Annotated in this window: 53 protein-coding genes (1 of these 53 cut by a window edge); 20 read left to right on the forward strand and 33 right to left on the reverse strand. The window is 56.6% G+C overall.

From position 1 onward, the window contains the following. Positions 1-878, forward strand: the 3' portion of a protein-coding gene (gene pqqE / locus ACQE3E_RS20395) for a pyrroloquinoline quinone biosynthesis protein PqqE (protein ID WP_426992259.1). The gene continues 253 nt to the left of window position 1, outside the view; 878 of the gene's 1,131 nt are visible here — the last part of the coding sequence; its start codon lies beyond the left edge, outside the window; the stop codon is at positions 876-878. Between the two features lie 18 nt (positions 879-896). Here the strand turns inward: pqqE and ppa are convergent, their stop codons facing one another. Beyond that, positions 897-1,442, reverse strand: coding sequence for an inorganic diphosphatase (ppa, locus tag ACQE3E_RS20400; RefSeq protein ID WP_064031479.1), 546 nt, complete (start codon positions 1,440-1,442; stop codon positions 897-899). A gap of 70 nt (positions 1,443-1,512) precedes the next feature. Here ppa and ACQE3E_RS20405 point away from each other — a divergent pair, with 70 nt between their 5' ends. Then, positions 1,513-2,328, forward strand: a complete 816-nt coding sequence (locus ACQE3E_RS20405) for a DUF2797 domain-containing protein (RefSeq protein ID WP_427501004.1) — start codon at positions 1,513-1,515, stop codon at positions 2,326-2,328. A 227-nt stretch (positions 2,329-2,555) separates the two neighbouring features. Here ACQE3E_RS20405 and ACQE3E_RS20410 read toward each other — a convergent pair whose 3' ends face one another. After that, positions 2,556-3,197, reverse strand: coding sequence for a hypothetical protein (locus ACQE3E_RS20410; protein WP_427501005.1), 642 nt, complete (start codon positions 3,195-3,197; stop codon positions 2,556-2,558). 216 nt (positions 3,198-3,413) lie between these two features. On the opposite strand from ACQE3E_RS20410, the gene ACQE3E_RS20415 reads away from it, so the two are divergent. Beyond that, the gene (locus ACQE3E_RS20415; protein ID WP_426992255.1) at positions 3,414-4,451 is read left to right on the forward strand and encodes a DNA cytosine methyltransferase; all 1,038 of its coding nucleotides are present in this window, start codon (positions 3,414-3,416) and stop codon (positions 4,449-4,451) included. On the opposite strand, the gene ACQE3E_RS20420 is transcribed toward ACQE3E_RS20415, so the two are convergent. Continuing rightward, complete coding sequence (locus ACQE3E_RS20420) at positions 4,448-6,430, reverse strand: BbrUII/HgiDII family restriction enzyme (protein ID WP_426992253.1); 1,983 nt, start codon at positions 6,428-6,430, stop codon at positions 4,448-4,450. The two genes, ACQE3E_RS20415 and ACQE3E_RS20420, sit on opposite strands and share 4 nt — an antisense overlap. A gap of 36 nt (positions 6,431-6,466) precedes the next feature. Next, positions 6,467-6,871, reverse strand: coding sequence for a very short patch repair endonuclease (locus ACQE3E_RS20425; RefSeq protein ID WP_426992251.1), 405 nt, complete (start codon positions 6,869-6,871; stop codon positions 6,467-6,469). An 802-nt stretch (positions 6,872-7,673) separates the two neighbouring features. Between ACQE3E_RS20425 and ACQE3E_RS20430 the strand changes: the two genes are divergently transcribed. Next, positions 7,674-8,810 carry a SpoIIE family protein phosphatase gene (locus ACQE3E_RS20430; protein ID WP_427501006.1) on the forward strand — a complete coding sequence of 379 codons (1,137 nt, stop codon included), beginning with the start codon at positions 7,674-7,676 and terminating at the stop codon, positions 8,808-8,810. A 19-nt stretch (positions 8,811-8,829) separates the two neighbouring features. On the opposite strand, the gene ACQE3E_RS20435 is transcribed toward ACQE3E_RS20430, so the two are convergent. The 6 genes from ACQE3E_RS20435 to ACQE3E_RS20460 form a co-directional block, all read right to left on the reverse strand. Then, entirely contained in the window at positions 8,830-10,053 is a 1,224-nt protein-coding gene (locus tag ACQE3E_RS20435) for a heme biosynthesis HemY N-terminal domain-containing protein (RefSeq protein WP_281021505.1), read from the reverse strand. A gap of 12 nt (positions 10,054-10,065) precedes the next feature. Further along, on the reverse strand, positions 10,066-11,235 hold the full coding sequence (locus ACQE3E_RS20440) for a uroporphyrinogen-III C-methyltransferase (protein ID WP_426992246.1): 1,170 nt from the start codon (positions 11,233-11,235) through the stop codon (positions 10,066-10,068). Next, the gene (locus ACQE3E_RS20445) at positions 11,219-12,001 is read right to left on the reverse strand and encodes a uroporphyrinogen-III synthase (protein ID WP_427501007.1); all 783 of its coding nucleotides are present in this window, start codon (positions 11,999-12,001) and stop codon (positions 11,219-11,221) included. Before ACQE3E_RS20445 ends, ACQE3E_RS20440 begins: the two co-directional genes overlap by 17 nt. Further along, on the reverse strand, positions 11,998-12,924 hold the full coding sequence (gene hemC, locus ACQE3E_RS20450) for a hydroxymethylbilane synthase (protein ID WP_313730476.1): 927 nt from the start codon (positions 12,922-12,924) through the stop codon (positions 11,998-12,000). Before hemC ends, ACQE3E_RS20445 begins: the two co-directional genes overlap by 4 nt. Positions 12,925-13,091: 167 nt before the next feature. Further along, on the reverse strand, positions 13,092-13,811 hold the full coding sequence (locus ACQE3E_RS20455) for a pentapeptide repeat-containing protein (protein ID WP_313730475.1): 720 nt from the start codon (positions 13,809-13,811) through the stop codon (positions 13,092-13,094). Positions 13,812-14,239: 428 nt separating this feature from the next. Then, positions 14,240-14,443, reverse strand: a complete 204-nt coding sequence (locus ACQE3E_RS20460) for a hypothetical protein (RefSeq protein WP_064023976.1) — start codon at positions 14,441-14,443, stop codon at positions 14,240-14,242. A gap of 532 nt (positions 14,444-14,975) precedes the next feature. On the opposite strand from ACQE3E_RS20460, the gene ACQE3E_RS20465 reads away from it, so the two are divergent. Further along, positions 14,976-15,659, forward strand: a complete 684-nt coding sequence (locus ACQE3E_RS20465) for a hypothetical protein (protein WP_313730474.1) — start codon at positions 14,976-14,978, stop codon at positions 15,657-15,659. 139 nt (positions 15,660-15,798) lie between these two features. Beyond that, positions 15,799-18,897 carry an efflux RND transporter permease subunit gene (locus ACQE3E_RS20470; RefSeq protein ID WP_313730473.1) on the forward strand — a complete coding sequence of 1,033 codons (3,099 nt, stop codon included), beginning with the start codon at positions 15,799-15,801 and terminating at the stop codon, positions 18,895-18,897. Between the two features lie 41 nt (positions 18,898-18,938). On the opposite strand, the gene ACQE3E_RS20475 is transcribed toward ACQE3E_RS20470, so the two are convergent. Next, a complete protein-coding gene (locus ACQE3E_RS20475; protein ID WP_217631690.1) occupies positions 18,939-19,268 on the reverse strand; it encodes a hypothetical protein in 330 nt (109 codons plus the stop codon). A 256-nt stretch (positions 19,269-19,524) separates the two neighbouring features. Between ACQE3E_RS20475 and ACQE3E_RS20480 the strand changes: the two genes are divergently transcribed. Continuing rightward, entirely contained in the window at positions 19,525-19,896 is a 372-nt protein-coding gene (locus ACQE3E_RS20480) for a hypothetical protein (protein ID WP_071158798.1), read from the forward strand. Positions 19,897-19,986: 90 nt separating this feature from the next. Here the strand turns inward: ACQE3E_RS20480 and ACQE3E_RS20485 are convergent, their stop codons facing one another. The 9 genes from ACQE3E_RS20485 to ACQE3E_RS20525 all read right to left on the reverse strand — a co-directional run bounded on the left by ACQE3E_RS20485 (position 19,987) and on the right by ACQE3E_RS20525 (position 31,093). Next, positions 19,987-20,463, reverse strand: coding sequence for a NifB/NifX family molybdenum-iron cluster-binding protein (locus ACQE3E_RS20485; RefSeq protein WP_064024409.1), 477 nt, complete (start codon positions 20,461-20,463; stop codon positions 19,987-19,989). A 292-nt stretch (positions 20,464-20,755) separates the two neighbouring features. After that, the gene (locus ACQE3E_RS20490; RefSeq protein ID WP_197471687.1) at positions 20,756-21,109 is read right to left on the reverse strand and encodes a hypothetical protein; all 354 of its coding nucleotides are present in this window, start codon (positions 21,107-21,109) and stop codon (positions 20,756-20,758) included. A gap of 1,177 nt (positions 21,110-22,286) precedes the next feature. After that, complete coding sequence (locus tag ACQE3E_RS20495) at positions 22,287-23,303, reverse strand: hypothetical protein (protein ID WP_071159249.1); 1,017 nt, start codon at positions 23,301-23,303, stop codon at positions 22,287-22,289. A 395-nt stretch (positions 23,304-23,698) separates the two neighbouring features. Further along, positions 23,699-24,454, reverse strand: a complete 756-nt coding sequence (locus ACQE3E_RS20500; RefSeq protein WP_313730472.1) for a hypothetical protein — start codon at positions 24,452-24,454, stop codon at positions 23,699-23,701. Positions 24,455-24,690: 236 nt separating this feature from the next. Continuing rightward, the gene (gene motB / locus ACQE3E_RS20505) at positions 24,691-25,626 is read right to left on the reverse strand and encodes a flagellar motor protein MotB (RefSeq protein WP_064030895.1); all 936 of its coding nucleotides are present in this window, start codon (positions 25,624-25,626) and stop codon (positions 24,691-24,693) included. A 13-nt stretch (positions 25,627-25,639) separates the two neighbouring features. Further along, entirely contained in the window at positions 25,640-26,485 is an 846-nt protein-coding gene (motA, locus tag ACQE3E_RS20510) for a flagellar motor stator protein MotA (protein WP_064030896.1), read from the reverse strand. A 70-nt stretch (positions 26,486-26,555) separates the two neighbouring features. Then, on the reverse strand, positions 26,556-29,234 hold the full coding sequence (locus tag ACQE3E_RS20515) for an MMPL family transporter (RefSeq protein ID WP_427501008.1): 2,679 nt from the start codon (positions 29,232-29,234) through the stop codon (positions 26,556-26,558). Positions 29,235-29,236: 2 nt separating this feature from the next. Then, positions 29,237-30,220 (reverse strand): calcium/sodium antiporter, encoded by a 984-nt coding sequence (locus ACQE3E_RS20520; protein ID WP_313730470.1) that lies wholly within the window; start codon positions 30,218-30,220, stop codon positions 29,237-29,239. Between the two features lie 45 nt (positions 30,221-30,265). Then, positions 30,266-31,093, reverse strand: a complete 828-nt coding sequence (locus ACQE3E_RS20525) for an undecaprenyl-diphosphate phosphatase (protein WP_313730469.1) — start codon at positions 31,091-31,093, stop codon at positions 30,266-30,268. A gap of 281 nt (positions 31,094-31,374) precedes the next feature. On the opposite strand from ACQE3E_RS20525, the gene ACQE3E_RS20530 reads away from it, so the two are divergent. The 3 genes from ACQE3E_RS20530 to ACQE3E_RS20540 all read left to right on the forward strand — a co-directional run bounded on the left by ACQE3E_RS20530 (position 31,375) and on the right by ACQE3E_RS20540 (position 34,563). Next, positions 31,375-32,955 carry an AAA family ATPase gene (locus tag ACQE3E_RS20530; protein WP_313730468.1) on the forward strand — a complete coding sequence of 527 codons (1,581 nt, stop codon included), beginning with the start codon at positions 31,375-31,377 and terminating at the stop codon, positions 32,953-32,955. Next, positions 32,952-33,941 carry a zinc-dependent alcohol dehydrogenase family protein gene (locus ACQE3E_RS20535; protein WP_064030901.1) on the forward strand — a complete coding sequence of 330 codons (990 nt, stop codon included), beginning with the start codon at positions 32,952-32,954 and terminating at the stop codon, positions 33,939-33,941. The genes ACQE3E_RS20530 and ACQE3E_RS20535 overlap by 4 nt, the downstream gene beginning before the upstream one ends. Positions 33,942-34,128: 187 nt before the next feature. Further along, entirely contained in the window at positions 34,129-34,563 is a 435-nt protein-coding gene (locus ACQE3E_RS20540) for a hypothetical protein (protein ID WP_071158810.1), read from the forward strand. 397 nt (positions 34,564-34,960) lie between these two features. Here the strand turns inward: ACQE3E_RS20540 and ACQE3E_RS20545 are convergent, their stop codons facing one another. The 3 genes from ACQE3E_RS20545 to nikR all read right to left on the reverse strand — a co-directional run bounded on the left by ACQE3E_RS20545 (position 34,961) and on the right by nikR (position 39,207). Next, positions 34,961-37,171 carry a TonB-dependent receptor gene (locus ACQE3E_RS20545; RefSeq protein ID WP_071158812.1) on the reverse strand — a complete coding sequence of 737 codons (2,211 nt, stop codon included), beginning with the start codon at positions 37,169-37,171 and terminating at the stop codon, positions 34,961-34,963. Positions 37,172-37,279: 108 nt separating this feature from the next. After that, complete coding sequence (locus tag ACQE3E_RS20550) at positions 37,280-38,566, reverse strand: HupE/UreJ family protein (RefSeq protein ID WP_313730467.1); 1,287 nt, start codon at positions 38,564-38,566, stop codon at positions 37,280-37,282. A gap of 173 nt (positions 38,567-38,739) precedes the next feature. Then, entirely contained in the window at positions 38,740-39,207 is a 468-nt protein-coding gene (gene nikR, locus ACQE3E_RS20555; RefSeq protein WP_313730466.1) for a nickel-responsive transcriptional regulator NikR, read from the reverse strand. A gap of 111 nt (positions 39,208-39,318) precedes the next feature. Here nikR and ACQE3E_RS20560 point away from each other — a divergent pair, with 111 nt between their 5' ends. The 5 genes from ACQE3E_RS20560 to ACQE3E_RS20580 all read left to right on the forward strand — a co-directional run bounded on the left by ACQE3E_RS20560 (position 39,319) and on the right by ACQE3E_RS20580 (position 41,921). Next, positions 39,319-39,897, forward strand: a complete 579-nt coding sequence (locus tag ACQE3E_RS20560) for a hypothetical protein (protein WP_313730465.1) — start codon at positions 39,319-39,321, stop codon at positions 39,895-39,897. A 16-nt stretch (positions 39,898-39,913) separates the two neighbouring features. Beyond that, positions 39,914-40,318: a hypothetical protein gene (locus tag ACQE3E_RS20565; protein WP_313730464.1), complete on the forward strand. Its 405-nt coding sequence runs from the start codon at positions 39,914-39,916 to the stop codon at positions 40,316-40,318. 19 nt (positions 40,319-40,337) lie between these two features. Then, a complete protein-coding gene (locus tag ACQE3E_RS20570; protein ID WP_313730463.1) occupies positions 40,338-40,721 on the forward strand; it encodes a copper resistance CopC family protein in 384 nt (127 codons plus the stop codon). Next, a complete protein-coding gene (locus ACQE3E_RS20575) occupies positions 40,718-41,338 on the forward strand; it encodes a hypothetical protein (protein WP_313730462.1) in 621 nt (206 codons plus the stop codon). Before ACQE3E_RS20570 ends, ACQE3E_RS20575 begins: the two co-directional genes overlap by 4 nt. Before the next feature lie 91 nt (positions 41,339-41,429). After that, positions 41,430-41,921 carry a hypothetical protein gene (locus ACQE3E_RS20580; RefSeq protein ID WP_313730461.1) on the forward strand — a complete coding sequence of 164 codons (492 nt, stop codon included), beginning with the start codon at positions 41,430-41,432 and terminating at the stop codon, positions 41,919-41,921. A 190-nt stretch (positions 41,922-42,111) separates the two neighbouring features. Here the strand turns inward: ACQE3E_RS20580 and ACQE3E_RS20585 are convergent, their stop codons facing one another. The 3 genes from ACQE3E_RS20585 to katG form a co-directional block, all read right to left on the reverse strand. Beyond that, positions 42,112-42,480: a hypothetical protein gene (locus ACQE3E_RS20585; RefSeq protein WP_064030911.1), complete on the reverse strand. Its 369-nt coding sequence runs from the start codon at positions 42,478-42,480 to the stop codon at positions 42,112-42,114. A 135-nt stretch (positions 42,481-42,615) separates the two neighbouring features. Next, a complete protein-coding gene (locus tag ACQE3E_RS20590) occupies positions 42,616-43,176 on the reverse strand; it encodes a HupE/UreJ family protein (RefSeq protein WP_313730460.1) in 561 nt (186 codons plus the stop codon). 761 nt (positions 43,177-43,937) lie between these two features. After that, a complete protein-coding gene (katG, locus tag ACQE3E_RS20595) occupies positions 43,938-46,160 on the reverse strand; it encodes a catalase/peroxidase HPI (protein WP_427501009.1) in 2,223 nt (740 codons plus the stop codon). A 374-nt stretch (positions 46,161-46,534) separates the two neighbouring features. On the opposite strand from katG, the gene ACQE3E_RS20600 reads away from it, so the two are divergent. Then, positions 46,535-47,410 (forward strand): LysR substrate-binding domain-containing protein, encoded by an 876-nt coding sequence (locus ACQE3E_RS20600; protein WP_064030914.1) that lies wholly within the window; start codon positions 46,535-46,537, stop codon positions 47,408-47,410. A 212-nt stretch (positions 47,411-47,622) separates the two neighbouring features. Here ACQE3E_RS20600 and ACQE3E_RS20605 read toward each other — a convergent pair whose 3' ends face one another. The 6 genes from ACQE3E_RS20605 to ACQE3E_RS20630 all read right to left on the reverse strand — a co-directional run bounded on the left by ACQE3E_RS20605 (position 47,623) and on the right by ACQE3E_RS20630 (position 53,198). Continuing rightward, the gene (locus tag ACQE3E_RS20605) at positions 47,623-47,919 is read right to left on the reverse strand and encodes a type II toxin-antitoxin system RelE/ParE family toxin (protein WP_313730458.1); all 297 of its coding nucleotides are present in this window, start codon (positions 47,917-47,919) and stop codon (positions 47,623-47,625) included. Then, positions 47,913-48,101: a hypothetical protein gene (locus ACQE3E_RS20610; protein ID WP_168028170.1), complete on the reverse strand. Its 189-nt coding sequence runs from the start codon at positions 48,099-48,101 to the stop codon at positions 47,913-47,915. The genes ACQE3E_RS20605 and ACQE3E_RS20610 overlap by 7 nt, the downstream gene beginning before the upstream one ends. A 206-nt stretch (positions 48,102-48,307) precedes the next feature. Continuing rightward, a complete protein-coding gene (locus ACQE3E_RS20615) occupies positions 48,308-50,644 on the reverse strand; it encodes a TonB-dependent receptor family protein (protein WP_313730457.1) in 2,337 nt (778 codons plus the stop codon). Between the two features lie 107 nt (positions 50,645-50,751). Next, positions 50,752-52,077 (reverse strand): sensor histidine kinase, encoded by a 1,326-nt coding sequence (locus ACQE3E_RS20620; RefSeq protein WP_313730456.1) that lies wholly within the window; start codon positions 52,075-52,077, stop codon positions 50,752-50,754. After that, the gene (locus ACQE3E_RS20625) at positions 52,074-52,739 is read right to left on the reverse strand and encodes a response regulator transcription factor (protein ID WP_071158834.1); all 666 of its coding nucleotides are present in this window, start codon (positions 52,737-52,739) and stop codon (positions 52,074-52,076) included. Before ACQE3E_RS20625 ends, ACQE3E_RS20620 begins: the two co-directional genes overlap by 4 nt. Before the next feature lie 57 nt (positions 52,740-52,796). Beyond that, positions 52,797-53,198, reverse strand: coding sequence for a hypothetical protein (locus ACQE3E_RS20630; RefSeq protein WP_064030919.1), 402 nt, complete (start codon positions 53,196-53,198; stop codon positions 52,797-52,799). A gap of 110 nt (positions 53,199-53,308) precedes the next feature. Here ACQE3E_RS20630 and ACQE3E_RS20635 point away from each other — a divergent pair, with 110 nt between their 5' ends. The 4 genes from ACQE3E_RS20635 (at position 53,309) to ACQE3E_RS20650 (ending at position 55,963) form a co-directional block, all read left to right on the forward strand. Beyond that, complete coding sequence (locus tag ACQE3E_RS20635; protein WP_313730455.1) at positions 53,309-54,709, forward strand: 3'-5' exonuclease family protein; 1,401 nt, start codon at positions 53,309-53,311, stop codon at positions 54,707-54,709. 108 nt (positions 54,710-54,817) lie between these two features. Continuing rightward, positions 54,818-55,444: a transcriptional repressor LexA gene (gene lexA, locus ACQE3E_RS20640; RefSeq protein ID WP_071158838.1), complete on the forward strand. Its 627-nt coding sequence runs from the start codon at positions 54,818-54,820 to the stop codon at positions 55,442-55,444. A gap of 14 nt (positions 55,445-55,458) precedes the next feature. Further along, positions 55,459-55,608, forward strand: a complete 150-nt coding sequence (locus tag ACQE3E_RS20645; RefSeq protein WP_157197959.1) for a hypothetical protein — start codon at positions 55,459-55,461, stop codon at positions 55,606-55,608. 22 nt (positions 55,609-55,630) lie between these two features. Beyond that, positions 55,631-55,963: an NGG1p interacting factor NIF3 gene (locus ACQE3E_RS20650; protein WP_313730454.1), complete on the forward strand. Its 333-nt coding sequence runs from the start codon at positions 55,631-55,633 to the stop codon at positions 55,961-55,963. A gap of 597 nt (positions 55,964-56,560) precedes the next feature. Here ACQE3E_RS20650 and ACQE3E_RS20655 read toward each other — a convergent pair. Then, positions 56,561-57,100: a hypothetical protein gene (locus ACQE3E_RS20655; protein ID WP_313730453.1), complete on the reverse strand. Its 540-nt coding sequence runs from the start codon at positions 57,098-57,100 to the stop codon at positions 56,561-56,563. Between the last annotated feature and the right edge of the window lie 69 nt (positions 57,101-57,169).

Below are 57,169 nucleotides of genomic sequence, written 5' to 3' on the forward strand. Positions count from 1 at the left end.
AGCTGGGTTATTACTCCAATCTGATCACCTCCGGCTATGGCCTGACCGAACAGAAAATCGTCGACTTGAAGCAGGCCGGCCTAGACCATATCCAAATCAGCATCCAAGCCAGCACTCAAGAGCTCAACGACCACATCGCCGGTACCGCGACCTACGAACATAAACAGGAAGTCGCTCGCCTGATCAAGAAACACGGCTACCCGATGGTGCTCTGCGTGGTCATCCACCGCGAAAACATTCATCAGATGCCGCAGATTCTGGAAATGGCCGAAAACCTCGGCGCCGATTATCTGGAACTGGCCAACACCCAATACTACGGCTGGGCCCATATCAATCGCGACGCGTTGCTGCCGACCAAGGAACAGTTCGAGGAAGCCGAAAAGATCGCCCAGGCCTACAAGGAAAAAGTCGCCGGCAAGATGAAGATTTACTACGTCGTGCCGGACTTTTACGAAGACCGGCCGAAAGCCTGCATGAACGGCTGGGGCACCACCTTTTTGACCATCGCCCCGGACGGCACCGCGCTACCTTGCCATTCCGCCCGCGAACTGCCCGGCCTGGACTGTCCCAACGTCAAGGATTTCAGCATCGAACAAATCTGGAACGAATCGAAAACCTTCAATTTCTTCCGCGGTACCGAATGGATGCAGGAGCCTTGCCGCAGTTGCGACGAAAAAGGCAAGGACTTCGGCGGTTGCCGCTGTCAGGCTTTCCAGTTCAACGGCGACATGTACAGCACCGACCCGGTCTGCGGCAAATCGCCGGAGCGGCACCGCATTGATGCGGCGATCGCCTCGGCACGAGAACTGACCTTATCCGGCGACGAAAAACCGCTGGTGTTCCGCAACAGTAAAAACTCGAAAAACCTGTTCGGTTAATCCGCCAATCGCCGGCGCTCAGCGTCGGCTGCTATGCGAGTTTTTGTAACGTTCGATACCTTCCAGGATTTCATTTCTGGCGTCCTCGACGCCGCCCCAACCTTCCACCCTGACCCATTTGCCGTCTTCCAGGTCCTTGTAATGCTGAAAAAAATGGGTGATTTTCGCCAGCTTGTCCGGCTGCAAGTCCCGGTAGTCGGTCACGTGATTGTAAAACGGCGTTAGCTGCGGCATCGGCACCGCCAACAGCTTCGGATCGGGTCCGGCCTCGTCCACCATCTTCAATATCCCGACCGGCCGGCAGTGGATCACGCAGCCGCTCAGCAGCGGCGCGGGGGTGATAATCATCACATCGACCGGATCGCCGTCCTCGGACAAGGTTTGCGGAATGTAGCCGTAATTGCAGGGATATTGCATCGCGGTGCCCATGAAGCGGTCCACCGTCAACGCACCGGTGTGTTTATCCACTTCGTATTTAACCGGATCGCTGAAAGCCGGAATTTCGACCACTACATTCATTTCGAACGGTACGTTGCCGCCGGCGGCGACTTGCATAAACGACATCAAATCCTCTTTGAGCACGTGGGAAAGGCTGTCATTATAGTCGCTGTTCCCCAGTCTTCAGGATAAACAGGTGATAGGCAGTCTGGAAAAAATGCGCGGCGCACTGGCCAATCCGGTGCAGTACAGCTTGCCGGTCGGCGAGCAGCAACTCCCGTTAAACCCGCTGATCGGCAAAACTTTGACGCTACGTCATACCGGAAAAATCTTTTGCGTGCATTGCGGCAATAAGACCAAGAAAAGTTTTAACCAAGGCTATTGCTACCCTTGTTTCATAAAGCTAGCACAATGCGATATGTGCATCGTCAAACCGGAAACCTGCCACTACGCCGCCGGCACCTGCCGCGAACCGAGCTGGGGCGAGGAATTCTGTTTTCAACCGCACATTGTCTACCTGGCTAATTCGTCCGGCATCAAGGTCGGCATCACCCGCCGATCGCAAATCCCGACTCGCTGGATAGACCAGGGCGCGGTACAAGCCATTCCGGTATTCGAAGTCGCCTCCCGCCACTTGTCCGGGCTGATCGAAATCGCGCTGGCCGAACACGTCAGCGACAAAACCAGTTGGCAGCAAATGCTGAAAAACAACACCGTCGAACTGGACCTGCCGGCCTTGCGCGACCAACTGCTGGATAAATGCCAAGCCGAACTGGCCGCCATTAACGAACGTTTCGCCGAGCAGCCGCCGACGCTGCTGTCCGACGCCGAAGCGGTGCAGTTGGAATACCCGGTGCTGGAATACCCGACCAAGGTCAAATCCTTCAATATGGATAAAGACCCGAGCGTGGCCGGCACCTTGCTCGGCATCAAAGGCCAATACCTGATTTTCGACAACGGCGTCATCAACATCCGCAAATACGCCGGCTACGAAATCGAAGCCGAAACCTGAGTCTCAAAACGGCAGGTCCTCGCCCGGCAACCCATGCCGTTATTAACCCGGCTCTTAAATACCGTTCGCCTGTCGAAGGGCACGCCAGCCGGGGCTTCGCCGAGCTCGTCCCGAACGGAATAGCAGTGACCGATAAGGACCAAGTTAATCAGTTAAACCTTTCGTGGCGAGCTTGTAACTCGTTCCTGACGAACTCGTAAACCGTTCGCTACGAGCCTGTAAACCGTTCATGGCGAACTGGTAAACAGTTCGTGGTGAGCTCGTAAACCGTTCGTGGTGAGCTTGTCGAACCATGGACGGTTTACCAGTTCGCCCTTCCACCGCACTCCGGACCAACGGTTAACGTTACCGCATCGTCCCGGCGACAACCGGCAAGTTGCAGCCAGCAGGCTCCGAGAGTGGCGCTCAAGGTTTGGAGCATTGCGATTATTACTCGGAGCATTGCGCGCAAGGCTTTTAGAGTTGCGGGCAAAGCTCGGAGCCTTGCGTTTATTACTCGGCGTGTTGCGCGTCAGGCTTTTCGAGTTGCGTTTAAGTCTAAAGGCCTTACGCTTGCTGCCGGGGAAATCATCGGCAACACGTGCAGCCTTGGCGATCCGGTTTTGAATCGTAAAACCCGATCCAGACGCATCGAACGGCGCAAACCCCGCTATCGATACTCGGCTCGAAACCCACCGGCCGGATTCGTCTATGCCGACAACCGGATTCGATTCGGGCTCGCTCGGCACGACGGAATGCCAACAGGCAAACCATAGCGTTCCCGCCCCATAAACGAAACGAAGACCGGCGTGTGCCTTTATTGAGCTTGTAAAACGTTTGCCGGTATATCTGTTTTCGCGCGTCAATCCTCTCGGGATTTTGGAAATCAATCGATCGTCGTCAGGTGTCCTCAAGATTATTTGGCGGGTCAATTCGGTCAGAAGCAGATTCCTAAATGACTGTCGCGAGTGACAGCAATAAATACGACATCTTTCCTTCAGGCTTTAGAGATTTGAAAGGCCGTTTTGCTTCAATCTATTGCTGCGGCTAGTCGGACGCACGGTATTATTTGGCGTTCGATTCAAAGCATTACTACAATATAGGTTATGAAAAATCACACAGCAATCGATTTATTTTGCGGTGCAGGCGGGCTGACATGCGGGCTTGAACAAGCTGGTTTTCGCGTGCTTGCAGGTGTTGAACTGCTGGACATTGCAGCCGAAACCTACCGCCATAACCACAAAAGAACCCTGTTACTGGAAGACGATATTTGCAACCTATCGCCGGCTGAAGTCATGTCTGCGTTGGGGTTGAAGCCCGGAGAATTATCCTTACTTGCAGGCTGTCCGCCTTGCCAAGGTTTCTCGTCGCTGAGAACCAGAAACAAAAAATCGAGTGTAGACGATCGACGTAACGATCTTGTTTTCGAATTTGTTCGCTGGGTAAAAGTGTTTCTGCCCAAATGTATAATGATGGAAAATGTCCCAACACTTGCGAAAGATACAAGAATGACCGATGCAATCGCACAACTTGGGGACTTGGGCTATCGGATCGGTGATTCAAGTTTACGTATCGATGATATTGCCGATTACGGCGTCCCTCAAAGACGTAAACGCATGATTTTTACGGCCAGTCGATTTGGTACGGTCGAACAACCGAAACCTGCTGAAACTAAAGCCATTGTAAAGGAGGCTATCGCCTGGTTACCGAAAGCCGGGGAAAGCGGCGATCCGCTGCACGACTTGCCTGAAATAAGGTCTGAAAAGGTCGGTAAGCTGATTTCTTTGATTCCCAAAAACGGCGGCAGCAGATCGGATTTACCGCAGGAATATTGGTTGGAATGCCATAAGCGTTATCCGGACGGTTTTAGGGACGTCTACGGCAGAATGCGTTGGGACGACGTATCACCGACCATAACTGGCGGATGCCACAATCCGTCGAAAGGTCGCTTTTTGCACCCCGAAGAAAACAGAGCTATCACTTTACGGGAAGCAGCATTACTGCAAACCTTCCCTAAAGATTACTATTTTTCTCTGCGCAGAGGCAAAGACTCGGCGGCGTTAATGATAGGCAATGCCTTACCCCCGGAATTTATTCGACAGCAAGGCGAAGCCATCTTGAAACATTTAGAATCCGTCGATTAGATTTTTTGCACCAATTGCTCGATTTTCGAGGCTTTTTGATGTGCATTCAAATATTCCTGATACACCCTGAATGCATTTTCTATTAAGCCTTTATAGGTAACGATTCTGGCATTGGCACTCTGAAGCATGTTTTTTTGATCCTCATCCATCGCAACGTCCTTTTCGAGCAGAAGGCATATATCGATAGCATCTACCGAGCCGTGAAAAGTATCAGGGTGATCGATAAGAAACTGTTTGACGGCATCTTTATATTTCTTAGCCTGTTTCAATAACTTATAGAAATCCGGCGTAATGCCCGGCTTTTTCAGTTCGATAATAATCTGACGACCAGCGCTGTTTCGATAAGCTATATCGATTCTGGCTCCGCTGTCCGCATCCGGTTTCGCTTTCTTTAATTCATCGGTCAGCGTCAATTCAAGATGCTCGGAGCCTTTAATTCTGTCCCAAGTCGGATCGAGAAGCCATAAATGCTCAAATAGATATTCTTGCGCGACTTTCTCAAGCTCTTTTTTATCGACGATATCTTTGAACTTTTCGATGATATGCAGGCGATTATTGGTGATGTCCCAATAATAGGTTTCCTCCATATCGTCCAACGAGCGAAATATCGCTTGAAACTCGGGGCTGGTAACACTGCTGATCGTTTCAAGTCTTGCCAACTGTTTCTTGGCCTTAAGTTTCTCGAATCCAATAATCGTACTTCGATATAAATCCTTTTTGTATTCGTCGTTTTGCTCTTGGTTGGAAGAGAATTGATTGTTGTAAACACTCATGATCAAGCGTTCGGCCGATTTTCTATCCCGCTTGTCGGTAAGACTGTTAAGCCAGTCTTCCACAAACGGATTTTTATCCGGCAAATTCTCGTACCCGAGAGCTTTACGCCAATCGTCCCAGGCGCCAGCCACTTTTTGCATCTGCGTTCTTAAATGGCCGAGCAATCCCATAAATTTAGGGTCGTTCTGCTTAATGGCTTCCCGGCTGGCCGTTGCCCTGTCTACCTCGTCTTGATCCAAAAAATCGGCGTGTATTTCACCGACCAAATAGCTATTGAAATGATCACTATTACTTAATATCGGCAACACATCCTCTTGAAAAACGCGGCCGTTAGCGAAAATCGATATTTGGTTGATATTGGTGTCCTTTTCCTTCAACTGTTTCGGCTTGGTGACCGAGGCGATATAACCCCGAAGCACCAAGTCGGAGTCATGCGGTACCGAAGGATCGAGCACCATTATTCTTTGGGCTTTCGTCTCTTTATCGACGGCGAGATTCTTACACAGTTTTAAATTGTCGTCAGCTTCGACGCCACCGAAGCTCCAGAAAAATTGCACGTCGTCATGAAAACCTCGGTCGGCGATAGTGACTTTGTCCTCGTTAATGTAAATCTCGAATGGCAACTCGCCGCTATTGCCGATGATGCTGAAGCGCCTGGACAGCCGCAGTTTTAAATTGGATTCCGTCGTCGAGATAATCGATTTATTCAATTGAGATAGCCGAATAACCGTTCCGTGAGAGCCATCCAGCTTAGTCGAAGGTGTTATGGAATTAAGCCTATATGGTTGGTGTTCGTTAATAGTGCTTTTTAGTTCGGGTACGTTTACCGAAACCCCTATCGCCTCTTTACTTTCTTGCTTGGTTGAAATATCGACAACGTCGGCCAGCGAAAACATAGCCAATTTTCCGATACCCTTTCTACCCATCACGCGCCGCTTCTTGTTAATCGTAAAGTCGGAAAAATTCCGCCTTGCATAACCGACGTTTAAAAACTTGTCTTGCAAATCGTCTTCGGACATACCGTGACCATTGTCCGCAATGGTAATGATATGCTGACTTTTATCGATGGAAATAGTCACTTCCGTAGCTTCGGCATCGTAGGCGTTCGCGATGATTTCCGTTAAAACAGCCGGCGTGCTGCTGTATAACCCCAATCCCAAATGATTCAACACGTTCAAATCGATTTTAAAAGCGAATTCCGTCATTAAATTATCCTTAACAATAGCGCGTCGCGCCGACGACTAAGTATTTAAAAAATTGATTATTGTTGTTTTTAAAGCATCTTTGTCTTTCAGTTGGCATTGCCAAATAACCAAAACCTTCCAACCCATGCTATCGAGTCTGCCGAACGTTTCTGCATCGCGTACTTTATTCTTTTCCAGCTTCGGAAGCCAAAATTCTTTGTTCGTCGCCGGTACGGTCCCGCGTTTGCAATCGTGACCATGCCAAAAACAGCCATGCACAAAGATAACCTTCTTACGGCTCGGAAAAACTAAGTCCGGCTTGCCGGGCAGGTTTTTGGCGTGCAGGAGATATCGATAGCCGAGGGAGAAAGTCAATTTGCGCACGGCAAGTTCCGGAGAGGTGTTTTTGCTCCGAACCTTGCTCATGATTTCGCCGCGTTTTTCTTTGGTAATTATGTCCAAAATAATTACGCGGCTAAGTTAGGTGGCTAAGAATCATTAACAAAAATCGATTTAACTCCCGTTTGACGCCAAATTATAGTCATCTCCTTTAAGCAATGCTAAGCGATTGCGCCAATTTGCCAAGTCCAGAAGCGGCCATTCAATCCTGATGTAATGTATCGGAATCGATGGCAGGGTTTGAATCGGAACCGGTGGCTGATTTGAATTGGAATAGACATCCCCACATGAGTTGACCGATTTTCGCGCGTAGGGCTTGCAGACCGCCCTTCAGCGATTCGGACTTGGCGGACTTTCCGCATACCTCGGCCACCCGCTCGCTTCACGGCTTTTGTCTATCGACCATCCAATACTAATCAACCTCGAATGCCTGAGTTCATTAGGCCGGAATTTTATCGCCGGCCAAGTCCCGAACGCCACGCCGGCTTCGAAGGCCGGCGAATGTTTTCTTCTCGGTTTTTTGGACGTTTTCCGCGCCGTGGCGCGGTCCGGGCGGGCGTTCAAAAGTCGCAAAGTTTTTCGCTTAATTTTACCTTGTCAGATTCTCGGTAGTGCTCGTCATTTCGGCAGGGATTGCCGAAATCCAGACCCCACGGACGGATCGAAGCTTGCCATCCATGGCACTGGATGGCCGCATCCCGGCGGGCATGACGGCGTTGCTTAAATCTGACAAAGTTGAATTAAGCGGCCGTTCAATTTTTCTGGGCCGGCTCTGGATGAAGAAGCGATTAAAAAGGTCGATGGGATGTGGGATAGGCGGCGGGTTTAGGCTAGACTTCCCGCTTTACCGCCAAGCCCACCGCCGATGAAAATCCTGGTCGCCGACGACGTTCTGGAAAACCGTATCTTGCTGCAAAAACTGCTGGCCAGGATGCAGCACCAAGTGGTGTTGGCCGAGGATGGCGAACAAGCGGTTGACGTGTTCAGGCGCGAAGCGCCCGACCTGATATTGATGGACATCATGATGCCCCGAATGAACGGCCTGGATGCGATCCGGGCCATCCGCGCCGAGGCGACCGACCGTTGGGTGCCGATCTTCGCGATCAGCGCGCTGGCCGAAATCAACGACGTGGTCAATGGCCTGCAGGCCGGCGCCGACGACTATTTGCCCAAACCCTTCAACCAAGCGGTGCTCAGCGCCAAACTGCTGTCGGCGCAACGCTCGGTGGCGATGCAAAAGCGCATCGTCGAAGACAGCCGGCAACTGCAGGCCTATCGCGACCAAAACGAAGCCGAACAGCAGTTTTTGCAGGGTTTGATCGAGCGCATGACCCGCCAAAACGATTTGAACGACCGCAGCCTGGCGGTGTGGCTGATGCCGGCCCAGCGTTTCAGCGGCGACCTGCTGTCGGCGCGGCGCATCAGTAGCGGCCAAATCTATTTTCTGCTGGCCGACGCTTGCGGCGAAGGCTTGGCGGCGGCGCTGCCCACCGTGATCATTCATCAGGCTTTTCAATCGATGACCAAGAAAGGCTTGTCGATTACCGTGATTATTCGGGAAATCAACCGCTTGCTGGGTGTGCAGATGCCGCCGGGGCACACCGTTGCCATCGCGGTCGGCATCGTCGACAGCCAGCGAAATTCTATCGAATTGTGGAACGGCGGATTGCCGGACTTACTAGCGCTGGACGGCGACGGCCAGCCGTTGTTCCGCTTCGAGTCGCGCCACCCGCCGGCCGGAACCGTCAACGACAGGGAGTTCAGCGATCGCTGCGAAGTCTGGCATTGGCCGCAAAGCTGCCAATTGTTGATGTATTCGGACGGTTTGATTGCCGCCGAAAACGGCGAGGGTCAGCCCTTCGGCCGGGAAAGGCTGCTGGAAATTGCCGCCGCCGCGCCGCCGGCGCGCCGGGTGGCCGAATTGACGCAAGCGTTGACCGCGCATATCGGCGACTGCAATGTCGCCGACGACATTTCCTGTATGACGATTAACTGCGGATAACGCCGAGGCCGATTGGCAGTCAGGCGTTCAAGCCCCTGATCATTTCGTTGGCGGCCAGTTCGATACCGCGTTTGAAGTAGTCGCAAGCCTGATCCTTGTCGTCCTTGGCGAAAAACACTTCGCCGAGCAACTGGTAAGCGGCCACGCTGGCCTCGATATGCAGGCTTTTCAATAGATACTGCTCGGCTTTTTCCATCTGGCCGGCTTTCAGCGCCAGACGGCCCAGCACTTGGAACAATACCGCGCTGTTCGGATAAACCGCCAGCCATTGCTCGACGCCTTGCAATTGCTTGGCGTCGTCACCAGTATCCACCGTTGCGTACAGGGCCAGCAGGGTTTCATCCCAATGCTTGGCGAGTTGCGCCATGATGGCGTCTTCGACGCGAACGCCGGCGCCGACGGCGATCATTGCCGCGAAATAGATATTGGCGATACCCGGCACGACTTTGATGTGGTTGGGTACGTCGGCCCAACAGGCGGCGATCGCGGGTTCGTCGTTGCTGGCGGCGGCCTGCTTCAACAAACGGCTGTAGGTTTCGGTTTCCAACAATTTGACTTCGGCTTCCATCAGGATTTTGTGCTGTTGCAAGGTCGGCAACAGTTTGCTCAAGCCTTCCCAGTCGCCCAAATGCTGATAGGCCTGGTGCATCATTTTCAACACCCTGGCGTGACCGGGATTGATCGAATGCAGCTTGCCCAACGCTTGTAGGGCTTGCTCGAATTGTTTCTCCGACAAATGCAGTTCCGCCTGGGTCAGACCGACGATCAAATCGCTGTCGGCCGATTGCTCGGCGGCTTTCTTCAGATATTCGTCGCGTTTATCCATCGCCCCGCGCGAATGCGCTGCCCGCGCCGCGGTCAGATAGTGCAGCAGCGGCGCGCCGCTGTGCGCGGCGTGCTTGATCAAGACTTTTTCGGCGCTTTCCCAATTGCCGTCGGCCGCGTCGACCAAACCGGCGACCAGCGCCTCTTGCGAGCGATTGAAGCGAATCGTCCGCCGGCGTTTGCTAATCTGCGCCGGCATCCGAACGAGCACGCCCAACAGCCGGAACAGGCTGTACAACACGAAAAAACCCAGGACCTGGCCGACGGTAAACACGGTCAGCGAGGTTTCCAACGACCAATGCCCAAAGCCGATCAGCACGTAACCCGGATCGTTATGCTCGGCCAGCCAGCTATGCAATAAAAACGCGACCAGAACGGCGGTCAGCAGCGAACCGAGAAAATACATCAGATTCTTCATGACTGTACTCGCTTATGGCTGAGCGTTGCCGGAGGCGGGTTGGGCGGCCGGTTCGGCGGGCGCGCCGGTGATAATAGCCTTGTCGGTTTCCAGGCGCAGCTTGCCGATGTCTTTCAGCAGTTTCAACGAGCCGGAAACGTCCGGATATTGGCTGCGGATTTGCACGGCGGCGAGTTTGTCCAATTCGGCGACGAATTGCTCGGTCTTTTGGCCCTCGGCAAAGTTTTTCTTTAGCCATTGCTTGGCGTCGGCGATGCTACTGGCGAACAAGGTGTCGTTCTGCTGAACCAAGGCGATTTCGATCATTTCCAGCCGGACCTTCAACTGCTGCTTGAGAAAATGCGCTTCCTCGGGCGTCAGGATGGCGTTGACCGGTTGCTCGGTATGGCGTAACACGACATAACCTTCCAATTGCTTGGCGACTTGCTGGAGAATTTCATGACCGTTTTCGGACAAGTCATTATTCGGCTCGGCCTTTTCCGGCTGCTTGCCGGCATGCGGCAAAAATACCGACAGACCTTCGACCGCGTCCTGCAAGTGCTGGATACCGGCGTAAATGCCGACAATGTCCGGCACTGTCGCGCTATTCAGCAGCGCCAGTTCCTTGGCGATTTGCTCGCGTACTTTGAAAACCGCCGCGTCGCCGCTTTCCCGCAAACGTTGGTCGGCGGCTTCCAGCGCTTCGCGAGTGGTGTGGACGTCGCCGACCAGATGCAGACGCTGGTTGGCGACGGTCAGCAAGTATTCGGCGTCGGCCAACAACCAGTCGCCACGCGTCTTACCCAATTGCCGTTGCAAAACTTGAATCGAAGCTTCCAGTTCCTTGCGGGCGGTTTCCAGCCTTTCCTCATGGAGTTTGGAGAAATCGGTCAGCGTTTGAGTAAAGTGATTGTCCTTGCCGGTCATTTCGGCGTTCAGATTGGCGAGCTGCGACTGCAGGCCGGACAACTGATCCTGCAAACCGTTGATTTCCTTATCGACTTCAATCAGTTTCAGATTGTCCTGATTGTTTTCGGTGTCCTGGCTGGCCCGCAATTGCTGAAAGAAATAAAAGCCGGCCGCCGCCAAGCCAATCACCAATAGAATCGCGACGATACCTATCCACAACCCGGCGAGAGACTTTTTTACCACCACGGTGGGGGTTTGATTTTCTTGTTGTTGTTCTTCAGTTACTTCCGCCACTGTTTTCCCCGTTCAATATCGTCGTCAAGGTCTCTAAAATCGCCGCGTCGGCCGGTTGCCGACACACCGCCACGCTGGAAAATCCGAGTTCCGTCGCGGCCGCGCCTATCCTTTCGCTGACCACTACCAACGGCAAGGCCCGCAACGCCGCCACCGAGGTTTCGTCCAACATGGCCAGCAGATTCTCCAAGGCTTCCAGGCTGGTCATCGTTGTGGCGCTCAAGCGGCCCGCCGCCAACGCCGCGATGAGTTCCGTCGTATCGGTAGCGGGTCTGACCCGCCGATAAACCTCCAAATACGCCACCTCGGCACCGCGAGCGCGCAATGCCTCGGCCAGTTTTTCGCGACCGCCGACTCCGCGCACGATCACACATCGCTGCTCGGCGACCGCCTGCATCGGCGCCTCGGCCAGCAAGCCCTCGCTGCTGAAATCGCTGGCCGGCACGCAGTCGACGGGCCATCCCGCCGCGCGCAAAGCCCCGGCAGTCGCCTCGCCCACCGCGGCAATCCTCGGCCGATGCAAGCCGGGCATTTTGCCACCGAACGCGGCGATAGCAAAATCCACAGCATTCGTACTGGTAAAAATCAGCCAGTCGCTAGCGGCGGCCAATTGCAGACTAGGCTCGGCCAACGCCTCGGCGACTATTTCCAGGACCGGGAACCGGATAGCCTGTCCGCCGGCGCTTTCGATCAAACCGCATAAACGCTGGGCTTGCGCGGTCGGCCGGGTGACCAAGATTCGGGCGCCGCGCAAACCCGGCGTCACTGATACAGCTCGCGTAGAATTCGGTCCGCGCCCTGCGCCAGCAATGCGTCGGCGACTCGTTCGCCCAGCGCCGTGGCGTCCGCCAAACCGCTTTCGGCTTCGGCACGGTAAAGCACCGAACCGTCCGGACTGCCGACCAAACCGCGCAGCACCAGGCTTTCGCCGCGAATTTCGGCAAACCCGGCGATCGGTACCTGACAGCCGCCATTCAAACGGGCATTCATCGCTCGCTCGGCGGTGACCCGTATGCTGGTGGTCTCGTCGTGAAGGACTTTTAAATAGTCGTGTATTTCGACATCGTCGCTGCGGCACTCGATGCCTATCGCGCCTTGCCCCATCGCCGGCAGACTTTGCTCCGGCGTCAGCGGCGCCCTGATCCGTTCAGCCAATCCTAAGCGTTTCAGGCCGGCCGACGCCAGAATGATCGCGTCGTATTCGCCGGCATCGAGTTTAGCCAGCCGAGTGTTGACGTTGCCGCGCAGGCTGAGAATCTCGGCCTTCGGGAATTTTTCCTTGATTTGGCATTGGCGACGCAGGCTGGAAGTGCCGATGCGAGCGTCGGCCGGTAATTCGGCCAAATCGCGGTAGCGATTGGAAACGAAGGCGTCGGTGGGGTCCTCCCGCTCCAAAATCACGGCGAGATGCAGCCCTTCGGGAAATTCCACCGGTACATCCTTCATCGAATGCACCGCGATGTCGGCCGCGCCGTCCAGCATCCCTTGCTCCAATTCCTTGACGAACAAGCCCTTGCCGCCCACTTTGGCCAACGGCGCGTCGAGAATTTTGTCGCCGCGCGTCACCATCTTGACCAATTCGGTACGCAATCCGGGAAACGCTTGTTGGAGCCGGGCCGCGACATGTTCCGCCTGCCACAAAGCCAGCGGACTTTGTCGAGTCGCGATACGAATGATTCTGTCGGCCAATTGCGCTCCTGACTATCGGCATCGGCTGGGCGATACCGGGGTTAAACGTAAATAGCCGCTATTGTAATCCGATTCGAACGGGAAGGTCTTTAGAAGTTGCTTTCCGGAACACGAGCAAACGTGCCGCCGGAGAGCGTCGAGAGGAATGTAAGCGAGCGAGGGACACGTTAGTCCATGCCCGCCGCGGAACCGGCGCCCTTGACGCCGCGCAGGCTGGTGCCGTCGAAATTGGCGTTACGGAAATCGGCGCCGTCGACGTCGGCGTCGCTCAGATTGGCGCCCGCTAAATCGGCCCAGCGCAGATTGGCCCGGCGTAAATTGGCGCCTTGGAATTGCGCGTAGCTCAAAATCCCGTGCATCAGGTTGGCATCGCTGAGGTCCGCGCCGCGCAGTTTGGCGTTGTTCATTTCGACCCGAGCCGGTGCCATGCCCTGATTCGCCATATCCGCGCCCAAATTGGCACGCCTCAGCAGCGCACCGCTCAGATTTACGCCGTTCAACAAACCGATGATACGGCTGCCACTCAGATCGGCGCCGCTTAAGTCGGCACCGTCCAACACCACCGCGTAAAGGCTGGCTCCAACCAACGTCGCTTGGCGCAAGCTCGCTCCGCGCAACTGCGCGCGGTTTAAATTGGTATTCGCCAAGTTCGCGCCATCCAAGCGGCAAGCGTCCAGATTGGCGGAAAATAAATCCGCGCCGCGAAAATCCAAGCCGGACAAATCCAGTCCCGACAAATCCTTGCCTGTCAATTTCGGACGCTGCGTAGCGCCGGAAATCTCGGCCGCCACTTGCTCGCGTGTCATCTCGGCGGCGACCGCCAAGTCGGGGATAAACACCGAACAAGCGACCGCCGCAAGCGCGACACGCCAGACCCCAATCGTCATATGCCCACCTGTTCCGAACGCCCGCCATTCGGGCCAGCCAACCCTAACAAGCGCCAGGACCACTGGCAAGGGAAAAAATCCCCGTATCGCCTTTGACCGCATCTCGGCGCCGCCCAAACCTACTTTCGGGCAGCCAGCCTTCGCGAACCCCAAAGCATCGCGCCGGCCGCGATGGATTCGCAGGCTGCGGACCTGGCATTGAACCCGGCTTTCCGCTCGGCCGCGAAAGCTGTAGCCGGCCAATACCAGTCGGCTAGCAATCCCGAAATCACTGCATCGCCCGGCGAATGGAAGTCAACGGCGCAAGCGGGGCTTTAACCATGATCGCTAGCGCTCCGACACCGGCACAGCCTCGGCATTTCCAACGACCTTCATCGCATAAAGCGGCTTAAACCCGCTTCGCGCGGCGATTGCGGCCTGCAAATCCGCTAAGCTCCGCGTATCCAAGGCCTGACCATGTCGCGTATCGAGGCGCCGTGCTGGCGGTAGTCGTCGAACAGGCGGTGTATGTCCTGCGGATTGAGGTAAACGTAAACGCCGCAACCGGTGCGCGCGATGAATTCGCCGCTCAACGCGTCCAAAAACGCGGCATGGGAAATATCGTTTTGCCGAAATGACGTTAAGGTTGACATGATTGCATCCTCCGAATTGTTATTTTCTAAGGCTCCGCCGGCGTGGCGAGGTTCCCATCCTTGCCGCCTCCGTCGCGAGGCTTAGCGCTCGCGATCGGGATTCCCCCCACGCTGACAGTCTACGGTCGCCCACATTGTTTACGCTGTCTGATTTTTCACTGACAAACTGTCGTATTTTCGGCACTTTCTCCGAACGGCCACCGAGCCTTTCGGCTGAAACCCCTCCGGCTCAATACCTGGGAAGCGCGGGCGGCCTCTTAGAGCCGGCATCACGTAAAACGATGGCTCGCGGCGATTTCAACACCGGCGGTTTTATCGCGGTGAAAAATAAGATCCCTCGATTCCGCGCATGCTTGACCGCCCTTGCCGTGCGGGCCGCGCACGAGGGGCCGACTAAACGCCCAGCCCCTCAACGGCGCCCGGTTGTTATACATCCTCCCAGTCTCTTCTAAACTATCAGAACGCACGACTCGGAGCGCAAACCCGGCGCCTGACGAGTCGCACTGTTTCCGTCCATTTAGCAAGGATACCCATGAAGACATTAAGCGCCGCCGCGCTGTTACTCTCGTCGACACTCACCGCATCGCCAACCTCGGCCTCCGCTATATCAGGGCCCAACGGGCAAGATTTCGGTCCGCTAGGCTGCGACCAAGTGTTCCCGTGCGACGTTCTGGAACTGACTCAAACCCTGTTCGGCGGTAAGCACGGCACGTTGATGTCTGTGGCCGACGACAACGCCGATAACGACAATCTCAGCTTGAATTTCGATTATCGGCTCGATACCGTCTATATCGAACGCGCCCGCTTGCGGGTCTGGCTGCGCGACGATACCCGATTGGTCGCGGACGCGTTGTTGTTCAATTCCGGTCTGCTGGACACGCGCGAATATGCCGCCATCACCTCGATCAACGGCGAGCCGATCAGCGCCGACTGGTTTGAAGTGGGCGGTTTGAAACAATACCTGGAATTGGACATTACCGACTTTTTATCCTTGAGCGGGGCCAACACCTTCAGCGCGACGTTGGGCGTCATGGACACCGGCAGCCGGGACTATCTATTCGCGGGTGCCGAATTTTTCGTCAAATACTGCGACCCGGCCACGCCTATCGATAACGGCGGCATCGGCACGGTGCCGTTGCCCGGCGCGATCTGGTTAATGGGCTCGGCGCTACTTGGCATCGGCGCGGTTAACACCAAATCGCGCCGGGCCGCCTAGCGTTTTCGAGCGGTTTCCCGCTGAACGATCCATTTAGCTCGGAACAAGCCACCGCGCCGGTCAGCGATTACGCGCGGCTGGCGTGGACCAAATTCGATCGGACAGGCAAAATAGCCGATTCGCCAACCGCCGCTCAAACATGCTCGCACTCCTGGTCCGTTTTTCCATCCGCTATTCCGGCATCGTCATCGCGCTGGCCCTGCTGCTATTCGGCTACGGCGGCTATCGCTTCGCCAATGCCGGCCTGGACATTTTTCCGGAGTTCGCGCCCAAGCAAGTCATCATCCAAACCGAAGCGCCTGGCCTGGCCGCCGAGCAAGTGGAAGTGTTGGTCAGCCAGCAGATCGAACAGGCCGTTAGCGGCCTGATCGGCCTGAAAAACTTGCGCTCGCAATCGATACAAGGCCTGTCCATCGTCACCGCTACCTTCGAGGAAAGCAGCGACGTGTACCGCAACCGGCAGTTGGTCGGCGAGCGATTGACCGGCATCGCTCAGCGCTTGCCGGCCGGAGTCGGTACGCCGATTCCGCTGCCGCTGTCGTCGTCGTCCGCCACCGTGATGACGATAGGCTTGCGGGCCGGCGGCAAATCGCTGCTGGAATTGCGCAGCCTGGTGGATTGGACCTTGGTGCCGCGCCTGCTGGCGGTACCCGGCGTCGCCGATGTCAACGTGTTCGGCGGCGACATTCAACAATTGCAAATCCAGCTGCTGCCGGCGGCCTTGCAGCGTTACAACTTGTCGGTCGACGAAGTGGTCAACGCCGCCGCCAGCGCCAGCGAAATCAGCGGCGCCGGCTTCATCGACAACGGCAATCAGCGCTTTTCGCTGCAGCTTAGCGGTCAACCGAGCAATCCGCGCCAATTCGAACAGTTGGTGGTCAAGCGTTTGAACGGCAGCAACATTTTGCTCGGCGATGTCGCCGAGGTCGGCTATGCGCCCGCCCCGGCCATCGGCGCCGCGCAAATCCAGGGCCAGCCAGCCATCGTGATGATGATCATCGGCCAGTACGGCGCCAACACCTTGTCGGTGTCGCGGCAAGTCGAAACGGTGCTCGAGGAGTTTCAACCGCTGTTCGAGCAACAAGCCATCGCCTTCCACGCCCATCTGTTCCGGCCGGCCGACTACATCGAGACCTCGCTGCACAATCTAGCCGGCCATTTGTTGCTCGGCGGCGCCTTCGTGTTGTTGGTGCTGTACGGCTTTTTGTTCGATTTGCGCAGCGCGCTGATCGCCGCTACCGCGATTCCGTTGTCCTTACTGACCGCCGCCCTGGTGTTGCTGACTTGCGGCGTGAATTTAAACATCATGGTGCTGGGCGGACTAGCCATTGCGTTGGGCGAAGTCGTCGACGACGCCATCATCGACACCGAAAACATCTTCCGGCGCCTGCGCGAAAACCGCCTGAAGATTCACCCCGACCCCAGCGACGAAGTCATCTACCACGCTTCCTTGGAAGTACGCGGCTCGGTGGTTTACGCCAGCTTCATCGTCGCGCTGGTGTTCGTGCCCCTGTTAACCCTGGCCGGCGTTAGCGGCCGTTTGTTCGCGCCGCTGGGCGTGTCCTACATTCTGGCGATCATGATGTCGCTGCTGGTGGCGCTAACCCTGACCCCGGCGCTCTGCCACCTGCTGCTGCGGCGGCGCCTGCCGGACACCGCCGAGCCGCCGTTGATCAAGCGCCTGAAACCCTGGTACGCCAAACATTTGCTGTGGACCACTCGCCATTTCAACGCCGTGGCCGGCATCGGCCTGATCGCTTGCGCGGCCGGTCTGGCGGCGTTTTTACAGTTGGATCATCAATTTCTGCCGGAATTGCGCGAAGGTCACTTCATCGTCCATACCGCCAGCGCGCCGGGCACTTCGTTGCAGGAATCATTGCGGGTGGGCGCCTTATTGAGCGAACAATTCGCCGACATCGAAGGCGTCGAGTCGGTGTCGCAGTGGGCGGGCCGGGCCGAACGTGGCGCCGACACCTACGGTAGCCATTACAGCGAATACGAAGTGCGATTGAAACCGCTGTCCGGCCGCGAGCAACAACGGGTTTTGGACAGCCTGCGCGACGTGCTGGAACAATTTCCCGGCATCGGCTTCGAAGCCAACACCTTTTTAACCGAGCGGGTCGACGAAACCATTTCCGGTTATACCGCACCGGTGGTCGTGAATCTGTACGGTAACGACTTGAACGAACTCGACGGCAAGGCCCGACAATTGGCGGCCTTGATCGCCGGCATCCCCGGCGCCGCCGACATTCAGATGCGCTCGCCGCCGGCCACCGCGACGCTGCAAATCCAACTCGACGGCGAGCGCCTGAAGTTTCGCGGCATCAGCCCCGCGCAAGTGATGACGACCCTGCAAACCGCCTACGAAGGCCGCATCGTCGGCAAGCACATCCAGGGCAACCGGATCTTTAACGTGGCGGTGACCTTGCCGCCGGACAAGCGCAACGACCCGGAATTCCTGCGGCAACTGCCGTTGAAAAACGCCGACGGTCAGCGGGTGTTGCTCGGCGACATCGCCGACATCCGCCACGGCGAAGGTCGGTACAACATCCTGCATCAAGGCGCGCAGCGTATACAGACCGTGACTTGCAAGGTCGAGGATAGAGACATGGACGAGTTCGTCGCCGAACTGAAACGCCGGGTCAACAGCGAAATCGCCTGGACCGGCAGCGCCCATCCGCAATTCGTCGGCGCGGCCATGGAGCAGGCCGACGCCCGCGAGTCGTTGGTCGTGCATGCCTTGCTGGCCGGAGTCGGCGTGCTGATTTTCGTGTACATCGCCCTGGGCAGCCTGCGCCACATGCTGCTGACCTTGCTGAATCTACCCTTCGCACTGTTGGGCGGCGTCGCGGCCGTCGTCGTCACCGACGCCACCCTGTCGGTCGGCTCCTTCGTCGGCTTCGTTACCTTGTTCGGCATCACCGTGCGCAACTGCATCATGCTGATTTCGCATTACCGGCATTTGATCGAATTCGAAGGCCAGGTTTGGAATCAGGCGACCCTGGTCCGCGGCGCCCAGGAGCGCCTGCCCGCGATTTTGATGACGGCGCTGGTCACCGCGCTGGCAATGTTGCCGATTGCCTTCGACAGCGACAACCCGGGCCGGGAAATCATGGGACCGATGGCAGCGATCATCATCGGCGGCCTGGCGTCATCGACGCTATTGAATTTACTGTTGATGCCGGCGATCCTGCAACGCTACGGCCGCTTTTCGGTGGAATTCGAGCCGCAGGTTTAACGGTTGGTCGACGGCGGACCGGCGCGGTCATTCTCGCACCCTCAACCGCCGTCGATTTCCTGTTCCAGCAGGGTCCGCAAGCCTTCCGGCATTTCCAGCGTCAGCGGGTCCCAGCCCTCCAGGCTCAACACATCCTGCAGGCAATCCTCCATGATCCGATGCGCGGCCAACGTGGCCTCGGCGATGCGTTCGTGCACTTGGCTTTGCAATTCGCTACGGCCGCGCTCGGCGCAATCGGCTTGATATTCGTACAGCTTGCGCAGGCTGTCGATCTGCACGCCGACTTGCGACGGACAGGAACACAGATAGAGAATCGATTGTAAATTGATGCGCCGCAACTGCGCATTGCTGAACTTGGTTTCCAAACTCATGAATCCAAACCTCTCGGTTGCTGTTGTTATTATAATTTTTCGGTCGCGCGCAACCGCTATAAGACGGGTAGTCCGGAGAATGGCCGTCTAAACCCAACGCGCGTACCCGCTTGAAATCGAAACGATTTCAGCGTCGCCAACTTTACAGGGATTGCCTAAAGATGCAAGTTCGGCACCGTCGATACGCGGAGACAACCGCCCGGAACACTTGTATCCGGGCACGCGGGGTTTTGGGCGACGGACAAACCCAAAAGACATGGCATGGGCTTTGCTTTTGCAATATCTCCAAATCCATAGAGCCAGCCATTATTTCCGCCTCATGAGCAACAGTCATAACGAATTAAGCCCGGTACAAATCGAACATTTATCGTCGTTGCGATATATCAACCCAATCGATGAACACATGAAAATCGTATCCAGCGTCAAGGTGCTCGATAACGCTCACCCGCACGACACGTCGGCGCTTTTGATACTGGACATTTTTATTGACGACAAGCAAATCGACCGAATCAGTTTCAATTTACACCATTATGCCTATGAAGAAATCATAGAGCTTGCCCGGCATATTCGCGACAATGATTATATTTTGCGAGCGGTGGACGCCGCTCTGGCGGGAGATATTGAATAAATTCAGCGTTGCCACGCTAGCGATCAACTCGAAAGCGTGGCAAATATTAGAAGTTTAAAAGGCATTTAATTCAAATGACCGGACGTCATTTTATTCATCCCATTCTTCGTCCGCCATCTCGTCAAAACGGCCCTGATCTTTACCGGATTTTTGTTTAAAAATGCGCTCCAGCAGCGGAGACAAGGTACCGGCCAATTCTTTTTGTATCTCGGCAACCACTTCTTCAATATCCGGCCCGCCTTTAACGATGACTGGATGCGCGCCCAATTTGATCAACTCGTTGGTCGCGGAGCCGCCAACCGAGCCGCAGTAGACCAAATCGCAGCCGTTCAACCAAGCCAGTTTCGGTTTCAGCTTGTCTTCGTTACCGTCGCGTAGCTCCTTGCCGAACGATTTAGCCGCCAACGGAATCGCGCTATCGGCATCGATACTGTACACGTGAAAGCCTGACGACGAGCCGAAATGCTGATTGATAATTTCCCCATCCGAGCTTGCAAACGCCACCAGCAACTTATCGGCTTCGACATCAAGCTCCGCAACACAATTTACTTCGGCAAGTTGACTCATATAACACTCCTCAAAGACTATTTTGACTCGAAAACGATTAACCTAAAAAGGACAGTTGGCGTGTATTGCGGGCCGTTCGTGCTGAGCAACGTCGAAGCATGGACGGCTCGCAATACACTCGCCAAACGGGTGAATGAAAAATCCCGCGCGCCCTTCGACAAACTCAGGACGAACGGAATTTTTCATCGCCAAACTGCTCTTTTTAGGATTAAGTTAATATCCTGCTATCGACGATAATTAGTATTAGCAATCGCCTCCAAAATAACAGGTGAAATTACCAAAAATCACCAGATTACTTTCGCTGGCGATATTCCGCGACCAGCACTTTAATCTTTAAGCGCATAATTTCTTTCAGCATACGCATTTTTCGATCATGTTCCTGATGCGCAATATCGTAGATTTGTTTTCTCAACGTTTCATCGCTATCTTCAGGCAAACTCAAAGACCACTCGGTGAAAAAGGTATCGAAGCCGTCTATCGTTTTAATCAATTCAAATCTCAGTTTCTCTCTGTCGTTCTTCGGAATGGCCTTTAGCGCATCGTCGATAACCGCATCGAGCTCCGATTTTTGTTGCCTGTCCGGAACGGGGAACAGAATGATTTCAGACATAAATACCGACAATTGATAAGCAAGCGAACGCAACATTATTTTTGCATAACGTGCTTAATTCATATTTTACACCACTTTATAAGCGATTGATTTAACGACAAAAAGATTGCATTTGTTTGTTGTGTTTGTAACAAACAAGAGCCGGCCGCGAGCGCGATGTTTGAATGGTTACAGTGGCGGGTGAGTCCCGAGTCGCCACCCGTTTTGAAATGCGGCCGGAGGTGCCGAAGTCCCGATCGCCCAGGCAGAGGATAGACAGCAGAGGGAGCAAAGCCCGCATCGGGGCGGCGGAGTTTGTCCGCCGCGGACGGCAATTGCCGGACCACCCCATTCCCCCAATCGGCGACTCCGGACTCCGCGCGATACCAAGCGTTCAAGTTCGCGCGGTTTCCCATTGCCGCGCGAGAACCTCTATCGCAAGGCCACGAATTCCGCCCGCAACGATAACCGTCCGAATAGCGGCGCTCCGAGCAGGCGACGCTTCACGCGACAATAAACTCAACTATCAGCGCCTTGCAAGCGGAAACTAGCCGAGAACCATGCAATCCAGTTTAGCCAACCCAGCCTATGACCGACATTCCGTTCATCCGGTCGAAACCCAACGCGGTACGCCGTGTGGCAGTCTCAGGGCAAGGAAAAGGTAAGGCTCTGATCGACCAAAACCCTCCCTTCGCTTTACAAGCCAAATGGCTGTGAATGAGCATATTGTTGTCATTCACGGAACGAATCCGCCAATATTTTCCAACGATCAAAGCGATCGAACAGGTAATACCAACGTGGGACGGTTAGCGTCAGGTAATAGGTGCCGGCATTCAGTTGGCTGGATACGCGGCGAGATGGCATTGGATGGTTTGTCTATAGAAAAACATCATCAATAACCGCTCATAACTTGGCGTGGGATGCAGAGCCGGGATGCGGGACGGATTATTCAATCCGTCCGTAACGTTCAACTGACTTTCAAACTGGCTTGAAACGTTCAGGACGGGGTACATACCCCGTCCCGCTCAGCGAAGCGCCATCCACCATAGGAACGCAAATAGGTGGATGGCGCTTCGCTTATCCACCCTACGGCCCTATGACGATGTGGATTGGAAAAGACCACATACCCCTCAACTTATTGCTAAGCGCTTAGCACCTAAAAGCAGCCGCTTAACGACGAGTTAAAGGGCAGTGTAATATTTGTGGGTTGTATAATATCTCATGGTGCGATTTGTTAAATATTTTCCGCCGTGATCTCTGAGTTTGGTTGGAAATGAAAAATACCTTTCGCTTCAAGCTCATCTCCTACGAAGTGAGGAATTCTTATTGAATTTTTTACATAGTCTTCAGCATCGCCTGGAACTTGATATTTGCAAAGTTCATGTGAGTAATTTGGCATTATGTCGCAAAATCGCAATATGGATGATTTTTTATCTAAGAGCCTGTGCGGATTTGAGAAAACTAAGTTAAATGATTTATCGAGGAGCCAATGGTTAGATATTTTGTCTTTGCTCCTATATAAATAATGCCGATGGTATAGATTTGTTATGAATACAATATCAACAAGATTGTAATTTTCCTTTTCATAAAAGGAATCATTAGTAAAAAGCCCTTGATTTTCATACATGTATCCAAACCATTTCTGTATATCCAGTGGCGTGTCGCAGCAAATGGCTAAAACATTCAAATGGTCTTCTCTTAATTGCTGAGAGAATTTTCCGTGTGCAGACTGAAGATAGTCTTTTAATTTGTTGTCCATGTGCTGCTGCTTTATTAAAGGCTTTCCATCAGGAATTGCTTGAAATGCACCGGCAAGATCATTGAATACTGCGTCAACGTCTGGATTTCGGCCAAGAAACCCAATTTTATAACCGTCTTCTTCGTTAATTCGGTTGCTCTTTGAGAAATCCGCACACTTAATCTCTACGTTGAACTGGATGCCACTCTCAGTAAATGAGCAATCAACATCCTTTGGCGGGTTTACTTGTAGCTCATACTTAAACGCATTTTTATATAACTTTGCTAGATATGAGCAAATGACTAGTTCACATGCCGATTGCAAATATTGCGGCTCATTAAGTGAACTAGAAAAGAGTTGTAGTTTGTTTTTTATTAAATCTTCCATTTCCCTTTCATTTAGGCAATTTGAAAGATCACTAATGGCAGATATCATGCCATTCTTGTACTGATTTGAGGCGCTGTCATTGCCAGAGAAATAGGGATTAAGTATTTCTCTATTTTTTAGGAGCATATGTTTTCTCGCAATATCATCAAGGTAGAACAGCCAGTTGCCCGACTGCCCCCTCACAAATCCCGGCGTGCGGAATTACCGCACCGGGCTTTTCAAAGTTGTTCGCTTCGCACACAGCATAGAAGTACTTAGAAATCATGACAAATACGGGGTTTGGGTAGGTTAAAGTCATTGATCAGGGCCGTAGGGTGGATAAGCGAAACTCCATCCACCATAGGAACGCAAATAGGTGGATGGCGCTTCGCTTATCCACCCTACAACTTTTATTATTTGAATGGCTGATATAAATTTTAAACCGGCATTCAAGATAAATACACGAACTTTCGCCTTGGGTCGAAACCCGCCATCCCCAAAATTCAGCGCGGCTCTAAAACGTCATCGGCGTAACTCACCGTTTATGTTACTCCTCCCGGTCCACCAAGCTCGGGCAGGCGGTAGCAGTATAGGCGGGTGCGGTGGGGATCGGAGAGTTCGACGACGGTTTCAGGCAGCCAATCCGGAATAGCGAACGACGAGGAAACGAACAGGCTGCCGGGGCGCATTTCCGCGTGGACTTTGCCGCCGATTTGGATCATCACGGCCGGAGACAGAAAGGCGTAACCCAAGTCGTATTCGGCCAAGGACTGTTGCCAGAGGTTGCAACGTTGGACCGCGACATTGGCTTGACCGCGACAGCGCCAGCGGGCCAGCAGCCAGGGCAGTGGCGCTCGCTCCCAGGCGGCAATCCTCAGTTTGGGACACTGCCGCGCCAGCGGCAGCGCGACGCTACCGACGCCCGCGCCGATTTCGACGCAGGTTTTCGCCCCCTCTGTTTTTGCAATGTCCGCCAGCGCCAGCGCCACGGCCGGCGAGGACAAGAACAACGGCACGTCGCCGCGAAACGTCCCCCAAAACACCAGCAGCATGACCAAAAATCCGGCCAAGTACCAGACCGGCGACAATTGTAGAGTCGTAGCGAGTACCAGCGCCGGCAGGAAGACCAAATGGATAGGCAGCCACCACTTGGGTTGGCGAAGCAGACGAGAGAATACTCCGGCGGCGGCGGCCTGGATCAGTAACAGCCAGCCTAGCGGTTGCGGCCAGTAGCGATTTAACGAAGCGGCCAGGACGAGTGCGGCGGCTTGGCAGGCCAGAGCTTTGAGCCATTGCATTGCGACCTACTTCAGCCGGATTTCGCGTGGAAAGTCAGGACGGGAACGACGCTTTGTCGAAATTGGGTGTTGTTCTTCGGCACGAAGCTTCATTTTCCGGGGCGATGCAGCGGCGTCATAACGGGTGGCCCTAAAAATCCGTTGCAATACACGGTTCGGCGCCGGAACGTCTTCGATCCCGGCTGAAGTCGCTTCGCCCCTCTTTTCATACTTCGGGACGAAAATCCGTTCGGCCGTCAGGAAGTCGGCCCGATCTTGGTATTTTGCTGTATCGCCGGAGATACATTTTGCAAGGCCGGCAGGTCCTCCGCGCCGTCGTGCAGCACCTGGTTTTCGGTCTTCTTGTTCATAACGATGATCGAAATACGCCGGTTCATCGGATCGGTCGGGTCTTGCACGTTGTAGGAAATACTCGATGCCAGCCCCACCACCCGCAGTACCTTCTCCTCGCCCAACCCCCCTTGGGTCAGCTCCCGGCGCGCCACGTTGGCCCGATCGCTGGACAGCTCCCAGTTGGAATAGCCACTCCGGTTGCTGGGAAACGGCAAGGCGTCGGTGTGACCGTTGATCGTCACCTTATTCGGCAATTCGTTGATCACCGGCGCCAATTCGCGCAGGATGGCCTGAGCATAGGTTTCAATCCCGGAGCTGGCCAGCTTGAACATCGGCCGGTTCTGAGCATCGATGATCTGGATTTTCAGGCCTTCCGGCGTGGTTTCCAGTTTGATTTGATCCTTGTATTCGGCCAGTTTGGCATTGGCATCCAGCATGGATTCGATTTTTTCCTGCAATTTTTCCAGCTTTTGCTTTTCCTGTTCCTCGGCCAATTTTTCGATGTCCTCGGGTGAAGGCGGCGCCGGCGGTGGCGGCTTGTCCTCGCCCATGTGAACCTGACCGACATCCTTGGAGGCCAAATCCGAGCCGCCGGCCTTGATGATGTTGGCGCGGTCGCCGACGCCGGAACCGCTCATCGCCACGCCGAACGGGTTTTGGAAATACTCGGAAATCCCTTTCTTGGTGGCTTCGTCGGTCGAACCCAGCAACCACATCAACAAGAAAAACGCCATCATCGCCGTCACGAAGTCGGCATAGGCGATTTTCCAGGCGCCGCCGTGGTGGCCGCCGTGACCGCCTTTCTTGACCTTCTTGATGATTATCGGTTGTTCGGCCATCGCGGATTACCCTTTACTTGCCGGCTTTCAAGGCCGCTTCGAGTTCGGCAAAGTCGGGCCGAGAGTGGTGCGGAATCGTGGTACGCATAAATTCGACGGTCATGGCCGGCGACGTACCTTTCGCGCAATTCAGCAAGCCCTTCTGGGTGCATTTGTAGGCATTGCTCTCTTCTTCCAGGCGGGCTTCCATCACCGACGCCACCGGGCCGATAAAGCCGTAAGACACCAAGATACCGAGAAAGGTACCGACCAAGGCCGCCGCGATCAATTTACCCAGCTCGGCCGGCGGAATACCGACCGACTCCATCGTATGCACCACCCCCATCACCGCCGCGACGATACCGAAGGCCGGCATGCCGTCGCCGACTTTTTGGACGGCCTTGATCGGTTCGTTGCCTTCGGCATGATGGACTTCGATCTCGGCATCCATGATGTCCTCGAGCTGATTGACGTCGACGCCGGTCAGAATCAAGCGCAGTTTGTCGCAAATGAATTCCATCAAATGATGGTCGTGGACGATTTTTTCGCCGAAGATCGAGCTGCCTTCCGGATCGTCCACCACTTTTTCCAGGGATAACAAGCCTTCCTTACGGGCTTTTTGACTCAGCGCGTTAAAGCTCATCAGCAGCTCCATGTAATATTCCTTGGTATAGGTGCTGCCCTTCAAGGTGGCGGTACCGCCGGCCATGGCCGCCTTGCTGACCGTCAGCGAGTTGCTGGCCAGGAAGGCGCCAAACGCCGAACCGACGATGATCAACACCTCGACCGGCTGCCACAGCACCCCGAGATGTCCGCCGGCCATCAAGAAACCACCCAGTACGCAGCCCAGGATGATTACATAACCAATGATTACGAACATTGTTGCCCCTAAAAGTTAACTAGAACATTCAAGCGATGGATTTTGCCGGCTACGCGTTGGCCTCGCCCCGCTAAACCGATGGCGCCGGCAGCGGTTCGACCGGTTTCAACACCAATTTGCTGAGGGCCGGCAACACCACGAAGGTGCAGGTCATGATCCAAAAAATGCCTATCGTGATGACCAAACCCATGCTGGCGATGCCTTGATGCGGCGAAAACGCCAGACCGATGAAGCTGGAAATCGTCGTCAACGCACCGTAGAACATGCCGCGGGCGGTACTGGACTGATAAATGTTTTGCTCCTCGGACAAGGAGTGGTGCAGTTTCTCGACCATGTGTATTCCGTTATCGACACCCAAGCCCATTAATAAAGGCAGCGCGATGATATTGGCGAAGTTGATCGGCGTGCCGGTAAACACGGTGGTCGCCATCGTGAACAAGCCGGCCAAGACCAGCGGCGCCATGACCAGCAGCGTATCGACGATGCTGCGCCGAATAAACAATAGCAGCAACGCGATGGCGGTCAATGCAATGATGATGGCTTCCTGGAACGAAGCGATAACGGCCTTCATCGACTCCCAATACATCACCGGCAGGTCGGTGGCGTCGGGCGCGACGGCCTGCACGTCGGTGATAAAGGTTTGCAAAGCGTCGAGATCGTTCAAGTCTTCCTTCGGGAAAATCTGAATCCGGTACAGCCCGTCCTTGCTCAACCAGCGTTCGCCGATTTCCGGCGGAATGCTGGCCATCGTCACCGATTCGGCGCGAAAGCCGGTCAGCAACTGGTTCATCACGGTCGGCAAGGTCCCCAGCAGCGAAGTCTGAATTTTTTCGATAAACACGCCACGATCGGGCTGCAAGCGGGCATCCAGCTCGACCAACACGTCTTGCAACTCACTTTTAAAGGTTTTTAGCGACTCGATTTCGGCAGGCTTGGTCTTCTTCGGCAAATTGGCGTCGATCGCCGCAATCATTCGCTTGATGGCCGGCAGAGGATCGGAGCCGACTTTCAATTGCGGAAAAGATTGGCTTTGCGGCCCCAAGGTCAGCATCATGTCGTCGATGATCGCCAATTTATCGTCCTGATCCTCCGGCACGAAATCGAACAGACTGACGGTCTTGTCGACGGTTTTCAGCGCGGTCAATTTCTTTTGCATGTCGCGGGCCTCGGCTTCGTTCTTGGCCAGCACGGTCAGCGTCATCGGCGAGGTATCGCGCTCCTTCATCAAATCCTTAAAGGCGATGACCGATTCGGTATTCGGGTCGCGCAAATTCAACGGATTGAAATCGGTCTGCACCTGGAAGACGAAATAAATCGCGGCCGCCGCCAGAACCAGCGTCGCGAACGCGATAGGCTTGGCGTAATGCAGCGTAAAAGTCGCCAAGCTGGCGGACAGCTTGGAGGCGCCGGGTTGTTCGCCGTGCAGATCGTGGAACGGCGGCGCCGGAATGACTTTCAGCAATACCGGCAAGACGGTCAGAGTCACGAACAAACAGATGAACAAACTGGTACCGGCCAACAAACCCAATTCCGAGATGCCTTGGTAGTCGGTCGGAATAAAGGCGTACAAACCGATCGAGGTCGTGCCGGCGCACAGCATCAGCGACGGACTGGTCGCCAGCAGCGCCGAGCGTATCGCCTGGGTCTTGTCCTTGCCGTGCAGGTCCAGATTGTCGCGGTAGCGCAGGCAGAAATGGATCGCGTATTCAACGCCCAAGCCGATGTTCGACACCGCGAAGGCCACCGAAATCAGGTTGAGTTGCTTGACCGCGACCGACGCGAACAATCCGCAAAATACCATGCCCAAGGCCAGCGTCGCCAGCGTCGCCAACATCAGCAGCCAGGAGCGGTAAGCCACCAGCAGGATGCCGCACACCAACACCACCGAGAAGATGCTGGCCGTGAACGTGCCTTCGCTCATGCCGGCCATTTCGTCGTGTTCCAGGCCGACTTCGCCGGTGATCCAAACCTTGACCTTGGGCAGATTGGGGTCCTGGATCTTGTCTACCGCCCGGCGTATCGTGTTGATGGCCGGCTCGACCGGCAGAATCTGGCTGAAATCGAATTTAGGCGTAACGAAGATGAAGGCCTTGTCCGATTGCTCTTCGCTGATCTTGTTTTCGGCGATCAATTTTTGCCAGGACAGCAGGTCGGTTTCGCCGTTCAGGGTTTTGTGCAGAGAGTTGCTGACCTTGTCGATCAACGAAATCAGGTCGATGGGCACTTCCTCGGTCTTGGTTTCGGCGTTCAACGCGTCCTCGAAAATCGAGAAAAACCCGGTCAGGCTGGGATCGGTGGAAATTCGGCCGATAAAGGGCTGGGCCTGGGCCAAGGTGACCGAAAAATCCTGTAGCTTGTCGGTATCCAGATAGAGCAAGCCGTTGCGTTGGAAAAATGCGTTTTCGTCTGGCCGGTAAACCTTGGTGAAATGCTCGGTGTCGGACCGCAATTGACGCGCCAAACGCGCGGCGGCCGCCTTGGTCAATTCCGGGCTGGAGGACTCGACCACCAGCAGCATCGTATGAATTTCCTGACCGAAGGCCTTCTCGAAATTGCGGCGATTTTGCTGAAACCGCGACTCCGGCGCGATCAACTCGGCGGTATCGGTATTCACGCTCAAATGCGTGCTGGTGTATTCGATCGCGCAATAGGCCAACAGCACCGCCACCGTTAACAGCAGCCCCGGCGAATACATCAGCCAATTGCCCCAGCGGAACACCGCGTTGCGCAAACCTTGTTCCCAGTTCATATTCAAGCGCTCACCACGGTTTCGATCAGGTACAAGGTATAACCGACGTAAACGGCCAGCAACAAGCCGCCTTCGACCCGGTTGATACGACCCGAGCCGCGTTTGCCGGCGTAGCCGAGCGCGAACAGCGACAACGTTAGCAAAGCCATGACCGGCCAATCGCGATTGACGATTTCGACCGGAATCGCCATCGGATGAATCGCGCCGGCCAAGCCGACCACGGCCAGGGTATTGAACAAGTTGGACCCTATGATGTTGCCGACCGCCAGGTCGTGCTCGCCCTTGCGAGCCGCGACGATAGACGAGGCCAACTCCGGCAGCGAAGTGCCGACCGCGACGATGGTCAGACCGATAATCAAATCGCTGACGCCCAAATCGTGGGCGATCGACACCGCGCCCCACACCAGCAAGCGCGAACTGATCACCAACAAAATCAAACCGCTGACCAACCAAATCATGGCTTGAGCAAACGACATCCGGTGTTCGTCCAACTCGTCTTCGATTTCGCTTTCCAACACATCGGCCTGCCGGGATGGGTCCTTGGCGCTTTGCCACACCATCCAGCCCATCACCGCCGCGAATACCGCCAATTCCAGGAAGGCGTCGCTACGCGACAGATCGCCGTCGTAAAGCTGCCCGAACGCAAACAAGGTCACGCCGAACAGAATCGGCAATTCCTTCTTGATGATTTGCGACTGAACCACGATGGGACTGATCAACGCGGTCACGCCCAAAATCAACGCAATGTTGGTGATGTTGGAACCGTAGGCGTTACCCAGCGCGATGCCCGGATTGCCTTGCAAGGCCGACAAGGCCGACACACTCAGTTCCGGCGCCGAGGTGCCGAAGCCGATGACGACCATGCCGATCAGCAACGGCGACATGCCCCAAAACCTCGCCAGCGCCGCCGCGCCTTCCACGAACAAATCGGCGCTCCAAACCAATACGATCAGCCCGATGACTATCATCAACAACGGCAAAGCCATAAACTACCCTTATAAAACAAACATTAAAACGACGAAAAGGACCGATCAATCGACGGTCCAGTTGACCCAGCCGCCATAGGCGGTGGCGATGACGACGATACCGAACACGATTCGGTACCAAGCGAAAATGATGAAATCGTGGTGACTGATGTAACGCAACAAGCCCTTCACCGCCAGCAGGGCGCTGAAAAACGCCGCGATCATGCCGACGCCGATCAAGGCCACGTCGCCGTCGGTTTTCAGCAAATCGCGAAATTTGTAGAGTTTGTAGGCGCTAGCCGCGGTCAGCGTCGGAATCGCCAGAAAAAACGAAAACTCGGTCGCCGCCTTGCGCGACAAACCGAACAACAAACCGCCGATAATGGTCGCGCCGGACCGGGATGTGCCGGGAATCAACGCAAAGGCTTGGGCCAAACCCAGCTTCAACGCATCCAGCGGGCTAAGCTCGTCGACGCTCTCGACCCTGACAACGTGTTCGCGCTTCTCGGCCCAAATGATCACCAGGGCGCCGACGATAAAGGCCAACGCCACCGGCACCGGCCGGAACAACACCGCCTCGATTTGCTTGCCGAACAACAAGCCCAGCACCGCCAGCGGCATAAAGGCGATCGCCAGGTTCAACACGAATTTCTGCGAAGTTCGCTCGGTCGCCAGACCGGCGAATACCGAAACGATCTTGGCCCGATATTCCCAGCAAATGGCCAGGATGGCGCCCACCTGAATCACGATCGTGAACAGTTTGGCCTTGTCGTCGTTAAAGTCGAGCAGATCGCCGGCCAAAATCAAATGGCCGGTACTGGAAATCGGTAGAAATTCGGTCAACCCTTCGACGACGCCGAGAATCAGGGATTTGATGAGCAGGGTAATGTCCATGGTTTAATCAGGCTCCGCGCCTTGTCGACGCTAGAAAGGCTATCAGCATGTGGAAGGGATGTATCGAAAGACGACAAACGACTTTAAAAAAGCCACGCAAATGCGGCGGGATTATAGTCGAAAACTCCGCGGCGAGTCAGCATGGCTACTCCGCCGCGCCGGCCGTGCATTTCCAGATTTGGCGACCCGGTGGACCCGAGCGGCGAATTCGCGGTGCCGCGACTTTGCGCCGCGCCCGCCGATCTGCCAGAATGCGGCGTCGGCCGCTTCCGAGGCAATCCATGAACGCTACCCGCGAATACCCGCCGCTAATCGCCGCCTTGCTGAATCCGGCGATGTACCCGCATCCGGTCAAAACGGTGGCGATTCTGGAAACCCATATCTCGTGGGTCGTTCTGGCCGGGCGCTACGCCTATAAAATCAAGAAGCCGGTCGATTTCGGATTCTTGAATTTCACCGACTTGGCGCAACGCGAGTTTTTCTGCCTAGAAGAGTTGCGCCTGAACCGACGCCTGGCGAAATCGCTTTACTTGGACGTGGTGACGCTGGGCGGCACGCCGGGACACCCCGGCTTTGGCCTGAGCCCAACGGTGGAATACGCGGTAAAGATGCGCCGCTTCGGCGCCGGCAGACTATTGGATGAGTTGCTGAATCAAAATCGGCTCACGCCGACGCACATCGATCATCTAGCCGACATCATCGCCCAATTCCACGACGGCCTGCCGCCCGCGCCGGCAACATCCGCATTCGGCACGCCGGACGCCGTCGCCGGGCCAGCCCGGCAGAATTTCCAACAGTTGGCCGAAACGGCGGCGGGCCGGAAATTCGCCGATCTGACCCAGCTGGCGGCCGCCAGCGCGGCCGAATTCGCCGCCGACGCTGACATCTGGCCGCGCCGCCGCCAAGCCGGCCGGATTCGCGAATGCCACGGCGACCTGCATCTGGGCAATATCGTGTTGCTGCGCGACCGGCCGGTCGCCTTCGACGGCATCGAATTCGCCCCCGAACTGCGCTGGATAGACACGATCAACGACAGCGCGTTTTTGGTTATGGACTTGCTGCATCGCGGCCGCGCCGATCTGGCCTACCGGTTTCTGAACCGCTACCTGGAAACCGGCGGCGATTACGCCGGCTTGGCCGTGCTGCGTTTTTACTTAAGCTACCGGGCTACGGTGCGCGCCAAAATCGCCGCGTTCCGCGCAGAACCAAGCGGCGACCCGATCCACCAGTCCGAATGCCACGCCTACCTAAAGTTGGCCGAAGCCAGTCTGCGGCGGCGGCGGCCGGTACTGCTGATCACGCACGGCCCGCCGGGCTGCGGTAAGACCGCGATTTCGCAGCTGTTATTGGAAGGTTTCGGCCTGATCCGACTGCGGTCCGACGTCGAGCGCAAACGCCTGTTCGGCTTAAGTCCCACCCAGGCCAGCGGCTCCGGGCTCGACGCCGGCCTGTACGCGGCCGAAGCCGGCCGGCAAACATACGTCAAACTTGCCGACACGGCCGGCGCGTTGCTGCGGCTGGGCTACCCGGTCATCGTCGACGCCGCATTTTTGAAACTGGAGCAACGCCGAGCGTTTCGCGATCTGGCCGCCGAACTCGACGCCGCCTTCATGATCGTTGCGGTGACGGCGGAAACCAGCCTGGCGCGCAGCCGCATCGAACGGCGCCTGACAACAGGCGGCGACGCTTCCGAAGCCGATCCGACGGTGCTGGCCCATCTCAGCGCCTCCGCCGAGGCCCTGACCGACACCGAGCTCGAACATACGCTGGTCTGCCGCAACGACACCACCCCACCACAGCTCCCCGAAACCTTATCCGCCAGGCTGCGGACTTTACTGAACCCGGAGGCGACCCAGCCATGAAAGCCATGATTTTCGACCGTCCCGGCCTGCCGCTCCGGGCCGCCGAGCGGGATATTCCGGAATGCGGCGCCGAACAAGTGTTATTGAAAGTCAGCGCCTGCGGCGTTTGCCGCACCGATCTGCATATCGTCGACGGCGAACTGACCGAGCCGAAACCGGGATTGATCCCCGGCCACGAAATCGTCGGCCGGGTCGTTGCCAAGGGCGCCAGCGTCGAACGTTTCGCGATCGGCCAGCGCCTGGGCGTGCCGTGGCTGGGCCAGACCTGCGGCCACTGTCGGTATTGCCTCGGCGGACGGGAAAATCTGTGCGACCAGGCTCGCTTCACCGGATACACGCTGGACGGCGGCTATGCGCAATACGCGGTGGCCGACCAGCATTATTGCTTCGCGCTGCCGGACGATTACAGCGACGCCGAAGCCGCGCCGTTGTTGTGCGCCGGCTTGATCGGTTACCGGGCGCTGGTCGCGGCCGGCGATGCCGAAACGGTCGGCATTTACGGCTTCGGAGCCGCCGCCCACATCATCAGCCAGGTGATGGTCTGGCAGGGCCGCAGCTTGTTTGCGTTCACCAAGCCCGGCGACGACGCGGGCCAGCGCTTTGCCCGGCAACTGGGCGCGTCCTGGACCGGCGACTCGAATAGCGCGCCGCCGCGCGCCATGGACGCGGCCATCCTGTTCGCGCCGGTCGGCGCGTTACTACCGCAAGCCCTGGCACATACGGTCAAGGGCGGCCGGGTGGTTTGCGCGGGCATCCATATGAGCGAGATCCCGGCGTTTCCGTATTCGATCTTGTGGGGCGAACGTAGCATTCAGTCGATCGCCAACCTGACCCGCCAGGACGGCGAGGCATTTTTCGAGATCGCGCCGCGCGCCGGCGTACGCACCAGCGTGGAAACCTTTGCGCTCGGCGATGCGAACCTAGCGTTGGCTAGCTTGAGAGCCGGATGCATTCAAGGCGCGGCGGTATTGACGATGCCGGATTGAACCGTTTCAACCAATCGCGGCCTATAAACCGGCTATTCCCGACTTCGCCGAAATTTTCGTTTGGCGCTTGGCTAAGCGCAATTTCCGGGTAAATTAGCGGCCGGATAACCGCATTTCCTAGCAAGGGCCAACTTTGCTAAAATCACGCTCCCGCCTTCACGATAATAACTATTACTATTCAAGAGCCATGAACAAAAAGAAAATCATCATTTTCGCCGCCTGCCTCGCGGGCTTGCTGGCGATCCAAATCAAATTCTTCCTGCCCTTTATGTACGATATCGCCGCATCCGACCTGTTCTTGGTCGAAAGCAAGGACGCCGCCAACCCGATGCCGGTCAGCAACGATATGACCGCGGTAGCCTTTGCGCACTGCAACAACTACATCAAGGCCGACGCGGACGAAGATCAGAATTTTAATTTCGCCGGCCAACCCACCAACGTCTGGAGCTTGGGTAATTACGAATACATCGTCAACGCCGATGTCGAGATCAGCGGCAAGGACACCGCTCCGGTACTGCGTCACTACGCTTGCCGCATTCAATACACCAAGGGCGACGATACCTCCGGCGCGGCCGACATCGAAAACTGGTCGTTGGACGGCATCAGCGGCTTGAAGGACTAAGACGTCGGCCCAATCCTAATCCCAATCCCCCCGCTTTAACCGTTTGCCCGACATTAAACCGGGCGGACGGTTGTTCAAGCTCCCCAACGACGGCGTTCGCCGTCAATCGATCCGCTTTAAGCCGACCCGCATCCGCCGATAGCTAAGCGGATAGTCGGAAATTACGCCGGCCCTTGCCCAAACGGCCGTCCGGCCGGTTCGACCGGAACAGTCCGCATAACCGACGAATAGAGACAGCGGCTCCGCTAACCGAAGTAGGCGGCGCTTAAACTGCCGCCACCACTTGGAATCTCGGCTTAAGCCTTACTCAACGGCCGCTACCATCCGTGTCAACGAAACGGGTTCCCAAACCATCCCCAGCCGAATCCGCAAGACTCGGCCGAGCGGCCGGGACCCGCTAAAAGTTGATCGTGATGGTGCCGCGTACCATGCGCGGCTCGACCGGATGCTTCAAAATGCCGGTGCCCGGATTATTGTAGGGATAGTTGTAATCGTAGGCGTAGGCGATGTCGTTGCTTTGCGAGCCGAGCAGGTTGAACACGTCGATTTCCAATTTATATTGCTTGCGCTTGATACCGGCGCCGAGATTGACGATGTTGGTATCGCCGGCCCAAAAGGTGCCGGATTCGTCCAGCGGTACGTGGCCGAAGTGGCGGAAGCGAAGCGTGCCGAACAAGCCGGTGCTGCCGGTCGGATCTTCGACGGTAATCCCGGTGCTAATCACCCGGCCAACCGAGTTGGGGACGAAGTTGTCGGTCGCGCCGTCCGGCCGCTCGGCGAAACGGGCCGTGGTCAACGCATAGTCGGCGTCCAGCGTCAGCCAATCGGTCGGCTTGTAGTAGTTGGTCCACTCGATACCATAGCGGTGCGACTTGCCGTTGACCTCGGTAGTGCCTTCGTCGCCGACGAACACCAGCTCCTGGCTGGACTCCAGCCACCATAACGCGAAGGTGCTGTTCAAGCCGGGAATGAAATTGCTGCGGATGCCGGCTTCGCCGCCGCGCGACCACGCCGCCGGCGTAATCCGCGCCGAGGAACCCGATAGCAAGGCGCCGCTGGTCGGCTCGTAATTGAGCGTCGTGCCTCTGGCATCGTTGGAATGGTAGCCGTAACCGATATTGAAGAAATACTCAGTGTTGTACCAGGGACCGATCACCAAGCTGAGTTTCGGGCTGATCATCGCCTTGCCGCGACTGCCGGAGTTGGCGGCGGCCACGTTGGCCGAACCGCTGCCGGTATCCAACACCTCGACGTCGTTATTGATGAAATCGCCGCGCAGGCCGGCAATCGTTCGCACTTTATCGTGCCAGTGGGTCGTGTTCTTGAAATAAGTGCCTATCGTGGTCACGCCGACATTACTTTTGCTGACGGTATTGACGATTTGGCGCGCTTCGGTTTCGTACAAGCCCAGGCCCATGATCTGATCGTTACGGAATTGCAAGCCGACGCTGTTATCCATATCGAAGCCGAACCATTTGTTGTAACGGGTATGTTCGAAATGGCCGCCGGTCTGCACCCGCCGCTCGGTTTGCAGGATTTGATCGCCGCCGGGACCGCGCGTGAAACCGCTGAAGTTGGAATACAAATTCAAGTCGGTGTACAACACGTACAGATTGGCGTCGTTTTTCCAGTCGCTGCCTTGGTTCCAAAAACTGCTGGAAACGCTGTAACGGTTGGTTTCGCCGCCGTCGGTCGGGTCCATGCTGCCGTAGAGTCCGATGCCGCCGTTGTCGACCGCCGCCTGCGGAATCTGGTTGGTCGCGGTCCAACTGTTCGAATAAGCCTTGGCGTTTAATGCCAAGCCCCAATCCTCGCCGCCCAGCGAGTAGCGCAGTTGGCCGTTGAATTTTTTGGAGTCTTCCGGCACCTGCCAGACGCCGTTGTAAAGGTTGAACTCGCCGGCATACAGCAAGTCGCCGTCGCCCAGCTTCATCGAGTCGGCGACCAAGGTCCGATAGTAATCGTACTGGCCGGCGGTGAATTTCAATATGCCTTGCGACAATTTATCCATCGTGTACATCTTGGCGTAACCGGCCGCCGAGAAGTCGCCGACTTCCGCGTAGTAAGGCCCCTTGCCGTATTCGACTTTCTTAACCAACTCGGGAATGATGCTGTTGATGTCCATATAGCCCTGGCCGTGGGCGTGGGTGGTCATGTTCATCGGGATACCGTCCACATAGGTCGTGAAGTCGGTGCCGTGGTCCAGGTTGAATCCGCGCAGGAAATATTGATTGGCCTTACCGGAACCGCTGTGCTGGGTGGCGACCGCCCCGGGTATGACTTCGACCAGCTCGCCGTTACGGGACAACGGACGATGCTCGAATTGTTTTTGGCTGACCTCGCCCTGCGAGGCCGATCCGGCAATGCCGATCAAATCCTTGGCGCGGCCGGGTTCCTCGACCTCGACGGCTTCCATCTCTTCAATCTTCTCCTGTTTGGCCTTGGTTTTGCGCTTGACGGACTCGGCGCGCGCCGGCACGGCCTCAGCGGTTTGCACGGTCTGGTCCGGTTCCGCCGCGAAGCCGAGCTCGGCAAGACCCAATCCTAAAACCAACTCCAGGCCGATGGCCAAACGGGTTTTTCCTAATTTTCTGTTGTAACACTTCATGTCAGCTCCGTGCATATTGCCGAGAATGTAGATTTGACGCCGGCCAATCCTGACCAGCGCGATGGGCGGCGCATGGCGCCAATGATTGCGAATGCTTCATCGTCTTCCTCAAGTGTCGAAATTTTCGTTATTTTTATGGTTTTGGTGTTGACCTTGACCGGAACCGGCCAGAGTTTGGCTAACGCGAGCGGCGACTTGTCGGAAATAAGCCGGCGCGAACGAAACTTGAAATCCACCGATACGACGCGCTTCGGGACTACGAGAAGCTAGGTCCGGTGCGATCGCGAAACGCAGCGATGGGACAGGCAGGAGATCGACAGGGCGATACCGGCTATCGGAAAATGTTACGAAGGTAAGGCCGCCGGATACGGCAAGCAGTGCGCGAAAACAGTGGTTTTCGGCGGGAAAAATCGGGAAGGTATCTAACGGGGCAAAAACGAAGCGAGCGGAAACGACGGGCAAGGCAGGCGGCGAAGTCAGGCCGACGCCGTTACTCAGCAGCGATTTGCCTGGCGTGTGATTAATGCTCGGAAAAAAATGCTTGAAGCGGATATGAGCGGAACCGCCGTCGTCCGGCGCAATCAGGGCTAAACCCGATTCGGGCCACCCGCCACCGTCGGCGGTTTCGGCTAATCCGCGAAGGAGTTCGCAATCCGCCACCGCTTGAGCCATGCCGCGCCGCGCCGATGCCGACACCGCCTCCGACACGCGTTCGACCGATTGCCAAGCCGGGAGATGCCCGGCCTCGAAGCCCTCGATTGCCAAGCTTTCGGCCGCGAAAGCAGGCGGTGCGGCTTTCGCGAGCGCTATGTTCGAGAAACAGGCCGTCAGCAGAAAGGCAGCAACCAGCACCGCCAGCTTAGCGACCAGGAAGCCGGCGCCGTGCAGCAGCAGGGTCGCCAACATGAAACCTGCGGTATAGGACAATAAGCTTGCCGAAGCCGAAATTTCCTGGCCGTGAGCCAGCCCGTGGAAAAAAGCGAAAAACGCCACGATGGCCAGATTGACAGTCGTGCCGTAACTGACCCGCCGGCCAATCAACACCGCGAATACCCCGCAGGACAGCAAAATCAGCCCTTCCATGCTCGGAATCGCCAACCCGGCCGCGCCGGCCAAACCGCCTAAACTCATCACGCCGACGAAAGCCAACGGCAACATCCAGACGGCACGGCCGCGTAGTTGCGCGGCCCAGATACCGACGGCCAGCATCGTCACCAAATGATCCCAACCCTTCCAGGGGTGGTTGAAGCCGCTGCTCCAGCCGCCGATGTCGGCGCCGGCGAATGGTCCCGCCCAAAACCCCAAGCCCACCGCCGACAACAAGCCCAACGCCAACCAACGCGCGAGCACGGGTCGCTGGCGATAGGCAGCGGTTATGCGAGTAGTGGGCGACATCGGAGATACTCTGAGAGTGGTTAGGGCTTAAAAAATATTTGTAGGATGAATTGACAATCTATCATACGGCAGATCATACTGCTTTCCGAATATGAATTTTAAAAAAAACATCCTATCGCTACGGTAATCGAATGTTGCTGCTCGATTTACGCGCCGCCAAAACTGTATCGCCTTCAACTATGCGGATGGAAATGGGTGTGGGTTTGCCCGTGATGGCTATGTTGATGCTGCACGGCCGCCAGTTTGACCGGCACCAAGTTCAGCGCGCTATGCCTAACGCCGGTTTCGGCGGACAGTTTGTCGGCGAAACCGCGGATGCGCTGGGTCAAGCCGCGCAAAAACAAAGTCTCCAGGCAATCGTCGTGGTCCAGATGGACGTGCATCGACGACACCACCAAATCGTGGGCCTCGTGTTGATGACTGGTCAGGCGTTCGGACAAATTCCGCTCGTGATGGTTGTAAACGTAGGAGAGCGTCGCGATGCTGTAGATGGCTTCGTCTTCGACCAGGCGCTTGGTTTCGATTTCCTTGCGCAACAAATCACGCACGGCTTCCGAGCGGTTGGAGTAACCCCGAGCACTTATCCATTGGTCGAATTCGACGGCCAATTCGTCGCTCAAAGAAATGGTAAATCGTTCCAAGACCGGCTCCTGTCGTTATTGTTATCGGAAACGCCCGATTATAACCCAAGCCGACCGGTGCCCGATCTGCAACCGGAAACACGCCGGCCTTGTCTCGTCAACGGAGCCTGAATGTCCGCCAGCCCCTACACTCACGATCATTTCAGCAAGATATTGATTCGCGGCCAGGCGGCGATTGCACTGCTATTGCTGCTGCTACTGCCCGCCGCCAACTTTTTTTATCCCACCGCTTACAGCCTGAAGGCCGGCCTGCACGGCGTCTGCGCGATATTGGCGGTCGTCGCCGGCACCTATTTGACCCACCGCGCGCTGCCTCTGGTTCGCGGGCTTCATGTCGACCTGACTTCGCTGCGGTATTGGCTGGTGGCAGCGACACTGCTGAATCTGGCCGGCGCGATCAGCGGCAACTGGATCTACATGCGTTATCGCGGCCAGCACGGTCCGCGCGACTGGATATTGCAACAGGTGCCGGCCTTCCACAACGTGCTGATGGAATTCAAGGAATTCGTTTCGCTGTTTCCGTTTCCGCTAATGTTGTCGGCCACCTTTCTGTTGTATTACTACGGCCTGCCGAACGCGCTACGCCGCGACGTCGCCCGCTTTGTCGGCGTGACGATCTTGGTGTCCTGGAGTTTTCTGCTGCTGGGTTTCGCGGCCGGCCTAATCCTGGCGAAACTCCGCTTCGTTTGACCTTTACGAGCCGACCATGACAGATTCCACCGAAAACCGAACCGCGTACTCCGGCCCGGCTGTCGCCGCCAGCCTGTCCTTGCTGCTGGCTTTTTTAACATTGATGATCACCCACCACATCTCGCGCCTGACGCCGACGCTGGATAAATGGGTGCATGGCTACGGCTACTGGATACCCGGCTCGCGCGGCAGCGGACCGGACGGCGCGATCGGCTCCTATTCCGGCAAGGAAACCCTGGCGCTCGGGGTCTGGCTGGCGAGCTGGCTGATTCTGCATTTTCTGTGGCGAAAACAGGAACTGGCTCTGCAAGCGTGGACGCGCCTGTTCGTGATTGGCTTGGCCCTGATCACCCTCGGCTTCTTCCATCCGCTCGCCGACCCCATCGTGTTGTTCATCGCCGGCTGGTTCGACCTCCCCTAACGCCATGCGTACAAAATTCATGCTTCGCTACACGCTTACCGCCATTCTCGGCTTGGCAATCAATGCCGCCAGCCAGGCCGAAGGTATCCTGCTGAAATCCGATCCCAAGAACGGCGCCGAAATCGGCGAGTTCGACGGCACGGTCAAATTTTGGTTTAGCGGCAATGTTGGCGGTCGCTCGCCTTCGGTGGTGGTCGTCAACGGCAACGGCCAGCGGGTCGACAACGGCGATGCCCGCTTGGTTCTCGGCGAACGGCATCGACTAACCGCCACCACCAAGCCCTTGCCGCCCGGCCCTTACGCGATGCGTTATCGGGTGATTACCGAAGACGGCCTGATCGTCAGCGGCGTGTCGAAATTCGTGATCGCCGCAACCCCAGCCGCCCCGGAGAAACATCCATGAATCGCGCTCGACTGATTTTCGGTCTCATCCTGTGCGCGGGCGGCATCGAACAAGCCGCGGCGTCGGTGCCGCTCGGCGGCAACCGCAAGGGTGCCGGCGGCAGCTACGACCTGTACGGCTGCATGCTCAGCAACGATTACTACGTCGTCAATTTTGCCGCCTATCAGTTCGACCCGACCCAGGCCAAGGACAGCAAGGCCTTACCTCAAGCTGAATGCGTGGACATTCCGGCGACCGGCAAGACTCAGATCAGCGTCGATCTGCTGGATCTGGACGTTCGCAAGAAACCGGTAGCCTTGAAAATTCTACGCGAGGACGGCCAAATCATCGTCGAGCTACCAATGACGGTCGCCAAGCAAGGCGTGCTGACCACCACCGTGGATTTCAAAACCCCCGGCAAATACCAAGCAATACTCAGTGTCGACGACACCGATCTACATACCGCGCCCGAGGTCGGCGCGCTGCACATGCCGCTGACGGTCGGACTAGCCGTGGAAAGCACCGGCCCCGCTAGCCGCCTATCCGTTCTGATCGGCGCCGTCGGCATCGCCATTGCCGGCGCGGCCTATTTTGTGCCGCGCCTATTAAAACCTCGACCGGCCGATTCGACCGGCTGAGCCGCGCTCATCATCCGGCCGACAAGGGTACCGCAAAATCCCGCTAAGGCAGGGACATCCACCGCTTATTCAACCGTCACAGGAATCGACGATGAAAACTCTGATTTTTCCACTGAGCTTGGTCGCGGCCTCGGCCTTGCTGTCCGGCTGCGCCCATCGCCACGACGAACACCCCGCCGCCCAAGCCCACCCACACTTCGCGCCCGGCCTAGGCGAATTCATGGCCCAGACCGCCGCCCGCCACGCCAAACTCTGGTTTGCCGGCCAAGCCCGAAACTGGCCGCTGGCCGCCTACGAAGTGGAGGAACTGCACGAAGGTTTGGAAGATGCCGGCCGCTATCACCCGAGCCACAAACAGATCAAGGAGCCGATTCCAAGCCTGATTGCCGCGCATATGGATCAACCGTTAGCCAAACTGGAGCAGGCTATCGCCGCGCGGGACCCGCAAGCATTTATCGAACATTACGATAAGCTGACCGAAGCCTGTAATAGCTGCCACCGGCAAACCGAGTTCGGTTTCAACGTGGTCGTCCGTCCCACAAGCAATCCGTTTACCAATCAGGCGTTCGGCACGTCCGAGTAATGACGAAGGTGGTGCCCAGCGTGGCGCTATCCCCAAACGCTTTCTACCTTAAACCTGCCCGTTCAAGACAAGAATGCTAATCTCCGCCGGGCCCGGCAACACCTAAACAATAAAAAGCCGTCAGTCCAACGGACTTGACGGCTCAATACCAGGCATCGACCGAACATCGCTCGATGCCAAAAACCCCCGTTTATTGGTATTTCGGCAGATTCGCGAAACCTTCCTTGGCAGTCTTCAGCTCTTGTTCGGCGCCGGCAAAATCGGATTTTTTCACCAGCTCCCTGGACTTTTTCAGCTTGAGTACCACTTTGTCGCGTTCGAATTCGAATTTGTAGTTGGCGCTCAGTTCGCTGGCAATTTCAGACGCATCCTTGATATGGGTCGCGATTTCTTGAGCATTCCCGGAAGGTAGCGCGTCCAATGCCGCCTGAATTTTCACATCGACTTCTTTCAAAATCTCGGGGATCGGTTTTTTTACTTCTTTCGCGAACGTCGAGCCGGTAAAGCCCAATAGAGAGAAAAACAGCGCGAAGGCAACAAACATTTTTTGAAACGACATGGGGTCTAAACCTCTAAATATAACTGACTGATAATTAAAATTATTGTTTCGGATACATCATTAATTGCGCACTTACCTAAATACTCCTTTTTTATCAAACGTAAAAAACGGCGAATGGAACTCTCCGCTAACGATCTAGCGCGCCATCGGCCTTGCTTGCCGATACTTTCGCGCTAAACGACCGAAGCAATGCCCGGTCGCGACGCCAACAACCAGCAAGATCAACGTCGCCAGCGCAAAGCCCCCTGAATACGCGACGGCGTCGGCATCCAGCCACATGTCATAGGCATGCAAGTAACCGTGCAGCACTGCCAACAGCTCGATGCTCAACAGTCCGACGCCCACCGGCACTCTCGCGCCCAAAACCAAGAACAAGCCCAGCATCGATATCGAAGCGACCATGACCGCTTCTGCAAAGGGAATTTCAACGGGGATCAGCGTCAAGCCGCAACCGACTGCCATAGCTGCCACAAACCCCAGCGGCAGTAAACGACTCCAAGCACCAGGGGTTTGAGAAATCCACAATCCGACGGCCAACATCGTCAGCAGATGATCAGTGCCGGTCAACGGATGAAGTAAGCCACCGACAAAGCCGACGGATTCAGCCCCCCAGTGAAACGGATGGGCCTCGACAACCAGCGGCTGTAACAGAAGGACCGGAATCGTGCGTTGTAAAAAATCTGCCCTGCCATTCATCGCTACCTCCAATCAAGGCGGTTGAATATTGACCGATACCCCAGGCGTCTTGCCGGAAAAGGCGAAAAACTCGGCCAGGCCGAGCGGATTCAATCCAGGCAACCGCGCCAAGAGCGGACTATGACAACTGTGAAGACATGGCGGGGGCCGAGAAAACCGGCACTTGGACAGCAGTCCAAAATAGGCCGCCCCCCTAACCATTAGGGTATCGCTATGCCTTACCCAACCAAGCCTGGAATGCCTCAAGGCTGAGCGGATGAATAAGACGAGTTCATTTTAGCAGAGATAGGAATAAATAAAAATATTTCATAACGGCCTGATTTTTTTGCCGACCCAGCTCAACGCCGGCGTGCGAAGCGGCCTCAACCGGTCTCGGCGGATGCCGTCGGTACGCTTTACCAACCGGATTTACGATGGGAAATTAAGTTGAGCTGTTCTGCGACAATCCAATTGCGGCAACCACTTATTGACGATGGAGGAGTGGGAATTACGTCGATTTGCGGCGTAACTCCCTGTATCCGAACGCTAGAAACAATCGCAGTGACTGACCCGTGCGCTCGGCATTCCCGGTTTGGACACGAAAGTCAGCCTGAAGCTTGACGGCGATTATGGTCGCGGCGATTGATCAAATCGGCCGACAAATTCAGGACCACTCGCCGCAATGATCTGAAACGTCGGCGGTTAACATTAAGAAACTCAAGCTTAGTAACACGCCCCACTTGCCCGAGCACGGGACAAGCGAGGCCGCGAACAAACGCTACTCAGCGGGCGTCGAACCGATCCAAGTCCATCACCTTGGCCCAAGCCTTGGCGAAATCCTGCACGAACTTTTCCTTGGCATCGTCGGATGCATAGACTTCCGCGACTGCCCGCAATTCGGAGTTGGAGCCGAAGATCAAATCCACCGGCGTTGCAGTCCATTTAAGTTGGCCACTAGCCCGGTCCTTACCGTCGTAAACGCCTTCGGTCGCCGACTTGCCCCATTGCGTGGACATATCCAGCAAATTGACGAAAAAGTCGTTAGTCAACGTGCCGGGCCGACTGGTGAACACGCCGTGCTTGCTATGGCCTGCGTTGGCATCCAGCGCGCGCATACCGCCGATCAACACCGTCATTTCCGGCACGCTCAATGTCAGGTAGTTGGCGCGCTCGACCAGCATTTCCGCCGGCGAATGGGCGTTATCCTTGCCGAAGTAGTTACGAAAACCGTCGGCTTTGGGCTCGAGTACCGCCGCCGAGTTCACGTCGGTTTGTTCCTGCGAGGCATCCATCCGGCCCGGTTTGAAGGGTACCTGTACTTTAAAACCGGCTTTTTTCGCCGCTTCTTCCACGGCCGCCGAACCGCCGAGCACGATCACGTCGGCCAGCGAGACTTTCTTGCCGCCTTTCAAGGAACGGTTGAAGTCGGTTTGGATGGTTTCCAGGCGAGCCAGCACTTTGGTCAGTTCGGCGGGATCGTTGGCTTCCCAGTCCTTCTGCGGCGCCAAGCGAATTCTGGCGCCATTGGCGCCGCCTCGCATATCGGTGCCGCGAAAGGTCGCCGCCGATGCCCAGGCGGTTCTGACCAATTCCGGTATCGTCAAATCCGAGGCCAGGATGGTTGCTTTCAATTTGGCGGTGTCCTTGGCGTCGATCAGCTTGTGATCGACTTTCGGGATCGGGTCCTGCCAGACAAAATCCTCGGCCGGCACTTCGGCACCGACGTAACGGGCCTTGGGCCCCATGTCGCGGTGCAACAGCTTGAACCAAGCCCTGGCAAACGCGGCTTCGAATTCTTTCGGGTTATCCAGAAAGCGCTTAGAAATTTTTTGATACTCCGGGTCCATTTTCAACGCAATATCGGTCGTGAACATGATGGGCGCATGACGTTTGTTGGGGTCGTGCGCGTCCGGCACAAAGTTTTCGCCTTTGTTATCCTTGGGAATCCATTGGGTGGCGCCGGCCGGACTCTTGGTTTGCTGCCAATCGAAGGTGTACAGCCAGGTCAGGTAGTCGTGGGTCCAACGGGTCGGATTGGTAGACCAGGCGCCTTCCAGACCACTACTGACGGTGTCGGCGCCATGTCCGGTTCCGCATTTATTGGCCCAGCCCAAACCTTGCTGTTCTATACCGGCGGCGGCCGGTTCCTTGCCGACGCATTCGTCGGGTTTATGAGCGCCGTGGGCCTTACCGAAGGTGTGGCCGCCGGCGATCAGCGCCACGGTTTCTTCGTCGTTCATCGCCATCCGGCCGAAGGCCTCGCGAATATGCTTGGCGGCCGCCAACGGATCGGGATTGCCGCCAGGACCTTCGGGATTGACGTAAATCAGCCCCATTTGCGTGGCGCCCAACGGTTTCGCCAGTTCGCCGTCGGCGTCATGGCGTACGTCGGCCAGAAATTTCTTCTCCATGCCCCAGTTGACGACCTCGGCTTCCCAGTCGTCGGCCCTGCCGCCGGCGAAACCGAGGGTTTTGAAACCCATATCTTCCAACGCGACGTTACCAGCCAGCACCATCAAATCGGCCCAGGATAATTTAGCGCCGTACTTCTGCTTGACCGGCCACAACAAGCGGCGGGCCTTGTCCAAGTTGACGTTATCCGGCCAACTGTTGAGAGGCTCGAAGCGTTGCTGGCCGCCGGAAGCGCCGCCGCGGCCGTCGAAGATACGATAAACGCCGGCGCTATGCCAGGCCATCCGGATGAAGAACGGACCGTAATTGCCGTAATCGGCCGGCCACCAGGGCTGAGAGGTATGCAACACGTCGGCGATGTCTTTTTTGACCGCTTTCAGATCCAGGGTTTTGAATTGTTCCGCGTAGTTAAAGGCCTTGCCGAGCGGGTTGGACTCGGCCGCATTCTGGCGCAGCGGTTTCAAATCCAGTTGCTCCGGCCACCAGAAATTGTTGGTGGTGGGCTGTATGTCGGCCTGTACCGGCGCGACATGCAAGGCCGTGATAATAGCGACCGCCAAAGCGGAAGCCAGGAAGGTTTGTCGGGTTTTCATGATGCACCTCTAGTCCTGATGATGATTGGTCGAAAATGCTTGCCGTTGCCCGCTCGGTCAACTTCTCCGCTATCTGGCCAAACGAAGGCAAGCAAAATTGTAGAGCCGATGTCCGGAATTGACCGACTCGGCCTTCGGCGGCGACGGCATTGCCGAACCGGTTAAACGTTATGCAAGGACGTGCCATCGAATTTCGCGCTCGCCTTGTGATGTTGTCGGCGAGACTATTCAACCGAATTCCGCCATCGGACTGAAATTGATTTCTTGGATGGGCCGATAGTTCGCATCAATAGCAGCGGAACCCGCGCAATCATGGATAATGTTTCCGGCCGTCGGTTCCTTTCGGCACATCTTAAATACACGGGTCACCACGAATGAATTTGCGCGATTTAAGCTATCTGGTCGCGGTAGCGGATTTAAGAAACTTCAGTCAAGCCGCCGAACATTGTTCGATTAGTCAGCCCACCCTCAGCACGCAGATCAAGAAGCTCGAGGATTATCTGGGCGCGGACTTGTTCGTGCGGGAGAAAAACCATGTGGATTTGACCGAAGCCGGCCGCGAGGTTCTACCCCTCGCCCGCCGCATCCTGGACGATGCCCGCTCGATCCGGCAAATCGCCGCCCACGCCGGCGGACGGTACCGCAATCACTTATCGCTGGGCGCGTTTCCGTCGCTGGCAAGTTACGTACTGCCGGAATACGTGTTTCGCATCAAGCAACATTATCCGGAACTGAAACTGCAGTTGGTCGAGGAAAAAACCCAGGCTCTGATCGCGCTTCTGCTGAGCAAAAAGCTGGACGCGGCGCTGCTGGCCCTGCCGGTGGCCATCGACGCTCTGGAACAACGCATCTTATTCGAAGATCCGTTCACGCTGGCGGTTTGCGCCGACCACCCGTTGGCCGAGTTGGACGAAGTGGAGTTGGGCATGGCGGCCCAAGAGAATCTGCTATTGCTGGACGAAGGCCACTGTCTGCGCGACCAAGCGCTGAAGCTGTGCGATCCGTCCCGATTCGTCGAACACGATTTCCGGGCCTCCAGCCTGGAAACCCTGCGCTACATGGTCAAGAACGGCGTCGGCGTGACGCTGATGCCGTCGGTAGCGGTGCAGCCGGACGACAAGGACATTCGCTACATCGCTATCCGCCAGCGGCCCAGCCGCACCATTGCGCTGGTGTGGCTGAAGGCCCATCCCCGCGCCGGCTTGCTCGAGGACTTGGCGGGACTATTGGCTTACAAACCGCTGGTCTGAGATTCGTTCCACCGCCTTCGCGCGCCGATCTGCCGCGCGGAAGTCCCGCGAGTGCCTCTTGCTCGACGCGCCCAATATGTGTTGACAAATTACCGCACTCGCACCACCGGGCTGGAAGTCTTTGCGTTGTAGGTAACGGCCAGCAGCGCGCCCTGAACCGGCAACCGCTAGTCTGGAATACGGCACCACGCGCCGGACTCGCTTCGTTATTACTACTCGCGTAGAATCTCGTCCGTCCGTAAGTCGCGGCGCTTGTGAATGACTGCTAACACTTCAATATGGGAGGGTTTGATCTCGTAAAGGATGCGGTAGGAGTAAAGCGAAAGTTCGCGTACTGCCTCGTCGCTCAACTCCGGTACCATGCGCCCAATACGGGGCAGTTGATCCAAGTCAAGCGTTTTAGCGACCAACGCTTCGGCCACCCGTTTGGCATAAATCGGTGAGTCCTGTGCGATGTAGTCGTGAATGTGACGAAGCTGGCCCAATGCGTGATCGGTCCACTTCACCACGCTTGAATATCTCTCAGCACCTGTTCGGCGGGTACGGTTCTGCCCTGTTCGGCGTCTTTCCGGCCGCGACGGATATTTTCGAGCACATAGAGCCGGTACATGATTTCTTCCATGTCGGCGGTATCGGGTAAGCGCTGGATGATGGCAAGGGCTTCTTGTTTAGTGGTCCGTTGTCGTTGCATGGTGTACTTCTCCTTTGGTCGCTGACGGTTTTAGACTTATCCGGCATGGCCCGGAGCACTGATATAGTGTGCATTGGCGACCACCATTCTACCGGTTGGACGCGGTAACCACCATCGTCGAGAAACAGGGCTCTTCAACACCGTCCGCGCAAGCCAGTTCAAGGTGAAGCGGAAGACAAGATACACAACGTTGCGAGGTCGCCTCGCTAAAACTCGTACTTAAACCCCGCCTGCACCAAACGCGGCGCGCCGGGTTGGATGCCGCGCACCCGGTCGACGATGTAGGTGTTGTCCAGCATGTTTTTCATCGAAACGAACAGGGTGAGGTCTTTGCGTACCTTGTAGGAGCTGGCGAAGTTGACCACCACGTAATCGTTAATCTTGCCGAACTGGCCGGACTTGATCAGCGCGTTGCGTTGAGCAGTGGTGCCGACATCCAACGGCAGGTCGCCGGCGCTGTTCAGGTTCATGAAGTCGGCGAATTGCTCGCCGACGAACACCGCTTCCAAGTGTGCATCGAAGCCGCTGGCATGCGAGTAGCCCAGCGTCGCGGTCAGCAGGTTTTCCGGCGCGTAGGGCGCGCGTTTGCCTGCCGCCGAGCCGAATACGTTCCCGCCCGGACAGAATCGGGTGAAGGTCGCGTTCTGGCTGGAGCCGGTCGCCTGGCCGCTGTCGGTCAGGCAATGAAACGGCGACGTGGTTTCTGCGGTCGGCAGCCAGGTGTAGGCGACTTGCGCGTAGGGATTGTGCGCCCAGCCGAACACGTCGCCGAGATCGGCCCGCGCCATCAATTCTAAACCGTCATACAGCGCTTTGCCCTGCGCCACCGGGGTATCGACGCCGCCAACCGTACCCAAGGCAGTCAGGGTATCGAAATCGTTGTGGAAATAGGTTACTTCGGCTTTAACGCCGCGCGCCGGTCTGGCCCGGACGCCGAATTCGGCGTTCCAACTGATTTCCGGGCCAATCTCCACCGCCGCGCCGTTGGCATTGTTGACGCTGTCCTCGACGCGCGGCGGCGCGAAGCCGCGATGGATGCCGAAAAACAACGTGGCCTGATCGATTGGACTGTAGGTCACCGCGAACGACGGCAGGATTTCGGTCATGCCGTTGCCGCCGGCGATCCCGGTTCGCACATCCTTACGCTGGTAACTCACCGACTCGACCCGAACGCCGGGGGTCGCCGTCCAGTTTCCCCAAATGAATTGATTTTGGAAAAAACCGGAATAGGCATCGGCGAAACGCTGGTTGTTTTCCAGCAAGGTGCCGTCGCGCGCGGTCGGCGAGCTGCCCTGGATTTGCCGGCGGTACTGGTTCTCGAAGTGCGCGCGAAAACCCGCATCCAAATGGCTTTCGACGCCGAACAGATCGTGCTTGGCATGTAGAGTCGGGGCAATGCCCCAGGTTTCGTAATTGCGCTTGCGACCGATGTTGTAGTTGCAGTCGTTCATATCCACCGCGATGCCGTTTTCGCGATTTTGCACGTAATTGGCGATGCCGAGGCTGCTGCATTGGTTTTCGGTCGGGAACTGATTCTGCTGCCGCCACCAGTTGCGTTCGTAGGCCGACCAGTAAAAGCTGGTTTCCAAGGTCACGTCCTTATTGAAGTTGTGCTCGTAGGTGGCCGAGGTGGACCAGCGGTCGTTGATGAAGCTGGCGTTCTTATCCGGATTGTAACGAGCGCCCAGCTTGCGGTATTCGGCGTCGGTCAAGCCGAAGGCCGCGCCTTGCTCGTCCTGGTGGTAAAAATCGCCGCGTAGCGTCAGGCGATTGCGCGCGTCAAAGTCGATGATGCTTTTCAGGTTGGCGTCGTCCACCACGGCGAAGGTGTTGTCGCGATTTTCCATGCCTTCCTTGTGAATGTAATCGACCACGCCGCCGACCGCATCCAGGCCTTGCACGTTCTTGACCATGCCGCCGTAACGGGCATGGCCGTTCAGATAATCGCGGTTGCCGCCGGTAAAGCTGACGAAACCGCCGGGCGTGGTCGGTACCTTGGGCGTCAGATAATTGATCGCGCCGTTGATGGTTTGTGGGCCGAATTGGGTCAAGTCGGCGCCCTTGTAAATTTCGATGCCATCGTAGCGCTCGATCGGCGGATGGTAGTAGATGTCGTTATCGCCGTAGGGCGCGAAGTTGAACGGAATGCCGTCCTCCAAAAACAACACCTTGGTGGAGCGAAACGGGTTTTGGCCGCGAAACGCGATATTCGGCCGCAAACCAAAGCCTTCCTCGTCGCGGACATAAACGCCGGGGGCCTTGCGCAAGGCCTCGTTGACGGTGAATACCTGGTCGCGCTCCAGGGTTTGCTTGTCGATCACCGAGGTGGAGCCGGAGAAGGTCGCGGCCTTCTCGACGCTTTCGGCGACTTCGACGCTGGGCAAGGCCTCGTTTAGATCGGCCTCCGCCGTTTGAGTTCGAGTCGACTCGGCGGTTTCGCCGGCAAACACACCTTGGGCCAGCGCGCCGACGATCAGCGCCGGCCATACTCCGCATTTATTCTGCATGTCGTTCACTTCCCGTTCGAATTTGAGTTGGCACATCCTCCGCCCCGGCCGGCTTTCCCGCCGGAATCCACCAACCGAAGCGAAGGATGCTTAACGCAATTTAACGAACACGCGTGAATCGAAACTGAAAATCGGCTCTGGATTTAGCGGCTCAACGGTAGACGCACCGTCGCCAGAAATCCGCCCAATGCCTTGCTGCGGCCGAGGTGCAGGCTGCCTTTGTAACTATCGACGATGTCGGCGACGATACCCAAACCCAGGCCGTGACCTTGCACCGACTCGTCCAGGCGTGCCCCGCGCCGGGTTAACCCCGGCAATTCGGTTTCGCCGCAACCCGGCCCGTCGTCGGCGACCCGCACCAACACCTCGTCGGCAAAGGCCAGCTCAACATCAATGCGCCGCCTGGCCCATTTGCAGGCGTTGTCCAGTAGGTTGCCGAGCATTTCCATCATGTCTTCCCGGTCGAAATGCACCGATGCGTCCGGGGCGGTGATCTGAATATCCAGGTCCTTCTCGGCATGGATCGCCCGCAGGGTTTTTTTTAACGCCACCAATTCCTTGCGGGGATTGAACGCGGCGCTGGCCTGCTGGTCTCCGGCGATCCGGGCACGTTTCAGTTCCCGCTCGATGCAGCGCCGGATGGTTTCGGTTTGGCCCCGCACTTGCTCGCGCAAGTCGGGATGGTCCAGAAACGCCGGTTCTTCGGCAACCCGAAACAGCAAGGCCAGCGGCGGCTTCAGCGCGTGCGCCAGATTGCCGATCGCGGTACGGGACTGCTGCAAGCGCCGGGCAACCAGTTCCAGCAAATGATTGATCTCGTTCACCAGCGGTTTGATCTCGTCCGGCACGTCCAATTCGATACGCTGGCGCCGACCAGCGCAGACTTGTTCCAGTTCGCCGCCGACCAGCGTCAGCGGCCGCAACGCGCGTCCGACATCCCAACTCAGCACGCCGATCGCAGCCATCAGAATCGTCAACGTCAGCGCAAAGTAGGCGGCGCGTATCCAGGTGATATCGTGATCGACCGCCGACAAATCCTCGGCGATATGAATGTTGATTCTATGACCAAAGCGCACCGCGCCCAGGCTCAACACCAGTAACGGTCGATTTTCCGGACCGGACAGATGATAGAGCGTCTGCTGTTCCGGCCCAACGGCTTGAACCGGTAACGGAAAATCCAGCAGCGACGGCGACGGATGGGCTTCGGCGTCGATTTTGACCAGATAGTAATGGCCGGACAGCGGCCGGCTGTAGACCGAGCTGATCCGCAAGCGGTTGAACGAGAGTTTATCGTCGTCGGCAGAGGCCAGCGATTCCAGTAAGGAATAACCGTCGTCGGCCAATCGATTCGCCATCTGGCTCTCGGCGACGGTGCGGATGACCCAATCCGCCGCGATCCAATGCACGACGAAAATCACGCACAGCGCGGCGATCAGGCCGCGGCCCAGGCGCTCGCGCAACGCCATCATGGCCGGCTTCCGAACACGTAACCCTGGCCCCGGCGAGTCTGGATCAAATCGCTGCCGACAATCTTGCGCAGGCGCTTGACGTAGACTTCGATGACATTGCTGTCTGGCTCGTCCGATTCGCTGTAGATATGTTCGCCTAATTGCGACTTGGTCAGGACTTTGCCGGCGTTCATCATGAAATAGCGCAACAGCCGAAACTCGATCGCGGTCAGCGGGTAAGCCTCCCCGCCATTGACCGCGGCGGTTTGCTCATCCTCGTCGAGCAGGACGCCCAACACCTGCAACGTAAACTGATTATGGCGGTGAACCCGTTTCAAAATGGCTTGCAGCCTGACCAGCAATTCTTGCGGATGAAACGGCTTACCCAAATAATCGTCGGCACCGGCCTTGAAGCCGTCCACTTTCTCGTACCAGGCATCGCGAGCGGTCAAAACGATCACCGGCGTGGCATTGCCGGCATCCCGCCAGCGTTTCAAAACGTCGAGGCCGGCCAATTTGGGCAAGCCTAAATCGAGTATCGCCGCGTCGTAATCTTCGGTAGCGCCGAGAAACTCACCGTGCTCGCCGTCCGCGGCCGTATCGACGACGTAGCCGGCCCGCTCCAAGTCCATCTTTAGCGGCGCCGCTAATGCAACGTCGTCTTCAACCAACAGCAATTTCATCGCCTAAGCTCCATGCTCCGCGTTTGCCGGGACAAGCGCCGACTCGGCGCGCGCCGATCATTGAATCCGCAATAAATACCCGTCGGTTTTCTCGCAACCCGGCTTGCTGTGCGCGGTGACGTTGAGCCGCGCGAAACCGTGCTCGATCGGCCGAGGCAATTTGCCCCTGACTTCGGTCTGACCATTTTTCAGCGGAAAAAACTTCAACTCCTTGGCGGATAAATGGTATTGAATAGACCCTGAACTGATATTGGCGACGATAGACGTCGTCGTGGTATTGGACGAAACGATAAAGCTGAACTCGGTAAACGATTGCAGGTATTTATTCGGCGCCGGTTGAAACTCAGTGAATATCGGTTTGTCGCAATGGCCGGAACTGGAAGAACTGCCGTATGCCAGCGCATCGCCGGCCGCCAAGCCCAACGCCAACGCGATAACGGTCTTGATTGAAGCCTTCATGTCTTACTCTCCCGTTTAGTTATTATTTTGGACATAGCTTATCAACAAATTCGCGACGAGCGGATGAATTCGACCCTGCTGCCCTTACAGTATTTTAGCGACTCAATACCATGCCAGCCCTAGCCTTTGTCGATTTGGAGACCACCGGCGCCTCGCCGCGACAAGACCGGATAACCGAAATCGGTATCGTCTTGGTCGATGCCGACGGCGTCCGGGAATGGAGCCAACTGGTCAACCCGCAAATGCGCATTCCGCTGTTCATCGAACAAATGACCGGCATCAGCAACGAGATGGTCTCAGGCGCGCCGCCGTTCTCCGCGATCGCGCGCCAAGTCTGGGAACTGTTGGAAGATCGAGTATTCGTCGCTCATAACGCCCGTTTCGATTACAGCTTTCTGAAAAACGAATTCAAGCGCCTGGACCTGCCGTTTCAGCCGCAAGTGCTTTGTACGGTCAAATTGTCGCGCGCACTCTATCCCCAATACCACCACCATAATCTGGACAGTCTGATCGAAAGGCACGGCCTGACCGCCAACGATCGGCATCGCGCCTTGGCCGACGCCCAATTGATTCATCAGTTTTGGGAGCATCTGCATCGCGAATTCCCGGCCGAGCGTTTGACCGACACGGTGGCCGGTTTGCTCGGCAAATCCAGCCTGCCCTCGCGGATCGACCCGCTGTTGACCCACGAATTGCCCGACGTACCGGGCGTCTATTTGTTTTACGGCGAAAACGATTTGCCGCTCTACATCGGCAAAAGCGTGAATATTCGGCAGCGGGTGCTCGCCCACTTCGCGGCCGACCACCGCCACGACAAGGAAATGAATCTTTCGCAACAACTCAGGCGCATAGACTGGCTGGAAACGTCCGGGGAATTGGGCGCGCTGCTGACCGAAGCCAAGCTAATCAAACAAATGATGCCGGTCTATAACCGCCGTCTGCGCCGCAAGAATGCGCTGGGCGCTTGGCGGCTGGCGCAACACGGCGAACAAGTCCGCCCCGAACTGGTCTGGGCGGACGCGCTGGATTTCGGCGGTCAGGACAATCTGTACGGCCTGTACCACAGCCAGCGCGACGCCCAAAAAGCCTTGCGCGGTCTGGCCGAGCAACACGGCCTTTGCCTGAGCGTGCTGGGCCTGGAGAAAACCGTGCCGGGACGACCCTGCTTCGGCTATCAATTGAAAAAATGCGCGGGCGCCTGCGTCGGGGCCGAACCACACTTGGCGCATGCCGGCCGCTTATTCGTTGCGATGCAAAAACTTAAATTGGCGACTTGGCCCTATCCCGGCCCGATAGGCGTTCGGGAAGGCGACGACATGCACGTCATCGACCGCTGGTGCTACCTGGGCAGCGCCCGCACCGAAGCCGACGTCGCCGAACTGCTCGAGGCCGGCCGGCCGGCTTTCGATCGCGATACCTATACCTTGCTCGCCAAGATGCTGAAAAAGGCCCGGATTATTCCGCTGGCAAGCCGCTCACCCGCTGGGCTCGATCTGGCCGACAACTTCTAAACTACTGCCCACCGAACCGCCGCCCGGCACGAGAATAGAACCAATAAAAAACACTTGTTCTTGATTTGTTTTGTTTGTATAGTCTTTCAAAACAAACACAGAACAACCATGACACTGACCCGTAAACAACAAGCGCTTTTCGACTTCCTGCTGCAAAACCAGGACAGCTTCACCCATCCGCCGACGCTGGAAGAACTGTGCGCGGCAATGGGCTTGAAATCGCGCGGTTCGCTGCATAGCCAAATCAAGGCCCTGATCGACGCCAACCTGGTCGAAGCGCCGGAACGCAAGCAGCGCGGCATCCGCCTGACCGATTACGCCAAATCGTTGGCCGCCCCGACCCAGGATTCCAGTCTGCTGCCGCTAGTCGGCTATATCGCCGCCGGCCGGCCGATCGAAGCCATCGAAAACATCGCCTACATGGCGGTGCCCGAACCGCTGAAAACCGACAAACCTTGTTACATCCTGCGGGTCAAGGGCGACTCGATGCAGGAAGCCGGCATCTTCGACGGCGACTGGGTCGTCATCGAGCAACGCAGCCACGCCCGCAACGGCGAAATCGTCGTGGCCTTGGTCGACAAGGCCGAGGCCACCTTGAAATTTATCGAGCAATACCCCCACGAAACCCTGCTGGTTCCCGCCAACTCTCAGATGCAGGCTATGCGTTTTCGGCCCGAGCAAGTGGAGATACAAGGCGTACTGGTAGGCCAGATGCGCAGTTACACCCACCCTTAAAACCGGAGGCAATCATGATTCGTCACACCGTCCATATGCGCGACCAAAAAGCCAACCAAGTCGCGATGCTGAACCGGGTCGCCCGCCAGTCGGCGATCAATATGCTGGAAGAAATCACGTTGGTGATCGTATTGTGGGGTGTGTTTTTGCTGGCGACCGGTTGACGCCAGCCTACGGATATTGACGATGTATAAGCTGTGCTTTTTCGTACCCGCCAGCCATCTGGAGCCGGTCAAAAGCGCGCTGTTCGCCGCCGGCGCCGGCCATGTCGGCGATTACGACCGATGCTGTTGGCAAACCCTCGGCATCGGTCAATTTCGGCCGTTGCCCGGTAGCGTCCCCTATTCCGGCCGAACCGGCGAGGTGACGCAAGTCGAGGAATACAAAGTCGAAATGGTTTGCAGCGCGGCCTCGATACGTCCGGCGCTGGCCGCGCTGCTCGCCAGTCACCCCTACCAGCAACCGGCTTACGAAATCCATCGCTTGATCGATCCCGACGCGCTACCCGCAGCCGATTAGGCGACTCGCCAACCAGCCTCGCTCCTGCTCGAGGCGTCGCCAACGCCGCATTTTTCGATTTTAAAACGGCTTGAAGACGTTGCCGGCGTTTTTTCAGACTTCCGGCACAGCCGCCCGCGCTTCCGCCGACGGTTATCGCATGCTAAACCGTCCCGACCGGATATAAAAATCTCCGGAAGGCAGTTACCGGAGTCTCGACCACACCCGCGCCACCCTCGGGGGGCGCTAAACGTCGGCCACGGCGCCGCAGCAACCGGTGGCAGCCTCGCCGAAGCTGCTGGAAGGGTCCGGCGCTTTTTGTACGCCTCCGGCCTGGATTTATATCCGGTCCATGTCAATGGAAGTATGGTCCAAGCGAATTTTGAGCTGTTATTCGTCGTCAAGCACGCGGACTTCGGCTCCTTCTCGCAAAAGGGTAGCCGAACCCAAACACGAAGATCGTTCGCATCCGTTATGCTGCACGGCGCTAACTCTTCCCCGGCTCAAGCTTCTTGGCCTTTCAGGCTTTCCGCAGATGGATGGCGCCCCCAGTCCTAGCCGAATTGGACGCTTCTCCGAGGCGGATCGATAGCGGGGCTATCTGGGGAAAACCGGTCTTCAATGAATTTCATTGAGCACATCGTCAACGATGTAAAAACGGTTTTCGGTAATCACATCCGCCGCGATTCGACTGTTTAGTAGGTTGTCCACATCATCCAGCACGCGGTCGAGTACGCTCGGGAGTTCGGCGCGTTCGGCCGATTTGCGCAAGGCTTCGCCCCATATCGCGATATGCCGGGTCGTGATGCGGCGCACCGTATTATCCTTGGCCCACTCCGCCGCGATGGCGGACCCCAACAGCGCCAACTTCGTCTGCATCTGGCTTTTTAGCGAGGGATCGGCAAGCTTGGTCGTCAAATCTAGGCTAATTTCAATCCAGCCCGTCGGATACAGTTCCCAACCCCGGTAAAAACGTTCGACCCAGGTCAGATATTCCTGCAAACTTTGCAACTCGGCATTTTGGCGGTCTCGCTGGTACTGTTCGGCAAACCCGACCGGCGCCGGCATGTCCTCGGGCCAAGCGGATCGGTGGAAATCGGCTGTCGAGCAACCCCAAAGCAAACCCATCGTCAAGCAAATCAGAACGCGGACTTTCATTGCATTGCTTCCAGTTCGGAAAGGAATGCGGGGATTGTAGAGCGGCGCCGATGACAGGACGATTAAGGT

Origin of the sequence: Methylomonas sp. MED-D (assembly GCF_050276835.1) — a bacterium.
Lineage (GTDB): Bacteria > Pseudomonadota > Gammaproteobacteria > Methylococcales > Methylomonadaceae > Methylomonas > Methylomonas koyamae_A.

Excerpts from the sequence above, each read along its gene's own strand:
- ppa (WP_064031479.1), bottom strand. The coding sequence starts at position 1,442 with ATGTCGTTTATGCAAGTCGCCGCCGGCGGCAACGTACCGTTCGAAATG.
- ACQE3E_RS20415 (WP_426992255.1), top strand. The coding sequence starts at position 3,414 with ATGAAAAATCACACAGCAATCGATTTATTTTGCGGTGCAGGCGGGCTG.
- ACQE3E_RS20420 (WP_426992253.1), bottom strand. The coding sequence starts at position 6,430 with ATGACGGAATTCGCTTTTAAAATCGATTTGAACGTGTTGAATCATTTG.
- ACQE3E_RS20430 (WP_427501006.1), top strand. The coding sequence starts at position 7,674 with ATGAAAATCCTGGTCGCCGACGACGTTCTGGAAAACCGTATCTTGCTG.
- ACQE3E_RS20435 (WP_281021505.1), bottom strand. The coding sequence starts at position 10,053 with ATGAAGAATCTGATGTATTTTCTCGGTTCGCTGCTGACCGCCGTTCTG.
- ACQE3E_RS20455 (WP_313730475.1), bottom strand. The coding sequence starts at position 13,811 with ATGACGATTGGGGTCTGGCGTGTCGCGCTTGCGGCGGTCGCTTGTTCG.
- ACQE3E_RS20460 (WP_064023976.1), bottom strand. The coding sequence starts at position 14,443 with ATGTCAACCTTAACGTCATTTCGGCAAAACGATATTTCCCATGCCGCG.
- ACQE3E_RS20465 (WP_313730474.1), top strand. The coding sequence starts at position 14,976 with ATGAAGACATTAAGCGCCGCCGCGCTGTTACTCTCGTCGACACTCACC.
- ACQE3E_RS20470 (WP_313730473.1), top strand. The coding sequence starts at position 15,799 with ATGCTCGCACTCCTGGTCCGTTTTTCCATCCGCTATTCCGGCATCGTC.
- ACQE3E_RS20475 (WP_217631690.1), bottom strand. The coding sequence starts at position 19,268 with ATGAGTTTGGAAACCAAGTTCAGCAATGCGCAGTTGCGGCGCATCAAT.
- ACQE3E_RS20480 (WP_071158798.1), top strand. The coding sequence starts at position 19,525 with ATGGCATGGGCTTTGCTTTTGCAATATCTCCAAATCCATAGAGCCAGC.
- ACQE3E_RS20485 (WP_064024409.1), bottom strand. The coding sequence starts at position 20,463 with ATGAGTCAACTTGCCGAAGTAAATTGTGTTGCGGAGCTTGATGTCGAA.
- ACQE3E_RS20490 (WP_197471687.1), bottom strand. The coding sequence starts at position 21,109 with ATGTTGCGTTCGCTTGCTTATCAATTGTCGGTATTTATGTCTGAAATC.
- ACQE3E_RS20495 (WP_071159249.1), bottom strand. The coding sequence starts at position 23,303 with ATGCTCCTAAAAAATAGAGAAATACTTAATCCCTATTTCTCTGGCAAT.
- ACQE3E_RS20500 (WP_313730472.1), bottom strand. The coding sequence starts at position 24,454 with ATGCAATGGCTCAAAGCTCTGGCCTGCCAAGCCGCCGCACTCGTCCTG.
- motB (WP_064030895.1), bottom strand. The coding sequence starts at position 25,626 with ATGGCCGAACAACCGATAATCATCAAGAAGGTCAAGAAAGGCGGTCAC.
- motA (WP_064030896.1), bottom strand. The coding sequence starts at position 26,485 with ATGTTCGTAATCATTGGTTATGTAATCATCCTGGGCTGCGTACTGGGT.
- ACQE3E_RS20515 (WP_427501008.1), bottom strand. The coding sequence starts at position 29,234 with ATGAACTGGGAACAAGGTTTGCGCAACGCGGTGTTCCGCTGGGGCAAT.
- ACQE3E_RS20520 (WP_313730470.1), bottom strand. The coding sequence starts at position 30,220 with ATGGCTTTGCCGTTGTTGATGATAGTCATCGGGCTGATCGTATTGGTT.
- ACQE3E_RS20525 (WP_313730469.1), bottom strand. The coding sequence starts at position 31,093 with ATGGACATTACCCTGCTCATCAAATCCCTGATTCTCGGCGTCGTCGAA.
- ACQE3E_RS20530 (WP_313730468.1), top strand. The coding sequence starts at position 31,375 with ATGAACGCTACCCGCGAATACCCGCCGCTAATCGCCGCCTTGCTGAAT.
- ACQE3E_RS20535 (WP_064030901.1), top strand. The coding sequence starts at position 32,952 with ATGAAAGCCATGATTTTCGACCGTCCCGGCCTGCCGCTCCGGGCCGCC.
- ACQE3E_RS20540 (WP_071158810.1), top strand. The coding sequence starts at position 34,129 with ATGAACAAAAAGAAAATCATCATTTTCGCCGCCTGCCTCGCGGGCTTG.
- ACQE3E_RS20545 (WP_071158812.1), bottom strand. The coding sequence starts at position 37,171 with ATGAAGTGTTACAACAGAAAATTAGGAAAAACCCGTTTGGCCATCGGC.
- ACQE3E_RS20550 (WP_313730467.1), bottom strand. The coding sequence starts at position 38,566 with ATGTCGCCCACTACTCGCATAACCGCTGCCTATCGCCAGCGACCCGTG.
- ACQE3E_RS20560 (WP_313730465.1), top strand. The coding sequence starts at position 39,319 with ATGTCCGCCAGCCCCTACACTCACGATCATTTCAGCAAGATATTGATT.
- ACQE3E_RS20565 (WP_313730464.1), top strand. The coding sequence starts at position 39,914 with ATGACAGATTCCACCGAAAACCGAACCGCGTACTCCGGCCCGGCTGTC.
- ACQE3E_RS20570 (WP_313730463.1), top strand. The coding sequence starts at position 40,338 with ATGCTTCGCTACACGCTTACCGCCATTCTCGGCTTGGCAATCAATGCC.
- ACQE3E_RS20575 (WP_313730462.1), top strand. The coding sequence starts at position 40,718 with ATGAATCGCGCTCGACTGATTTTCGGTCTCATCCTGTGCGCGGGCGGC.
- ACQE3E_RS20580 (WP_313730461.1), top strand. The coding sequence starts at position 41,430 with ATGAAAACTCTGATTTTTCCACTGAGCTTGGTCGCGGCCTCGGCCTTG.
- ACQE3E_RS20585 (WP_064030911.1), bottom strand. The coding sequence starts at position 42,480 with ATGTCGTTTCAAAAAATGTTTGTTGCCTTCGCGCTGTTTTTCTCTCTA.
- ACQE3E_RS20590 (WP_313730460.1), bottom strand. The coding sequence starts at position 43,176 with ATGAATGGCAGGGCAGATTTTTTACAACGCACGATTCCGGTCCTTCTG.
- katG (WP_427501009.1), bottom strand. The coding sequence starts at position 46,160 with ATGAAAACCCGACAAACCTTCCTGGCTTCCGCTTTGGCGGTCGCTATT.
- ACQE3E_RS20600 (WP_064030914.1), top strand. The coding sequence starts at position 46,535 with ATGAATTTGCGCGATTTAAGCTATCTGGTCGCGGTAGCGGATTTAAGA.
- ACQE3E_RS20610 (WP_168028170.1), bottom strand. The coding sequence starts at position 48,101 with ATGCAACGACAACGGACCACTAAACAAGAAGCCCTTGCCATCATCCAG.
- ACQE3E_RS20615 (WP_313730457.1), bottom strand. The coding sequence starts at position 50,644 with ATGTGCCAACTCAAATTCGAACGGGAAGTGAACGACATGCAGAATAAA.
- ACQE3E_RS20620 (WP_313730456.1), bottom strand. The coding sequence starts at position 52,077 with ATGATGGCGTTGCGCGAGCGCCTGGGCCGCGGCCTGATCGCCGCGCTG.
- ACQE3E_RS20625 (WP_071158834.1), bottom strand. The coding sequence starts at position 52,739 with ATGAAATTGCTGTTGGTTGAAGACGACGTTGCATTAGCGGCGCCGCTA.
- ACQE3E_RS20630 (WP_064030919.1), bottom strand. The coding sequence starts at position 53,198 with ATGAAGGCTTCAATCAAGACCGTTATCGCGTTGGCGTTGGGCTTGGCG.
- ACQE3E_RS20635 (WP_313730455.1), top strand. The coding sequence starts at position 53,309 with ATGCCAGCCCTAGCCTTTGTCGATTTGGAGACCACCGGCGCCTCGCCG.
- lexA (WP_071158838.1), top strand. The coding sequence starts at position 54,818 with ATGACACTGACCCGTAAACAACAAGCGCTTTTCGACTTCCTGCTGCAA.
- ACQE3E_RS20645 (WP_157197959.1), top strand. The coding sequence starts at position 55,459 with ATGATTCGTCACACCGTCCATATGCGCGACCAAAAAGCCAACCAAGTC.
- ACQE3E_RS20650 (WP_313730454.1), top strand. The coding sequence starts at position 55,631 with ATGTATAAGCTGTGCTTTTTCGTACCCGCCAGCCATCTGGAGCCGGTC.
- ACQE3E_RS20655 (WP_313730453.1), bottom strand. The coding sequence starts at position 57,100 with ATGAAAGTCCGCGTTCTGATTTGCTTGACGATGGGTTTGCTTTGGGGT.